Here is a 57,671-nt window from a genome sequence, read left to right as displayed (position 1 = left end):
GTTAGTGTCTTGATGCGAGTGCGAGAAGACAGAGAAGATGCTGGCTCGTTAAATGCGATGTGACCGTCGTTACCTACGCCGCCCATGAATAGGTTGATCTTGCCGTAAGACTTGATTTTGTCTTCGTAACGTTGGCATTCCGCTTCGTGATCTTCCGCGTTACCGTTAAGAAGGTTGATGTTCGCTTCTTGGATGTTCACGTGGTTGAAGAAGTTGTTGTACATGAATGAACGGTATGATTCTGGGTGATCCGCAGGGATACCGATGTACTCGTCCATGTTGAAAGTCACAACGTGTTCGAAGCTCACTTCACCTGCTTGGTAAAGTTCGATCAATGCTTTGTAAGTTGCTAGAGGAGTGCCACCAGTAGGTAGACCCAGAACGAACGGACGCTCAGCAGTTGGTTTGAAGTCGTTGATGCGCTTAGCGATGTGTGCTGCTGCCCACTTGCCTACTTGTGCTGCTTGAGCTAACGGGATAAGTCTCATTTTGTGCCCCTAGTTATTGGAATTTAAGATGTCCTGAAACATTAATTCGCATTATAAAATAAGTAATGACGATCTGCTATTGTTTTAGGTCAAAATTTTGCTTTTTCTTTAACCAATGTTGCTTTTCTCAACAGTTTTCACGTTTGCTTGTTGCGATTACCCTCTTATATAGAGTGCGTTAGACTAGTTGATTAGCGTTTAAAATTTATGACTGAAAAAAAGTTTTTTGGCTGAATGAGCGAGCCAAATTGAACCGAGTTGCGTAGGAGAAGGGGAAGAAAAATGCCGAAGTTATGATCTCACGCAATCTATGGTGTGGCACGGCGTTTCTTCCTTAACCATACTTAAAGTGTGTTTATTGCTGAGGGAATCGCAATGAAAAACGACTTAGACGCAACCAAAGTGCTGCAAGCATACGAATGTGTGATGAACAACGGCACGCCTACCGAGTTTGGCAAGATGTATGAAGGGGTAGAAGCCTTTTCTGATTACGACGGCTATAACGTGTTTCTGAGAGGCAATGGCGTGGAGCTCAAAGTGGGTTTCCACAACACCTATCAGTTGGAGTATGACCAAGAGCATCTTAAAGACAGCTTCTTGAAGAAGGTCGCCATGCTGGCGAAGTGAGTGCTCGCCGGATAAATAGGTTTACTAAAAAATGAAAAAGCCCTTTGGTGAAACACCTCTGGGCTTTTGGAAAAGAAAAATTTTTGCAACTCCACAGAATGAAACATTCTGAGGATTAACCAAGCATTAAGGCTTGGCAGAGTCGGTTAATCGTCTTCTGCTAGGCTCTCTTCTGCGTAGTCATCTGACGCCTCTGGTTTGTTACGACCATTTAGCGTGTGGAAGCGTTTGCGACCACGAGCTAATTGTGTGTATTTTAACCAAGTGCGCTCGATCTTAGTTTTCGCTTTGCCTGGGTTTTCCAGAACTTTTACGAAGTGTTTCTCTTCGCTGTTCTCAGGTGTCAACTCGCCTGACTCTAGGCCAAGCATAGTATCCCCATAAATTGTTAGGATTTCCTCTTCCGAAAGAGTAAAATCGCCAGACTTTGCAAAGCCGCGTGGGAATTTTACGTTGTCGTAAAAACGTTTTTTGCCATGACGAAATTCAGTGTCAGACATATCAACAGCCTCTGTAACCGTTATTGATGAATGTGATGAATTACGGCGAAAATTAGGCGCAAAGCTAACAAAAGAAAAACAAAACTTTTTTGTCGTCAAAATTTTAATTAGTTGTTAATCTGGTTTTATATTGACCAGGAGATGGTTTATGGATGTAAAGGTCTTTCGAACATTTTTAGAGCTGGCAAAGGTTCGTCACTTCGGACGAGCTGCTGAGAACTTGTACATTACTCAAGCCGCTGTGAGCGCACGCATCAAACAACTCGAAAGTTATTTCGATACGCAGTTGTTTATTCGTGATCGAAATAACATAAAGTTGACCTCCGCAGGTGAACGTTTAATAGGCTATGCCGAGGTGATGGTGACCACCTTGCAGCAAGCCAAACTCGAATTATCCCTCGAAGATGGCAAAGCGTTACAGCTCACCATGGGTGGTACGCCGAACATTTGGGATGCTTACCTGCAAAACTGTTTGAGTGTCGTAACGGACTCGTTTGGTGGTTACGGTTTTATGGCGGAAGTCATGGGACGTGAGATGCTAAGCCGCAGCCTATTGGAACGTACACTCGATATGGCTTTCGCCTTCGATCAAATCAAAGCGGATGAGCTTAACTGCAAAAAAGTGGCTGACGTGGTGTTGGTGCTGGTGTCTACCGAACAAGATTCTCTTGATACGGTGTTTAACAAGAAATACGTTTACGTTGATTGGGGTACGCGCTTCGCTTCAGAACACGCAGAACGCCACCCGAAAATCCCAGCACCTTACCTTCGCACTTCTACCGCTCGTATCGCGTTAGACTTCGTTTTAGAGAAAGGTGGCAGTGCATACCTACCAGCGTCTCTGGTAGAGCCGTTTATTGCAAGTGGGCAGCTCCACAAGGTGTCTGGCGTAGAAGATTGGTACCGTCCTATCTATTTGAGCTATCGTAAAGCCAGCACGTCTGTAGAAGCGATTAAGCAGGTTGAAGAAATCGTAAAAGAGATTGACCCGTTAACGGCGTACAGTTTGCAGCAAATTGCGGACATTCCTGCAGACGAGTAATTTCTGCTTTTGCGATCCAGTGCAAAATTAAACGAAAACCCCTTGGTGTGATGCCAAGGGGTTTTTTGTATGGGTTTCCGGAAATGCCGATATGTTTATAAATAAGTCGCCTTCTTGAAGCGAGAGTTGTGGCACTGTGAAGGTCGTTTTTGCTCCCGTTTATGCCAGTTTCTGACGAAGTGTTTCATCCAATGCGGCTTTGCCTGCGCCAGAGAAAGCGAGAGAAACGCTTGCTGCCAGCAGTGCTAGACCAAACTCGTAACCGTTATTCGACATAAACAAACCGTTTTCAAAGTGAACCGAGAAAATGGCGATCACCATGGTGAATGCTAAAGCCACGGCTGCTGGGCGAGTAAGTAGACCAAGCAAGATGAACAAGCCGCCAAAAAACTCTGCACTGCCAGCTAAAAATGCCATCAGCATGCCTGGACCTAAACCAATCGATGCCATCCATTGACCTGTACCTTCAAGACCATAACCGCCAAACCAGCCAAAAAGTTTTTGGGCGCCGTGCGCCATAAAGATGATGCCGACTGGAATGCGAAGAGCGAGTGCGCTGTAACCCGCGTTTGAAGTGGTGATTTTCTGTAGTAGTGCTTTCATGACTTTATCCTTTCTCGAATTTTTCTGATGAGGAGTGGTGACTCCCTTGCTGTTGAAACCAGTGTAGGTAGGAGGAGAGAAAGAAAAAATTGGGGCAATTTGATGTTCTCGTTCGATAAATTCGATGGAACGTTTTTAACTGAATAAATACAGATATTTAGATTGTTATTAGGTGTTGTTTATTGGCTGCTGCTGTGGTGGTTTTGATTATGGAAATCGCAAAATTTCGAATAACTTTCCGAACGTGTTTTGTATTTTGAAGCAAGAATTCCGTAAATGCAGAGCAAAAAAAAGAGCACAGTAACCAGTGCTCTTTTGCTTTTACGATTAACAAGGGAGAAAGGAGTTTTTATAGATTCATTAAGCTTTCAAGCGAGTCTTCCACACTATGGTAGTGATAAGTGCGAATATTCACACCATCAGTCGCATTGATTTGAATTTCTGAAATCTCGTTATCAGAGTCGCGTTCGATAATCCCTATCGAGTGCTCGACTGATTTACTGGTAATAACCTTGTGATTTCTAAGTACAATCACGCACGTATGTAAGTCCATGCCAATTCCCTTTAGCCGACGTTGTTGTGTTGTTCTGATCTAACTTTAGTGCACAAATTTACTAATGCCAAAATTTCTCAATATTGAGTTCCGAAAATGGCTAATCTACAGTAACTCCTCGTTCTACAATGAAGTTATACCGATCGAGTGGCGAGCAAGTTACCCACTCGTTAAACACCCACTGTGTACGCAAGGACAGCACTATGCTCATCCACCCACACACATCGTTGACCTTCGAACAATGTCAAAAAGCACGCATGGCACGTGACAGCCGTTTTGATGGGCGCTTTTACATTGCGGTGAAAACCACAGGGATCTTTTGTCGCCCGATCTGCCCAGCCAATTTGCCCAAAGAGGAAAACGTCGAGTACTTCACTGACAAGACGCAAGCTTTGAAGGCAGGTTATCGTCCGTGTTTGCGTTGTCGCCCGGACAGTGCGCCAGGATCATGGGCTTGGAAAGGGGTTGAAACCACATTCCAACGTGCGATCAAAATGATCGATCAAGGCGAGTTACATCATCACTCCCTTGCAGATCTCTCCGATCGTCTTGGGATCTCGGATCGTTACTTGCGCATGCTGTTCGAGCAATATTTGGGGATGTCACCTAAGCAATATGCGCAGTATCAGCAATTGATGTTTGCCAAGCAGCTTCTGCATTCGAGTTCGATGTCAGTCACCGAAGTCGGTTTTGCCGCGGGTTTTAACAGCACTCGACGTTTCAATGATGCGTTCCAAAAGATCCTTCAGCTAACGCCTTCTCAAGTGCGTAGAAAAGAGTTTGATGGCGTAGGGACGAATCGAATCGTGCTACCTTATCGCGGCGCTTTGCACTGGCAACACATGCTCGATTTTTATCGTCTGCGTGCGATTGAGGGAATGGAAGACGTTACACAAGACGCATACCAGCGCAATGTTCTACTCGATGATTGCCATGCGCGATTCAAGGTCACTCAAGGGGAGGGTTACCTTGAGATGGAGTTTGAGATTGAAGACGTCACGAAATTGCAGAATTTGGTGTCTGGTGTACGTCGCATGTTCGACCTTGATGCGGATATTTGCACGGTGGAGCAGCACCTTAATTACATCGCGCCAGGGTTGGTGAAAACCCAAGGGATTCGCATTCCGGGCGTCTGGAGTGCGTGGGAAGCCGGTGTACGCGCTGTGTTGGGGCAGCAAGTGTCGGTCAAAGCGGCTATCGGACAACTTAATTTGTTGGTAGAAACGCTCAGTAACGATCAGCAAGCGCGCCACTTTCCAACGCCAGAAGCCATTGCGAATGCCGATGTTAGCTTCTTGCGTATGCCGCAAAGCCGTAAAGACACACTCGTGCGATTTGCTCAGTACATGCAGCAAAACCCAGAAGCCGATCCGGAGCAATGGCTGGAATTAAAGGGCATTGGTCCGTGGACGGTGAGTTATGCGCAACTGCGTGGCCAATCTCAGCCCGATTGTTTTTTAGATAAAGACTTGGTGGTGAAGAAAGCCATGCCAAACTATCCGTCATTGAATGCTCATACTGCGTCGCCTTGGGGCAGTTACGCGACTTTTCACTTATGGAATCAATCATGAAATCACTTTATACGGTAATGCCAAGTCCGTTAGGCGCTGTGACCATTCAAGCTAACGATCAAGGTTTGCTGGGAATTTGGTTTGAAACGTGTACCACCAAACCAGACGAGTTGGGTGAGCGTGATGATCAACATGCAGTGCTCAGCCAGACTGTTACTCAATTGGAAGAATACTTTGCTGGGCTGCGTAACAAATTCGACTTGCCCCTTGCAGCGACAGGTACGGCTTTCCAAACTCAAGTTTGGGATGCGCTAACGACTATTCCTTACGGTGAGACATGGAGCTACCAAGATCTGGCAAATGCCATCGGTAATCCGAAAGCGGTACGTGCGGTGGGGCTGGCGAATGGTAAAAATCCAATCTCGATTGTGGTGCCGTGCCATCGTGTGATCGGCAAAAGTGGCAAGCTTACGGGCTATGCAGGCGGGGTAGAGCGAAAGCAACGATTACTCGCATTGGAGAAGGGCACGCCACTTTAAGTGAGACCATTCTCAGAATCCGGCAAGGTTTATCTTATTTGGCTAAATTTTGTGTAGGGTTGTTGTGCTAATAAACAATCCAGAGCAATGAAAAAGGATAATAAGGATATGTCTTTCAATACGGATTTTGATGCATTCATAAACCAAAGCTGGCAGCAACATGAAGCGCAGCCACAACAAACATACAATCAATTAGAACAAGCGCTTAGCGAGGTGGAAGACACTAACCATGCTGAGCGCATCTTACCCTTGATGTTGCACACATCCATTGGTCATCTGCACGACCCAAACCAGTTTCTCTCCAGTTTAGATAAGCTCGAAAATGGCGTAGCGACTCAGTGTCTAGCGCGTCAGAGAGCCAAAGCCGTTGCACAGTACTTCGTTGACCAAAATAAAGACCCGATTACGGATCTAGATGATGTCGATCAGCGTCGCGTGTTTGCTCAAATTGCTAACGAGCTGTCAGCAATGAATGAACTAGAGCAAGCGAGCACGTGGTTAGCAAAAGCAGCCAACGGTATAGATTCAGATCAAGCTGCCGAGCCTTTAGCGCGTTCAATTGCCATTACGGGTAACAACCTTGCCTGCCAATATGAAGAGCTTGAAACCCGCTCTGAGGTGCAAGTAGAACACATGCTAGAGGCTGCTACATTGGCGCTGGAGTATTGGAAGGTAGCGGGAGGTTGGATGCAAGAAGAGCGCGCAGAATATCGCTTAGCCATGAGTTTGCTCAAAGCAGGAAACCCACTCAAAGCCAAAGTGCACGCTGATCGCTGTGAAGCAATCTGTCGACAAAATGGAGAGGACGCTTTTGAGCTTTTCTACGCGCATGATTTGTTGATGTTGGTGCACTATCACTTAAGCCAAGCGAGTAAGCAAAAACTGACTGCGGATGACCAGAAGTATTGTGAGAACTCACCATTGGCGTAGCTAGAATACGTGAGAATAGAAAGTAGCAAATAACGGCTTGAACCTGATAACAAAAAGGCAGTTAAGCCCACTCAATTAGGATTAACTGCCTTCTGTTTTCTACTATGCCCAAGCGACTTCAAACGCAGGTTTCAAATCAAGTGATTCTCACTTAACTAAGCATCCGAGGTGACCTAGGTATACAAGGAATTAGTTGCCTTGATTTTGGCTTTGAAGCTTCTCTTTTGCTTCTTCAACTTTTGAGAAATCCAATCCCAACTCATCCACCGCTTCTTTGATTAGCACTGGGTTTTGCATCACTTGCGCCATCAGCATTTGTAGTTTGTCTTGTGGTAGACCTAGCTGGCTGATTGTTGCCATTGCCGCAAGAGGGTTTTGGGTCAGAGTCTGAAAAATCTCGTTGATTTGTTCGTCGCTGATATTGTTCTCTTTCAACAGCGCAATAATCGGGTTCATCGCATTTCCTTTTAATCACAGAATGAAATAGAACCCGAGTTTATCATTTGGCTGGTTTTGGTTGAACTAAGAACTGCTCGCGAAAGCATTTGTTGGTTCTACCGCGCGTTTCCGGTAATTGAATAACATGCTCAAGCTGATCACCGCGGTGGAAGACTCTGCGAAGAGAATGCTTGCCCAAATACCGTTGTGGGGGAAGAACTTAGGCAGTATCAAAACACCCAACGCAACAAAAACAAACCCTCGGCTCAATGAAATGAGTGTTGCTTGCTTTGGTTTGGCAATGGCTTGGAACAAATTAGCAATCACCATGTTTAACCCCATCAAAGGCACACCAAGAAAGAAGAAACTGACGGCAGTTGAAGCCAATGTGATGAGACCATCATTGCTGCCAAGGTACGCTGCGGCGATGTTTGGAGCGAACAGCCAAACAATAATCAAAAATACGCTTCCACTACCAATTGCGGCTTTTAATCCCAGCTTTAAGATGTCATCGATACGCTCAGGGCGTCCAGCGCCGTGGTTAAAGCTGATGATTGGCTGACACGCTTGTGCGATGCCGACCATGACAAACAGGGCAAGAACGCCAACGTTGGTGGTTAAGCCATAAGCGATGATATGACTCTCACCAAATTGAGTCAGTAAGACATAATTAAACAAAACAATGGTCATTGCAGACGTGACTTCGATAAAGAATGTCGGTGTACCGATGCTTAAAATCTCTTTGGTTTTGCTGAATCCGATGCCTTTTAAGCTCAGTACCAAAGCGCCTTTCTTTTGCACAAAGTGAGTCAACAAAATCAGTGCGATGACCGCTTGAGCAATGGCCGTACCATACGCTGCGCCCTTCATCCCCATGTTCATCTCGATGATAAATAGGTAATCAAATGCAAGATTAGTAATGGCACCAATCGACATGGCATAGGTTGCCAATTTGGGGTTGGTGTCGTTACGCACAAAGCAAGACAGTACCCAAGCGAGGGAATAGAGAGTAAAAAACGGCAACAGTACAACAAGGTAATCATGAGCAAGCTGAGCCAAGTTGCCTGAAGCGCCCATCAAGGCAATCAATTCATCTAACCAAATGAGAGCGAGCGTCACCGTGATAGTGGATAGCAAAGTGGTAATCAACATGGATTGGCTAAACCACATCTGGCTGGACTCGGAGTTGCCTTTACCAATTTCGATCGACATTTTTGCGGCGCCACCAATGCCAACCATCATGGCGATGGCAGTAAAAATCGAAAACGGTGGAATGACTAAGGCAATAGCACCAAGTCCATCGGGACCAACGCCCAAACCGATAAATAACGCATCGCCCATGATGAACAAAGATTTGATCACCATGCCAGTGAGAGCAGGCCACAGGTACTGATAAAAGGATTTTGAAATGGGATCAGTTTTTAGATTGATAGCCATGGAATAGAAAAATACCCGAATGTGGTGGATTTATGTTCGGGTATTATCAGTACATTCAAGCGTGGCGAAAAGGGATTATCCGCCCATTATATTGCACTATCTAAACATCGGAGACGAAATTCCGCTGGTGTTTCTCCTTTTTGTTTCCGATAGAAGCGGCTGAAATAGGCAGGGTCATCAAAGCCTAATTCAAATGCTATGGTCTTGACGGTTTTCGTCGAAAACACCAGTTCTCGGTTGGCTTCTAATATGATTCGGTCATGAATCAGTTGCGTGACCGTCTTGCCTCTGTCGGCTTTCACTAACTCGTTTAGACGTTTGCTGGTGAGAGCTAAGGCATCGGAGTAGAACTGGCATTTCTTTTGTTCGCGATAATTCAGCTCAATTAATTCGGTCAACTGTACGATGCGAGCGTCTTTCTGCTCACCTTTTTGAGATGGTGTTTTAGCAAAGCGCAACGCATAGCGTAGAAAGCTGTTGATGAGTGATTCGACAAGATCCCAATCACAATCCTCTCTTTCACATTCTTCTTTGATTAGGGTGTAAATTGATTCTAGGTAGGGAAAACTCTCTTCGCTACAATCGAGGTACGGCGGTCGATCAATCGTAGAAAATACGCTATTCACCAACTGCGTGCTGCGTGGATTGGTTTCAGCAAAGCCGGGACGGAATATCAACATGCGAATGTTTTTACCCATGAACTCGGAATGGTGAACCTGCCCTGGTGAAATGGTAAATAAGCGACCAAGGCGGTTTTGGTATTCGACGAAATCGATGCTCTGCGTTCCGCTATTATCCAAGCACCAGACAATCTCCCAGTACTCGTGGCGATGTGGCTCGATGTATGGGTCTTCTTGGATGTCCGAAAATTCAAGCGCTCGACACGGTTCACCTAAAATGAGTCGCACTTGTCGAATTGGCGAAATCATATTGCTCATGAGGGCATTCAACAGCTCTTGGGGATTATGATTTCATCATTATGAATCGAATAATCAAGATTGTGCACGGAAATTTTTGTGCTCAGTAGCCGGTGAGTTCCATATAACCAGTCCCAGAATGAGAGCCATCAATACGCACTGGACCTTCCCAATAAGGCACAGAAAGGGGCATCTTTGCGTTTGGGTTGAGTGCAGAAACGGTAAGCTCGATTTGCTGGTTAGGAATCGACACTTGCCACCTGGTTGGATACTTTCGCCCTTGGATTTCTGTTTGATTGATCGCCTTTAACTGAATGTCTTTTTGAGAAATGGCGATGCCAGAACCATCTTGCTGCATCAGCCTTGCGCTGGAGTAACTAGCTTGACCGGTTTTGGAATCGCGCAACTGGAACACCACCAAGCTGGTGTCGTCACTCAATCTTAGGGCAAACCAGTCCCAGCCTTGTTGTGAGTCGAGTAAGAATTGCGAGCTCCACTCTCGATCTATCCAACCTTTGCCCGACACTTGATGAGTTTTGCCGTCGATCGTGACTTCACCGGAGACATCAATAAACGGTTGGCTGTAGTAATACGAAGCCACCTGACCATCGGCACTTTTGGTGCTGTAACCTTGTTCGCCTTGTTTTTGATAAGGCGCGTGGCTAGTAAGCGTCAACGAATAGCCAAACTGTTCCGAGTTCGCCTTCAATGTTGCAGGGAAGAGATCGGTGGTTGAAGAAGTCCACTGCCAATCATCGAGATAAACCCGAAATGGTGAAGTGTCGACGCCGGCTAGAGAGGCTTGATCGCGTGACCATTTTTCATCGGCGTAGTGTTTGTCGGTTGTGGTGACCGCGCTGTGTGCCATGAAGATTTGCTGAGTCTGCCATTCGGTTTTCTTCACGTCATCTTCGCCCTTTGGCGGTGGCGGCGCAGCAGCAAAGCGAAATTGTGTCCATTGGACGCCAAGTGGGTTGCTGTCTTCATCAATTAAGTTAGCGGTTAAGTACCACCATTCATGACGAAAATTCGGGTGCGCTTGATGGTCTGCTGGGAAGGTGAGTTCAACCCCTTTTTCCACGGGTGTGAATGGGTTGCTCTCACTTTGCGTATCTCCACTGCCCAGCAATGCGCCCATATTTTGTGTGCTCATATTTTTTTGTTGGGGATCTTCACATCCAAATAGGAACAGACTACCTATGAACAGAGTAAGTTTGCTTGCTAATCGAACCATCACAACACCTCGCTTTGCAAACTGGACACGACAGGCTTGCTGACTAATCGCCACAGCGGAATCAAGGTCGCAATCACTGCCACCAAGATGGTGATCGCCGCAATGCTGAGGGCATCACTCCAATTCCACAGATAATTTAAGCTCCAACCAAAAGCGCGTAAGGTGACGATGTCTGTCAGCACATAACCCACCATGGCTCCGAGGGGTAGGGCGATAACCAGAGTAAAACTGACCAAAGCGACGATCTGTCCGACCACCATGGTCATTAATTTGCGACGGCTGACGCCAAGTGCATACAGCCTTGCGATGGCGGCTTTGCGCGCGTCGAGCAACATGAAACAAGCACTGAACAAACCAATCACGGCGACCATCAAAGTCACGCCGTTGAGCGCACGCGTAATGGCAAAGGTCTGCGAGAAAATATCCAACGCGATGGATTTGATTTGCGCCTGATCGTAGAGCTGACTTGGATGCAGATTCAATTGCTCGCGCAGTTGCTCGTAGACGATTTGTGGGTCACCCGAGACTTTAATGCCAAGGCTTGTCGGCAAGTCGGTAAATCCGCCCTCTTTCCATAACTTTGGTGATAACAAGACTTCACCGTTGGGTGAGCCGTAATCATGGAATACCGCACCCACAAGCAGGTTCTTATTTGGAACGGCATCAAGCGTGAGCTCGCTACCCAGTGATAACCCCAGTTTGACTGCGGTTGGTTCACTAATGGCAACCAGCTCACCTTGGTAAAAGCGGGACCAGAAGTTCTCCAAATGCGATTTGAACACCATGGTTTGTTCTAAGGTGTCTTTGTCTTTAGTGCCAAGCAAAATCGGTAAGCCTTGCAGGTTATCGTCGACGTAGTATTGCTTGTAGACGGTCTCAACCTTGTCGAATTGCCCCAACGCACGCTCTACATCAGCGATTTCTCCTTGCGCAGGGCTAACGTAAATATCGGCGTGTAGCCTTTGTTCTAACCACTGTTTTAGGGTGGATTCAAAGCTGCCCACCAAGGTGTTCATCCCCATGTTGGCAGTAACGGCGAGTAGCAACGCCATCATGGCGAGAGAAAGCGGAGAAATCAGCTCGCGCAGCTCAGCAAACAGATACTGCATCAAACCGGAAGTGGTGCGCTTTTCACACCAATTGGCTAAGACGCTGAGTGTTTTGGGTAGATACAAAGGAATCGACACCACAAGCACGCCGAGCCACGCCATGGTAAAGCGATGATGCTCACTCAGCCATAACCCTGCAAGTGCGAGAGCCGTCAACGCAGCACCTATCAAGAACAATTGGTTTTCGTTAGAGGCTTCAGGTGCTTGATAAAATCCGCCATGAGAGGAAAGCGGCTGGCGCACTCGCTGTTTAAAATGCTGCCAACATGCCAATAGGGTGGCGGCTAATGTGAGCAGCAGGGCTTGCGCCCACCATTGCCATTGCCAAGTGCCGGGCAGCAGTGTCGCACCATAAAGTTGTTCTAGAGTTAGTGCTACGGTCGGATGCAACCAATGGCTGAGCTGCATGCCCAATACAAAACCGAGGGAAGCACCGATGGTAACGAGAAGAGAGAGTTCAACTAACAGCGCAGAGAACACAATGCTCGGCGCAACACCTGCCTGTTGGATTTGTACTAACAGACGATTGCGTTTCAGCAAACTGTATTTTACGCCGTTGTAGGCAATGAACAGCCCGACTAAAAAGGCAAGTAAGCTCATTGCTGTGAGATTGAGGTGAAAGCTGTCGGTCAGCGAGCCAAGGTCTGTGCTTTGATTGTTGGAAATCCATTGCCCTTGATCGCCAATCAGCTTCTGCCAATTTGCTTGCGTGTCTTTATTCCCTTTATCACCCGAATGGAAAACCGCAATGTAACTGAGCTGTCCTTGTTTATTGAGCAGTTGCTGGGCAAAACCAATGTCCATCAACATTCGGCTACCTAACTGCCATTCGTCGGGTAGCACCACCACTTGGGTTGGAATGTCGTCCAGAGTTAGGGGTTCCACCTCTCCTAGATTTTGATGTTGAGATTGACTCATCATCACGATTGGCTTGCCGGCTAAAAGCTCAGGCAAAGGTAAAGCACTGTCGAACAAAGAGACGTTCTGTTGGTTTTCTGCTGACTTTTCGTTTGCAGAATAGCGAGAACGTGAAGAGATGGCGGCAATCAACTCGCTGCCTTGCACTGACCAGCGACGCCCTTGTTCATCTCGCACTCGCCCTTCGATTACAGGTAGCGCTGCATTGAGTCCGTTTTGTCTAAGGGTGAAATAGAGCGACTCGGGCAGATAGTTTTGCCCTGCGGGTGGAATAATTAAGTTCTGAGCTTGTGCGCTAAGCTGCTCGGTAGATTCCGCATAACTGCGCTTGGCATTGAGGTTGATGGCTTGTACCGCAACAAACAAGGTCACAGCCAACACGATACCGATCAGAATCGCGGCGGCTTGCAGTGGTGCCTGCCGATAGTGCGCCGCAAACAGATTCAGGGCGAGTCGAGTATGCGTGAATCTGGTGTTTTGGAGCTTAGCTTGCTTCATGGTGAAGCTCATGTTTGTTTACTTGATGACTGTTCTGTAGCTGATTATTATCCAATCGCAGCCGTGTTTTCATAAACTCAGCGCAGTCAGGACTGTGGGTGACTAACAGCACTGCCGTATTGCCTTGGGTGGTGATTTCACTCAGTAGTTTCATCACTTCCAAGCCGGCTTTTTGGTCGAGGTTACCTGTGGGTTCATCAGCAAGCAGCAGTTTAGGTTTGTGGGCTAATGCGCGCGCAATCGCAACTCGTTGTTGTTGACCACCAGAAAGGGCAGAAACATGTCTATCGAGCAGTTGGCTGATGCCCAGAGTCTCGACCAAGTAATCGCACCAGTCGTTCCATTTCTGTTGATTCAAATGCAGAGGGAAGGCGATGTTTTGCTGCACGTTGAGCGGCGTTAACAGATTGAATTGCTGGAAGATAACACCGAGCTTTTGGTGTCGAAATCGGCTCCATTGTGGGTCTTTCCAAGTCGCCGTGTTATCGCCATCTAACCACAACTCACCTTCGGAAAGCGGCTCAAAGCCAGCGATGATATTGAGTAGGGTACTTTTGCCGCTACCACTGGCGCCCGTCAGCGCAACACTCGCTCCTGTGTTCAACGTAAAGTCGACGCCTTCCAACACGCGATGTGTCTCTTTACCATCGACAAAGCTTTTACTCGCATGTTTAAGTGTGACAAGTGGGCTTTCCATTTCCTCTCCTTGTGTTCAAAGGTGTCGTTTCTTTTGGCAATGGTTATTACAGTAAGTTCTATAGAAACTTTAGACAACAATAAGATAAAAACAGCGATTTACATCGATTTCTTAATAACTTGTACTGAAAAGAAGAGGGATTAGATTAAACGAGGAGGGGATATGGCAGGCATTAAAAAAGCCCGAGTCAGACTCGAGCTTTCAAAGAAATTCAGCGTGGTCAGCTTACACGTAGTACGCTTCAACTTCGCCTTTAAGTTTGATAAGCATTGGGTTACCGAAACGGTCTTTTGCTTTAGGAGAAGCAATTTTTACCCAACCTTCGCTGATGCAGTATTCTTCTACGTCAGTACGCTCTTTGCCGTTAAAACGGATACCGATTTGGTGATCGAAACATTCTTTGATGAAGAATGGGCTACGTGGGTTACCCGCTAGGCGATCTGGTAGAGCTGGTTTAGCTGTATCTGTCATTTTGTGTGACCTTGAAGTCCGTAAAAAAAGTGCGCCATTGTAGTCAGTGCAAGGCGAGTGTTCAAGAAATGTTGATGTGAGTTTGAAGCGTATAACACTCACAGTCATGCTATCGTCTTTTTTGGCGTGAATACGCTCTCGATTTCAATTTGATAGCATTAAAGAAAGGTTGCATTATAAACAGATACGAGTACCTATCATTACATCTATAGCTTATTATCGGTGATCAACTTTTATGAAATTAAACGCATCATTAAGGCGCAAAGAGATTTTGCGGTTCATCCAGAACGCCCAGCGAGGTGAAGTGAGTGACTTTGCCAAGCAATATGATGTGTCAGAAGTGACCATTCGAAATGACCTCAACTATCTAGAGAAACAAGGCTGCGTCAAACGTTGTTATGGCGGAGCACTGTTGAATAATCAGTTTGCGTTTGAACGTCCTCTCAATGATAAAAAGCAGCTCAACAGTAATATCAAGGCGAAGCTCGGAGAGTATGCTGCCTCGTTGATTGCGGACGGCGATAAAATCATTCTCGACTCTGGTTCAACCACAGAGCAAATTGCTTATCACTTGAAAGGTAAGAATGATCTTGTCGTCATGACTAATGGCATTAACATCGCCTATCACCTTGCCAATCAAAGTAATGTCTCTGTTATGGTCACTGGAGGCACCATGCGTGAGAATTCTTATTCCGTCCACGGTTTGAGTGGTGAGGACTTCCTCGCAGGCTATCGCTTTAACAAGCTCTTTTTAGGTGTGGATGGCTTTGACAAATCCACTGGCGTCACGACTCCTCATCAGGGTGAGGCTGACATTAATCGAAGAATGCTTGACGCGGCACAAGTCGTTATTGCCGTAACCGACTCATCAAAGTTTTCTCGTCAGAGTTTTTGCCTTATTGCCCGACCAGAGCAACTTGATATGCTCATTACTGACAGTGGCATCCCGTCCGATTACTTTGAACATCTCACTTCAATGGGCGTTGATGTACGTATTGTTGATTAGTGATTAGTGATATTGGTTTTTCTATCAATATCGTGAAGATTATTTCTGATCGACTTAAACCTTTGTGCAACTTCAGTATCAAAAAAACGTCTTCTAACGACTTCATCGACCTTCAAAAAAATAACCGATATTGCATTTTGTGATCTCACGCAGGCTGTAGTTCGAAACGACAGCTGTTAACTCTATTTCATCCTGCCTTTCACTTTCCTTGTATCGAAAGTGAGTTTTTATGCGCCCCTTTGTGATTACTTTCAATTTAATAACGAAAGAAAAGCCTTTCGTTTTTTATGAAGTGAAAGGTTTTTTGGGGTGAAAACGAAAGAAAAATGACTGTGATCTAGCTTTCACTTTTCCTAACTTCGCCCTGTTTTAATACCAACGAAAAGAAAATCGAAACATTTCTAACGGAAAGCGAAATGGAACGAAAGGAGAGTTGGTGAATGAACAGTGCAGAACGAAGACAGCAAATCATGGCTCATATTTGTCGTCATGGTTCAGGAAAAGTGGACGACTTTGTCGAGCATTACAATGTATCGGCTGTCACCATTCGCCACGACCTCAATCTTCTAGAAAAAGAAGGCTGTGTTTTTCGCTGTTATGGTGGCGCAACACTCAACCCTAACTTTGCCTTTGACCAACCGCTCTACCGCAAAGATCAACTTAATCGCAGTGCGAAACAAGCGATAGCACAGGCTGCTGCGAGCCTTATTCAAGATGGTGAAGCGATCATTTTGGATTCCGGTACCACGATAGGTCTTATGCCGCAGTACTTGGTCAATAAACAGCAATTGGTTGTGATGACCAACGCCCTCAATACCGCCTACCAACTTAGCAAGATGGAAAACGTCGAGTTACATGTGGTTGGAGGTAGCTTGCGTCGCGCTTCTTGTTCACTGATAGGTAACCATGGTGAACAGCAAATTCGATCTTACCTTTTTGACAAGCTGTTTTTGGGCGTGGATGGATTCGACCTGCTTGCTGGCGTGACTACGCCGGACAATCAAGAAGCTCAGGTGAATCGCGCTATGTGTGAGGTTGCTCGCCAAGTCATTGCTGTCACCGATTCAAGCAAATTTGGGCGCAAAAGCTTTTGCATGATCCGAGCTGCAAGCCAGATCGACGTCTTGGTCACTGATCGCAACATTCCCCATAACACGCACCAATCCCTTATTGAACTTGGCGTAGATGTCGTCATTGCGGATCAAATCGTTAACTAGGAATCAAAATGAAAGCGTTACTTTCCCTAATCGAGCAACACAAACAAGGTCAGCTTACCGGTATTTATGCTGTGTGTTCTGCTCATCCCTTAGTACTTGAAGCTGCGATAAAGCAGGCTGCGCAAAATGAGCAACTGGTTTTGATTGAGGCAACGTCAAATCAAGTTAATCAGTTTGGTGGCTACACCGGAATGACGCCACAAGATTTCGCGAGCCACGTATTTGATTTGGCTGAGCGGGTTAATTTTCCCGCTGAGAACGTGGTATTGGGTGGCGATCATCTTGGTCCTAACTGTTGGCAGCACTTACCAGCAAGCCAAGCAATGGAATATTCAGCGCAAATGATTCGAGACTATGTTTGCGCGGGCTTTAAGAAGATTCATCTCGATTGTTCAATGCCTTGTGCCGATGACGAGGTACCGCTGAGTGAAGAGCTAATGGCGCAGCGTGCTGCCCAGTTATGTTTGGTGGCAGAGCAAGCATGGAAAACGGTCGGTGGTGAAGCGCCAGTGTATGTGGTTGGCACGGAAGTTCCAACGCCAGGTGGTGCTCTTGATTCGCTTGAAGAAGAAGGTATTCAAGTGACGAAAGCGGAAGAAGCATTGGCAACGCTAAATGCTCATCATCAAACGTTCAGTGATATCGGGCTTAGCTATGTTTGGCCTCGTGTGATTGGCTTAGTGGTGCAACCAGGAGTGGAATTTGATCACCACTCAGTACATCACTACCACAGTGCGGCAGCGCGATCGTTAAGCAATATGATCGACAGCCAACCAAATCTGGTCTTCGAAGCGCATTCTACGGATTACCAAAACCCAGAGGCATATCACCAACTGATTCGCGATCATTTTGCGATTCTCAAAGTCGGTCCAGCTCTCACATTTGCTTTGCGTGAAGCCTTGTATGGTCTGGACTCTGCGGAGAAAGAGTGGTTAGGCGCTCATCATGCTTCTCACTTACGCGAAACCATAGAACAAGTGATGAGAGAGCAACCTAATTATTGGCGTTCTCACTACTTCAGCAAAGGGCATCAACAATATCTCGATTGCAGCTACAGCTTGAGTGATCGCATCCGTTACTACTGGAATCATCCAGAGGTTAAAGCAGCGCAGCAAGCTCTGTTTGACAACTTAGCTGCTCACCCTCTGCCAATCACAATCCTTAGCCAATATTTACCCAACCAAGCTAAGGCAATTTCTCAACATCAAATTCAAAATCAACCTGCTGAGATTGTCGTGCACAAGATAATGGAAGTGACACAAGTCTATTCCGAAGCCTGTTACGCCAATTCAGTGGCTAGCAAGGAGACGACCAAATGAGTTCAGTTTTAGGCTATGAGTTGCCATGGTTAGAACAACGTAATGGTGTTCATACGGCTCAAGAAATCAGTCATCAACCTCAGTTATGGCGAGCACTTTCTACCATTTTAGAAGAGCAGTATGAGGCAATCCGCGATTTTCTAACGCCTCTGCTTGAGCAGCCAGACCTACGCATTATTTTGACTGGTGCGGGCACATCTGCATTTGTCGGCGATGCGGCAGCACCATTTATTCAAGAGGGGCTGAGATTTCAAGTTGAGTCCATCCCAACCACGGATTTAGTGTCAAACCCGGAACAGTATCTGGACCCGAGTCGTCCGACGTTGGTCGTTTCTTACGCCCGCTCTGGTAATAGCCCGGAAAGTGTTGCTGCTGTTGCTCTTGTCGATCAGCTTGTTCCTCATTGTCATCACTTGTTCTTGACGTGTAACCGTGACGGGGAACTCTCTCATTACGCTCGAACTGCACAAAATGCTTGCTGCGTGATCATGCCTGAAGGCTCAAATGATAAGAGCTTTGCGATGACATCGAGCTTCAGTTGTATGTTGATGTCTACGCTGACGTTATTTGGTGGTCAGTCTCCAAAGCAATGGCATGAACAAATTGAAGTGGTAGCAGCACTTTGCGAAGCCAAGTTAGAGCAATGGGAGTCTGCTATTAAGGCGCTCGCTAGCCAGCCTTATGAGCGTTTAATCGTAATTGGTAGCGGTGGTTTTGCAGGGCTTGCCCGTGAAGCATCACTCAAATCGCTTGAGCTAAGTGCAGGTAAAGTGATGACGGCTTTCGACTCATCTCTTGGCTTCCGCCATGGTCCTAAATTCACCATTAACGATAAAGCGGTCGTGATCCAGTTGCTATCAAGTGACGCTTATACCCGTGGGTACGATCTGGATTTATTCAATGAGATCCGCCGCGACAAACAAGCATTAGCTCATATTGCTCTCACAGAACTGTCTCTCAACGAAGATGATGTTTTTGAATTTGGGAGATTGGACTTGGGCGATCAGTGGCTGTGCTTCCCATTCATTCTCTTCTGCCAAATGTTGGCATTTGAAAAATCACTTCAACTGGGATTTGGACCGGACAATCCGTGCCCAACCGGTGAAGTCAATCGTGTGGTGCAAGGTGTCACCATCTACCCATTCAACAAGTAACGGATTCGAAAAGGAATAGACCATGCCAAATATCGTGTTAAGTCGTATTGATGAGCGCCTCGTCCATGGGCAAGTGGGTGTGCAATGGGTAGGTTTTGCGGATGCCAACATTATTGTCGTTGTGAACGATGAGGTAGCAGAAGACACCATTCAACAGAACTTAATGGAGATGGTGCTAGCAGATGGCATCGCAATCCGATTTTGGACGGTGAAAAAGACCATCGACACCATCCATAAAGCGGCTGAACGCCAACGAATTCTAATGGTTTGTCGCACACCAAAAGATTTCCGCCAATTGGTGGAAGGTGGTGTGCCAATTAGCAATATCAACGTCGGAAACATGCACTACGTTGAGGGGAAAAAGCAAATTGCCAAGACGGTTTCAGTCGGAACTGAAGACGTTGCGGAGTTTGAAAAATTAAAAGCCCTAGGGGTGAAATGCACGATCCAAGGGGTGCCAACTGAAAGTGCGACTGACCTCTTTACTCTTATCTAACAATAGGAAAGAAATCATGGAAATAGGACTCTTACAGGCCTTGATGCTCGGCATCTTAGCCTTTTTTGCTGGCCTAGATTTATTTAATGGTCTTACTCACTTCCACCGTCCGGTGGTGCTTGGTCCACTTGTTGGTCTGATTTTAGGCGACTTGCAAACCGGTATCTTGGTCGGCGGTACGCTTGAATTGATTTGGATGGGACTTGCCCCTCTTGCGGGGGCTCAACCACCAAACGTTATCATCGGTACCATCGTGGGTACGGCTTTCGCGATTACAACCAAAGTCGAGCCAAATGTTGCGGTTGGTGTCGCTGTGCCTTTCGCCGTTGCCGTACAGATGGGCATTACGCTGCTCTTTTCTGCAATGTCTGCGGTCATGTCTAAGTGTGACGAGTACGCACAAAATGCGGATACCAATGGTATTGAACGCGTGAACTATATGGCACTTGCTGTACTCGGTTCTTTCTACTTTCTTTGTGCATTCTTGCCCGTTTATCTTGGGGCTGAACATGCAGGGAAAATCGTTGAAGTACTACCGAAAGATCTCATTGATGGCTTAGGCGTCGCTGGTGGCATCATGCCTGCAATTGGCTTTGCTGTCTTGATGAAAATCATGATGAAGAACGCCTACATCCCTTACTTCATCCTTGGTTTCGTCGCTGCTGCTTGGCTTCAACTGCCAATCTTAGCGATTGCCGCGGCTGCGACGGCCATGGCCATTATCGACTTCATGCGTAAAACGGAACCCACTCCTGTAACTGCACCTGCTGAGGACTTTGAAGATGGAATCTAATGTAAGTAACGAACTCGACCTTCGTAGCCAAAATGTTGATGTGCAGCCAGCTCCTGGCGTGGCTGAAGATGAGTATGAAAATAAAGAGATTGGTGCAGATCTAACCAAAGCAGACATCAATCGTATGGCGTGGCGCTCGCTGTTACTCCAAGCGTCTTTCAACTACGAACGTATGCAGGCTTCTGGTTGGTTGTACGGACTACTGCCTGCGCTGAAGAAGATTCACACCAATAAAGCTGACCTATCTAAAGCAATGCAAGGTCATATGGGGTTCTTCAATACTCACCCGTTCTTGGTGACATTTGTCATGGGGATCGTTCTGGCGATGGAACGCTCCAAGCAAAACGTCAGCAGTATTCAGAGCACTAAGATTGCGGTTGGTGCACCAATGGGGGGCATCGGTGATGCGATGTTCTGGCTGACTCTTCTTCCTATTTGTGGCGGCATCGGTGCAGACCTTGCGCTGCAAGGCTCCATCATGGGTGCGGTGTTCTTTATTGTGCTGTTTAACGTGGTGCATTTTGGTCTGCGATTTGGTCTCGCACATTATGCGTATCGCATGGGGGTTGCTGCTATCCCTGTTATCAAAGCCAACACGAAGAAAGTCGGACACGCGGCTTCGATGGTAGGTATGACGGTGATCGGTGCTTTGGTGGCGACTTATGTTCGTCTATCGACGACCGCAGAAATTACCGCCGGTGATGCCGTGGTGAAACTGCAAGGCGATGTGATCGATAAACTCATGCCAGCGTTTCTTCCATTGGTCTACACCCTAGCTATGTACGCGCTCGTCAAGCGTGGTTGGAGCCCGCTAAAACTTATCGGTATCACCGTGGTGTTAGGCGTTGTTGGGCGTTTTATGGGTTTCTTATAAATCACATTGGACACACAAAACATTGGGGTGGAGTGCTCTGCCCCATTAAGGAAACGTAAATGATTGCTGTAATTCTATCTGGTCACGGAGGGTTTGCTTCCGGTCTTGCCAAAGCGGTGTTTCAGGTTATTGGGGAGCAACCTCAATTTAAGTTTATCGACTTTCCAGAAGAGGCAACGACTCCGCAACTGGAAGTGTCAATGCGCGAGGCGATTAATGAAGTTGATTCTGGCGAAGGTATTGTTTTCTTGACTGATTTGTTGGGAGGTACACCTTTTCGTACCGCATCACTGATCAGTCAAGAGCGTGACGATGTCCAGGTTGTAACGGGAACAAACATGCAGATGGCGGCTGAGATGCTTTTGGAACGTGATGAATTCGATCTCGCTGAGTTTCGCGATCAAGCGCTGGCTTGTGGGCATCGTGGCATTACCTCGTTGAGTGCTGAAATGGCTGAGAAAGCTAAACATGTGGGAACGGTAGAAGAAGATGGCATCTGAACAAGATCGTGCAAGGCATTCTTGCTACCGAGCTCAGCGTGTATTGCAAGGTGATAGATGGCTTGATGATGGGCTAATTCGCATCGACGAAAATGGGGTGATTGATTCTGTTGAGCCATTCAACCCTCATGAACATATTGATTTTATTGACTTAGGTGAGGTGAGCATACTACCCGGCCTGATTGACAGTCATGTGCATGGAGCCAAAGGCTGTGACGTTATGGATGCCGAGCATGACAGCCTCAATACGATGTCTCGCTATTTCGCGAGCTTGGGCGTTACCGCATTTGTTGCCACAACCGTAACCGCTCCTGTGGCAAAAATTCGTGCCGCGTTAAAGCAAGTTGCTGTGAGTAAACGACATGGCGTTGATGGTGCTGAGATCTTAGGTGCGTATCTAGAGGGACCTTATTTCACCGAGAAGAATCGCGGCGCGCACCCGACGACATGGTTTAGAGATTTATCGCTCGAAGAGTTGGAGCAGTGGATTTCTTATTGTGATGACCAGCTCGTCACCGTCGCACTGGCTCCAGAAAAAGACGGGGCAATCGATGCGATTCGTTACCTGAATAAACAGGGTATTAACGTGATGCTTGGGCATACCGATGCGAGTTACGACCAAGTGAAACAGGCGTTGGATGCGGGCGCAAATGGCATTGTCCACTGCTACAACGGCATGCGTGGTCTACATCACCGAGATCCAGGAGTCGTTGGGGCAGGGCTTATCCACCCCAATAGCTATGTCGAAATGATTGCCGATGGGCATCACGTTCACTCTGCTGCTATAGATGTCGCGCATCGCTGTTGTGGTCAACGTATGACGCTGATTACCGATGCTATGAGTGCGACAGGCATGCCTGATGGTCGCTACACGCTTGGTGAATACGAAGTGCAAATGAAAGGCGGTGTCGTTACTACAGAAAGTGGAAGCTTGGCAGGCAGCACTTTGACTTTGCCGCAAGCAGTTAAAAATATTCATAAATGGCTAAACATCCCACTAGAGCAAGCTTGGTTGATGGCATCGTTAACTCCGGCTCAATCGTTAGGTTTGCAACACCAATTAGGCACCCTAGAAGCCGGAAAGCGCGCATCTATGGTCGCTGTTAAATCAGATTTCTCAATTGTAAAAACTTGGGTCAATGCGCGTCTTGTGTTTGATGCATCCGTACCAAGTCAGGAGGCTTTATGTATCTAATTTCTTCCCGTGAAATGCTAAAACGTGCTCAACAAGCTGGTTATGCGGTGCCTGCATTTAATATTCATAACTTAGAGACGGTCCAAGTCATTGTTGAAACCGCTTCAGAGATGGGCTCCCCAGTGATTCTCGCAGGCACGCCGGGAACTTTTGATTATGCGGGCACCGATTACCTGATCAGTATTTGTAAAGAAGCTGCACATAAGCATTCAATCCCGTTGGTTCTTCATCTTGATCACCATGAAGACCTACAAGACATTTGTACTAAGGTCGATCACGGTATTCGTTCTGTAATGATTGATGGTTCGCATTATGCGTTTGATCAGAACATAGAGATTGTGCGCTCGGTGGTTCAATACTGTAACCGATTCGACGCAAGTGTCGAAGCTGAGTTAGGTCGTTTAGGCGGTCAAGAAGACGATCTGATTGTCGACAGTGCCGATGCACTAATGACCGACCCAGCTTCTGCCGCAGAGTTTGTTCGTCGTACTGGTATTGATTCGTTAGCTGTGGCAATTGGCACAGCTCATGGCTTGTATAAAGCGGAGCCTAAACTCGACTTTAACCGCTTAGATAAAATCCGTGGTGTTGTCGATATTCCGTTAGTACTGCATGGCGCATCAGGTGTTCCTGATGAAATGGTTCGTCGTTGTATTGACCTTGGCGTGTGCAAGGTGAACGTGGCGACTGAGCTGAAGATCGCGTTCTCAAATGCGGTCAAACAACATTTTGCGCATCACCCTGACGCAAACGACCCTCGTAAATACATCACGCCTGGTAAAGCGGCGATGAAACAGGTGGTGATGGATAAGATCCATATGTGCGGAAGTGAAGGAAAGCTCTAGGGTCTGTTGACCCTAACAACTGATTATATTTGGTAAACTCCCCCCGATGACATGTTTACCTAGGTGCTAGGTCTTCTAGCACCTTTTTATCTTTATGACATTTTAACCGTTATGATGTGGGTATTAAGCCCGATAGAACTTACTGTCGTTGAACACGTCACGATCACGTGGATCATTCGATAAGAACATCCACATCTCTTTCATGCTTTGTTCAAAGAATTCTTCCTCAAACACCACCATGGAACAATGTTCATTCAGCCTGATGACAAAAGATTCGAGTGCTTCAAAACCGATGTTTTCGATGTCATCAATATCGATAAAATAAAGTTTCTTATCAGTTTTTTGCGCGCTTTCTGCGGGCAATTTGCCTTTACCAAGAGCAGAGAAGTTGAGCTCTACCGTCAACCCCGTGCGGTTTTGCGTGAGCTCATAGACGTCTTCTGATTGCGTCACAACGTTGTAATTCAGATCATCAAAGTAGCTGAGCGTTTCTTGCTTCATTGGGTATAAGTCTTCCATAAATTGTGCGAGTGCAATCTTGCTCTATTCGCTTATAAGCCTTTTAAATACTGAGTATTAGCAGTAGGGTGAATCGCAACATTCAGAGCGTCTAGATTCTGCTCATTGTGTTCATCAAGCAGCGTTGAAAAAGCCTCTATTAGCTCAGGTTTGGTGATTGTGACTTTGGTTTCTGTCTGGATATCACGTAGGTCAATCAACACGTCTGTAAACAGTTGCGGCAAATCTTGCAGTATTTGCAGGTTCAGCACGTTATGTTCGCTGTAAATTGCGTTATGGCTGCCTTTTTGCTTTTGTACCACATATGGGTTGTCTTTGAGGTTGATGATTGATGTGCGTTTATCACAACGCTTCAAACAACCTTTGTTAACCTTGATTTTGCGGCAACCTTCGGTTTGTTGGAACAAACATTGGCGACTGGTTAAGAGCGTATTTGGGTGGTAAATGCTGTAGTAACTGCGCATGTTGTGTGGGCGTTTAATATGACGCATTTGCTTCATGTTCAGCTCGTTTGAGATAAATGCTCCGCGTGCCGCGAATTCTTCTTGCAAACACTTAAATGAGTATGAGTTCACCGTATTCATTTGTGGACCTGCAACCCAACCTAATCCAAGCTCTTGAGCGAGTATGCCTACGCCAGAGTTGTTGGTGATCAGCAGCTCTGGTTGGATAATGTCTAAGAACTTGCGTGCAGCTTGGTAATCGTCGCCAATCAAAATTGCAGGGAACCAAGGCTTCAACGCCGTGTTTTCTTGGAATAAGTCGACCATGGCGTTTAACTCGCTCGCTAATCCCATTGGTAGTTGAAAGTACACATCGACATCGCGATATTTGCACAGCGAAGCATCTTCTAGCGACGAAATCAGTACCGATAGTTTTGCTGTCCCTTCACGCTCTTGTGGCTGAGGTAGCGTCGGTAAACTCGGTACATCAATGGCGCCTTTTAAACTACTGCCTGAGGTTTGTGTTGCCGTGACGTCGAAGTCTTGCGTCTTCTCGGCGACTTTTTCGATGATTGTGGTTTTGTCGTCGTACAGCTTCTTCTTCACGGTTTGCACATCGTCCGCGGATTCGCATTTGTATATCTTTGAGAAGTGTTTCACCGCATGGTCGCGTGGGTTGTCGATATACATCGCTTTACCGAAGTCGCCTTGCAAAAATGCGTTGGAGAAATCACGGTTGAATACGGTGTACAACTCTGTGGTATCGCTCGACAGCTCTACGCCATCACATAAGCGATCAATCTGCTTACGCCAATTATCGACGACGGTGTATACGTAGTGGGATTTCTTGATGCGACCTTCTACTTTCAATGAATACACACCTGCATCGGCAAGTGCTTGTAGATCGCCAAAAGCTGAGTTGTCTTTCATGTTGAGCGGGTAGCTGTTGCCTGTCTTGGTTGTCTCGTATTGCTCACGACAAGGCTGACTGCAGCGTCCACGGTTACCCGATGCACCATTACGCGCTGAGCTAATGTAGCAAATGCCAGAGAAACCAATGCAGTAAGAGCCGTGAACGAACACTTCCATCATCACGTTGTGCTGACGACCGAACTGAGCTAGGTGTTTTATTTCATGGATATTGAGTTCACGAGAGAGGTTCACGCGGCTCGCTGTCAACTGATTGAGGAACAGAATCTGTCCTTCATTGTGAGTGTTGAGCTGGGTTGAAGCGTGTACATCTAACTCTGGGAAGTGGTTCTTGAGAATGTAAGCAAGACCAAGATCCTGCACGATTACGCCGTCAATCGCGGTGTTGTTCAACTGGCTAAGTAAGCGAACGATAGCAGGAATTTCGCTTTCCAAAATTAACACGTTCAACGTGAGGAAAATTTTACAATTGTGCTGATGCGCCAACTGTAATACGCCGTTCAAGTTATCTAAGGTGAGGTTGGTTGCGCGGTTACGTGCATTAAAGCGGTCAAGTCCGCAGTAGATGGCATCGGCACCTGCAGCAATGGCCGCTTTAATGGAATCTAAATCGCCACCTGGCGCTAATAACTCAAATTGATCGCGTGTCACTAGTTAACTCTTACTCAATAAAATAGGTTGCGTATTTTATGTGCTTCACAGTTTTAATGTTGGATTGATTAACGCTTTATTAATCTGAATCAATTATTGCCAGTTGGTCGGTCTATTGTGATTACGGGAAGTCATGACCTGAGTCCACATGCTCGCGAGTCGGTGACTTGGGTATATAATTTTTGGATATAGTAAAAATAAGGAACTTGCAGATGGTAAAAGTAATCACAGTTGGGTTGGTTGTTGCTCTGGCGTCATTTTCGACCCTCGCAGAAGAGAGTGTTATCCGCGTTGCAAGCCAACATTCGGTACAAGATACAGCGAATAAATTTGTTCAGATTGCTCAGGGTAAAGGGTTGAATGTGTTTGCTCGCGTGAACCATCAAGAGAATGCGGCGAAGGTCGATATGACGCTACGACCAACAGAAGTGATCGTGTTTGGCAACCCAAAAGTAGGGACGCTATTGATGCAATGTGCACAAGAAGTGGCGATTGATTTACCGCAAAAAGTGCTGGTTTATGAGGATGCAGAAGGTAAGACATGGCTTGCTTACAACAACCCAATGTATCTAAAAGAGCGCCACGGTATTGAAGGGTGTGATGAAGTGCTGACGAAGGTGAGTGGTGTACTCAGTAAGCTAACCGGTGCAGCGGCAAAATAGTGCTTGAAGAATAGGGGCTTATCATCGCTATCTAAGCTTACGACGCTATCATCTAAATTAATTTTGAAAACAAAAATCCCCGAGATATTGCTCGGGGATTTTATTTTTAGCTGCTGTTGAACGCTAAGACTAAGTTCGTCGTTTATTGCGTTTATACTGGCTGCGGCTTGGGCTGATAACGCCCAGGTTTGTGGTTCATCGCCAAGATCAAGTTGGTCGCCACAGCGCCAAGTACAGAAAGAGCAATCAAGTAAACATCAACGATAAACAGCGACATCACTACGATGGTGCAGTCCAGAGCCATTTGTACTTTACCTGCTCGAATACCAAAACGTTCCTGAAGAAAAAGCGCCAAGATGTTGAAGCCACCTAAACTCATCTTGTGGCGGAAAATTACCAGCATGCCCATGCCAATCAAACCACCACCGAGTAGCGCTGCGTACACGGGCTCAATACGAGAAATCTCAATCACATGATGCAAATGGTCTACCGCAAAAGACACGATCGAAACCGCAATAAAAGTGTTGATGGTAAAACGCCAACCCATGCGCATCACAGAGAGAATGTAGAACGGCAGGTTCAGTGCGAAGAATATCTGGCCAAAACTGAAGTCACTGACCTTGGTAAGGAAGATCGCCAAACCGGCCGTTCCGCCAGTGAGCAATCCCACCTTGCTGAAGAAGATAACCCCAAGTGACACCAACGCACTACCGAGCGTCAAGGCCAAGAGGTTTTCTCTAAGGCTATGATCTTTATCCATAAAAGTATTTTCCTTGGTATTAAAGCCGTTTTAGCTGTAAGAACGAAACCAAAACGGATGCGGTTAGCAAAACGCCAACCAAATAGTGATAAATCGCTGAATAAAATGTCGTGAAAAGTGATTGATGTCGAGTTTTCGACCTAGATTGCGCGGATGTTAACTGTTTAACAGACTTTACACATTAAGCTAGGGCATGTTGCTCTTTGCTGTACGTATTTTGTTCAACAGCGCATCGGCAACCACCTTACTACCTTTCCTTGCTTCCGCATTACAAGTCCGCTGCGCACCAGCACAAGAACTAACACGCCTTTAGCCAGCGTCTCTGATATCCAGGGTGAGTAGAGGTAAGTACCAAGCTGCAGAGCCGCAATATTATGTATCCAGCGCAACAGCAGGCTTGCGATAAACGGTCAAATAGCGCGCCCACTGGCATCAGCGTTTGCTTAATAAACCTAAAAAACCTTGCCTAATAATGAAAGAAATTCCCCTTGCATGCGCGGTAGTCTGAACACTCATTCCCCGACTGTATCTGGAGGTGCTGATGACGGCCGACCAAACCTTTCTGAACAACCTGCTTCTCGAGTTGGGTAACACTTGGCAACTGGACTGCTTAGAGCTTGATAACTTTGGACGTTGTGCACTGCTGACTGAAGAAGGCATCGAGCTGGCAATCGATATGGCAGCGGGAAGCAACCACCTTCAGTTTCTTGCAGAATTAGGGGCTCTGTCGGAGGTGCAGAGAGAGCGTCACCTGACCCGTCTTCTTAAGCACAACTTTGAAAATCCCGTCTTGCGTCAGGCACACTACGCCCTGAGTCCGCAAGGCGATCAGGTTCTGCTGCGCTACCAGCACCCGATTGAAGGGTTGGAGCTGGAACTACTGGCGAACCTGCTTGGCAACTTTATTACCACAGCGACTGATGCCAGAAACGCTCTTCAAGCCCCTTTAAAAGAAGAGGCTAAAGCACCTTCTCTGTTTTGTGACGCGCACCTGTTAAAAGGTTAAGGAGTCATTATGCCGGTAACTAAACTTCTCAACACCTTGTTTAAAGGTGTCTCTCATGTACATCAGAGTGCACCGAAACAGGCGCCGAAACTGGAAAAATCTAAATCAGAACTTCCGGGGGCTGCGCATTCAACACAGAGCATGAGTGAGCCGCTAAGCCAGAACCCTGTAGGTTTGCAGAGTGCGCCTCGCATCCATGATGAGGATCTCACGCCACTTGCCAAAGCTTTTAGCAGCGCACTGCAACAATACGTAGACAATAAACCGGAGAAGCATGGCGAGTTTCTGCGCGGATATTGTGAGATGGAAGAGATCAAGGGACGGATCACCATAGATGATCAGGAAAAAGTCAGGGTCATCAGACTGCCCCGCTCGCCGCAAAAACTGGCAGAAATGTTTAACCTGATGCTAGAGGGTCACTCAAGGTTCGGCTCTATGTATAAAGCGTTAACCCGACCTTTAGAGAGCAAAGACAATATTTTGGGCTCGTACCTGCGCCTTTCTCACGGCAAGGTAAAAGCCGCTAAAACACTGCCTGCCGAAGCGGTGACTAAAGCGGAGCAGACAACCAAAGCTAAGCCTCAGGAAACAAAAGCTGAAGCAGCGCCAAAAAACGCGCCGGCTCCTGCTGCCGAGCCACCGAAAACTGAGATTAAATTTACTTCCAGTGAACGTAATATGATCTCAGACGGTATCAACCAGATACTGTCCGACTACCTGCTCACTGGCAAGAAAGCGGCCTCACACCAGGAGAAACTGAAAACGCAACTGGAAAGCGGCGATCCCATGCTCAGCCGTTTCTTAAATGTGGCAAACGGCGAAATGAAGCTGAGTTGTCCTAAAGATCGCCAGGAGTTGAAAGGATTTCTCGAAGCGCTGCTTAAAGGTCACCGGGGCTTTGATACCCGTTTTTCTGCTGGCTCAAGCAGCCTGGTAAATCTGGTCAAAAAAGCGGTGCAGAGTGAAACTGGCGCACTGCGCCACTACCTGAAGTGGGACAGCAGCAACCGGCTGACAACTCGCGCGCCGAGTGATGAGGCGATTAAAGCTGCAGAAAAGGCCGAACAACAAAAGCTTCTGATACTTGAGAACCGTGAAAAAGCCGCGCTGACCAAAGAGATCAAACTCTCTCGGGATCAACAGCCCGCTTTGATGGCTCGGGTTAAACTCGCCCGTCATCTGCAGGTGCACGCCAGAACAAATTGGCCGGAGCTAGAGTTCCGCTCGGTCCCTATAACCAGAATGACCAGCGCCCCGCTGCACGGTAACGAATCACTAACGCAACTGCGGGATATGGTCAAAGCTGTCAGCGGAGAAAACCGCGGTCTTGCCGGAGAGATAGAACTCAACCTAGAGCAGTTGCCGATAACAGCAGAGATCAGAGAGAAAGGCCTTCCGGTTACCCGGCTTCCTGTTAAGCAGGCGCTGATAGAACTTAGAGATAAAGTCACCAACATGGAGAAGGCTTCTTCAAACTGGTTCACCCGGTTGCTGTTTAAACCACAGCATCAGGCGCTGAACGAGATCAAAGGTCGCCTGAACGAGCTGGATAATCTGCGTCAGCAGCTCACCGAGTATTGGCCCGGAATGCCTAATCAGATCTGGTTTAGCAGCTTTGTGGCCAGAGAGGTAGAAAGGCTGAGTGATAAAATCATCCCAGAGCGTACGTTTGGTCCTATCCACCTGACCACACCCGAGCATAAAGCGTGGCAGGCTGTTAAGGCTGAGATGCTCACTAAGTAACTGAACCCCCTTGAGCGTGTTGAGCTTAATATGGTCAGCACGCTCTACCTCTTCTTTCTAGCTCGGGCAACCTTCCCGAAATCTATACCCAGGTCACTTTCGCTGAACCATACACTCGGCTTTTCCAATACATTCACTGCCCCTTGGTGCAGCACCGGTACTGTGTTGATGAGCTTTAACAATCCAGCCATCAGCAACCCCTCTCGTAATCTGGATTCTTGGCTAATTCATTGAATAAGCGGGTTAAAAAACCGTCGTTGGACCAGTGATTGGAGTGACGATAAACAGCGCTCCACTCACTAAACGCTGCAGATAAATCACGCTAGGGAATGCCTGTGTGAAGTCGGTATAGTATCCCTTCGAAGGTCATTCTATGTTTGGGCTTGTTGTATACACGGTCGGTGCTCTTCATAAGCTGAAGTGGTTTTTCCCACCGCTTATCAGTTACATTAGTCTAGGCATGATTTGGAGTGTTTTTTGCTCATGATACCTCCTTACCATGCAGCTCAAAAAAACATCATGAAAGAACAACACACTTTAGGTGTACAGGGAAGGAACAAGGAAAAATCATGATTAAACAAGTGGGTAGTACGACAATTCAGCCTTTGCATAAGCTTTCTTGTCATTGTGGAAAAGTGCAAATCGAACTGTCATTACCGAATGGAATCGAGAAGTCTCGACGCTGTGATTGTTCCATGTGCCGACGTCGCGGTGCGATTGTGGCATCGGTACCGTTGAACGGAATTCGTATCACTCAAGGTGAGGAAGTACTCAAGCTTTATCAGTTTAATACCAACACAGCTAAGCATTTCTTCTGTGGAGAATGTGGCATCTACACTCACCATCAGCGCCGCTCTAATCCGAGTGAATATGGCTATAACGTTGGCTGCTTAGAGGGCGTAAATCCGTATGAGCTGGGAGAGATAGAGGTGATGGATGGCGTGAACCACCCATCAGACCGATAAGAATTATTCCGATGAATTAAGGCAGTTTAAGTGAACAAGCTGCCATTCATCCAAAGGTGCGCGGCAATACTCGCTGCGTACCCAAGAGCAATCACCGGTGCCCATTTGAGATGACCAAAGAAAGTATATTGCCCCCTCGCTGCGCCCATGAGAGCCACGCCAGCAGCAGAACCAATCGACAGTAAGCTACCGCCAACGCCTGCTGTTAGTGTCACCAACAACCAGTTACCCATCGACATGCTTGGGTCCATCGTTAACACAGCAAACATCACTGGAATGTTATCGACGATGGCAGAAAGTATCCCCACCATGACGTTCGCCCAAATTGGATTCCACTCGGTGTACATCACGTTGGAAACCAGTTCGAGATAGCCAAGCAAACTCAAACCGCCAACACACATCACTACGCCGTAGAAGAACAATAAGGTGTCCCACTCGGCGCGAGACACACGGTGGAAGACATCAAATGGTACAACAGAACCCAGACGTTTCAGCGCGTAGTCATCCCCGTTGGCAATCGCCATTGCGGCTTTTTTGGCAAGAGAATGTTTGAGTGTTTTTCGCAGGAAGTAGCCAAAAAATTGCAGATAAGCGAGCCCCATCATCATGCCGACCACTGGAGGGAAGTGTAAAACGGCGTGGAAGGAAACCGCTGTTGCAATGGTCAGGATAAACAAGCCAACGATACGTCTTGCACCACGTTTCAGTTCGATGTGCTCATGAACCGTATCTGGCTTTGTGTTTGGTACAAACAACGACATGATGAATGCAGGTATGACGTAGTTGATTAGAGAAGGTACAAACAACGGCATAAACTCAGCAAAGCTGACGTGTCCTGCCTGCCAAACCATCAGAGTCGTAATATCGCCAAATGGGCTGAATGCGCCGCCAGCGTTTGCGGCAATGACGATGTTAATACAGGCAAGATTGACAAATCTTGGGTTGTCGCCAGAAACTTTCATCACTACTGCACACATTAATAGCGCTGTGGTCAAGTTATCGGCAATAGGAGAAATCACAAATGCAAGACTACCTGTGAGCCAAAATAACTTTTTGAAATCAAAACCTTTGCCAATCATCCACGCTTGCAGTGCATCAAACAGTCTGCGTTCTTCCATCGCATTGATGTAGGTCATCGCCACTAATAGGAACAATAAAAGTTCAGCGTATTCCAAAAGGTTGTGTTCCAGTGCGGCTTTAGCAACGTCAGCTTGGTTGTGTTGGGCAAAGGTATAGCCAATTAAAATCCAGATTAATCCCGCAGCGAGCAGTACAGGCTTGGATTTTCGCATTTGTAGGTATTCTTCCAGCATTACCAGAATGTAGGCAATGGTGAAGAAAATCAGTGCGGCATAACCGACGGTGGAATTGACGAGGTTAAGTTCACTGGTCGCAGCTGCAAACGTGGAGCTAGAAAATATCAAACAGCAAAACGCGACAATTGGGTAGATTGGCATAGACATTTCTCCTTGTCTGACTGGAGAAATTTTAGCCACATATTAATAGGTTAAGTGTGAGTAAGCTCGAATTAACGGTAGGAGTTTTGAATTGATGTAGCTTGCGCCACTACTTTCTGAGTGACGCAATGCTCGCCGCGCCAAATAGGATTACTGCAGCGTATAAACCATAGGTTAACCAATGGCTAATTTCTAAAAAAGGAACGAGTCCCTGACCTGCCCACATACCGCCTCCGTTTAATGAGCATTTTGTTGATGTCGGATAAATTTAAAGTAAATGAACAATGTTTTTTGTGAGTGAAAGCAAATTACAAAGTATTAGAAATGATAATTTTGGCGAGTGAGAGAGAGCTCTCATTTTTATAAAGTCTGCACTAGCCAAAAAGTGGTAATACAGACCATACATAGTGCTGAATGGATTTAGCGCAGTAATAGTTTTTTCAGCGGCGTAGCTTCAATGCCTTTTACAAGTAGCAGGGTTACCACAATGGTTGCTGGGTAAATAAAGGCGTCTTTAGCTAAGTTTTCTAGCCCTAATATACCTGCCATGTTCATCATGATGATGATCACCAGCAAATGACTCACGTAGATACCTAAAATGCTCGGTGACCACTTAAACACCCATGGCATATTGCCAAAGTTTGGATGGGCAAGAAGCCACATGAATACGCCTAAAGACCAGATCACAGTGCCAAATAAGAAGTCGTGTGAATTAAAGGCGATCTCGTCGTTCATCAAATAATAGGCTTCGGCAAAGTGCAGCGCCATACCAACCAAAATCAAGCGAATGGTGTTATTACGAGACCATTGCCACTGGTGTTGTCTCGCTAAGTAACCAAGCACAACCAACAATGTGCTGAAGAACGGACCATTGCGAGTAAAGAAGGGCGCTGGTAGCTCAGTCAGTGTGATGTAACTGCCTGCGAGTACCCCATAGACGTACAACAATATTGCCGTCGGGAGCAGCAACTGCGCCATGCCAACACGAACCAGCAATGCAATGATAGCGACAGCAATCACAAGTGCAGGAATGAACCACAAATGAACTAAGCCGCCTTCTAACAGCGAGTTAATTGGGTTCGACATCAAGTAGCCCCAATAGCCTTGTCGCTCAGCGAGATAGCCTGCCTCCGCAACCACTTGCCAACGGAACGGCATTAACAGACAAATCGCACTCCAAACCAGCCATATCTTAAGCAAGGGCTTAGCGTAGTTTTTCAGTGTTTCAACGGGATTTGCGCTGAGTTTAGGCTGGATTAGATAACCGGAGATGAGGAAAAACAGTGGTACAGCAAAGCGAGCCAATTGGTTAAGCATATACCCAACCCAAGGTACCTCATCCCATTGCCAGTACGTGAGTGCCATTTGACAGTGAAGCCCAACGATCGCGAACATTGCGATGATGCGGGCGAACTCTAAACTGGCAATTTTCTTTGTGGTTGCCATAAATACTTACCTAAAAAAGTGAAAAATCGCTGAGAAATTAACAGCTAATAGCTTGCTCATCGCGGTAAAAAATCAACTCATGTGCAATTGATAGTAACCAGTTTGTGAAATTCAGACCCATCTCAAATTTCGAAAATTCGTATTCATTGAGTTGCTCAATGTATTGCGATCGTGAGTGTGTCAGAGGGTATACATTGGTTTGACCAGTAAACTTTATATTGTAAAAAAGTACGACCGTGCTAAAAATGTATTTATGAAAAAAGGAAAAGTAACCAAAGAGCTGATACTGCAGCGTGCATTCCAACTGGCGAGTGAAAACGGGTTGGAAAGTCTCACTATAGGTGAGTTGGCGAAGCAGTGTGGCATGTCGAAAAGTGGCTTGTTTGCTCACTTCAATTCCAAGTTGAACCTTCAACTATCGGTGTTGGAGTTTGCCAATCAAGTATTCGCAGAGCGGGTTATTGCGCCTGCGCGTGAGTTGGGTGACAGCAATATCGAACGTAAAGTACGCGGTCTGTTGGACACTTGGATGACGTGGAATCACTCTTTTCAAGGTAGCTGTATGTTCCTTGATGCTTGGAACGACACCGCAGAAGAATGCTGTGCGTTGCAAGCTGCATTACGTAAATCGATTGATACTTGGCTGAATTATCTCGAAATTCAAATCAAGAAAGGCAAAGAGAACCAAGAGTTTGTCGCCGATTTAGATACGCGACAAGCGACCTTTGATTTATACGGGCAGTATTTAAGTGCGCACGTGTTTTATTCGATTAAAGGGCAAGAAGAGAGCCAGAGGTTGTTTTGGCAAGGCATCGATAATTTATTTATTCGATGGAAGCGCTAGCCCCGCGGTAACGGGCATAGTACGAGATTCATAATGAAGAGCGACATAGAGCGCTCTTTCTTATCAGCATAAAAAGCACGACCGTTCTATTTTGTGCAAAGCTGATAGTTAAGGAAAAGATCATGAGTGAGAAAATCTACTTCAATACTTCGCAGCGCTTCAGTGTTAAGCGTAGCTTGGTCAATATCAGTACGCGTTTGCACCATACGTTGGCACCGTCACATGCAAAAAAGACCGCGCGTAAGCTGTTGCTCACCCCAGCACGTACTCAGCCTAAAAATGCAGAGCCACAGGGGCTGATTAAAAGTGAAGTACAAGGTCATGCTGGTGCAATCAAAACTTATCAGCTTGGTAATGGTCCGGTATGGGTGCTGACTCACGGTTGGTCGGGGACAGCAAGTCAGTTCTATCCGTTGATGGAGCACATCGCCGCATCGGGTTACACCGCTTTGGCTTACGATCACCCTGCTCATGGTGAAAGTGATGGTCAGTATGGGCATATCCCGGGGTTTGTTCGTGGTCTAGAGGACGTGTTGGATTCTGTTGATGATGTTGCAGGTTTGGTGGGGCACAGTATGGGTACTGCGTCAGCGTTAGAATGTCGTCACAGCAAATTAGAAAACAAGCCACTGCTTTTGATTGCGCCGGTGCTTAACTACGTAGAAAACTTGTTTGGCAGCATTGCGCGTTCGGGTTATTCAATGAAGCTATTCAAAGCCGTGGTTTCGGAAGTGGAAGATCAGTTTGGTTACCCATTGCAATCCATTGACCCTGAAAAGCGTCTTGCTGAGCGAAAAGCAAAAACTATCATTGTTCATGATGAACAAGACAAATTCACCAAACACGGTGTATCTGCGAAAGCTGCTAATGAGATTGAGCGAGTCGAATTGGTGACGACGCAAGGGCAGGGTCATGGTCGCGTCATGAAGTGTGATGAGGTATTCCAGAGTTTTGACCGTTTAGTTGACGCTCGTTGATCGTAGCGATGGCGCTTGTGAATCAAAATCTAGAATAACAAAAGGACAGCTGATGCTGTCCTTTTCTATTTTACAATTTTGATAGCGGTAGGTGCTGAATAACAACACCTTAGCAGTGTTTAGTTACAGTTAGCTGGACCAACTTCTTTCCAAACACCCCATTCGCCAGACTTGCTAGGATCTTGACCTTGAGTCCACCATTTCGCTTCCCAAGTTTTACCTGCGTAAGTCACTTGATCACCACCAGTGTAAACTGCCGTTGCATCCCATGCGTTAGTACAAGTACCACCGCCTGTGCTGTGCTTCGCTACAACAACGGTTGCACTTGCAGTTGATACTGCTTGACCATCACTTACGCTTACTGTGAAGCCTAAGCTTGTGTCTTGTGGGTATTCTGCTGCTGTGAACGTTACTTTCGCACCGTTGACCGTAGCATTTAGACCTTGTGGTAGCGTCCAATCGAACGTTAGTGTGTCGTTGTCAGCATCGCTAGAAGCTGAAGCATCAATCACAACCACGTCACCAGCGCTTGCCGTTGCTGGTGCAGAAACCTGTGCAACTGGCGCTGTGTTTGGTGGATCAATCACGCCTGCTGGCTTAACGGTGACTACAACAAGATCAGAAGCCGTTGCGCCTTCGTTATCTGTTACGGTCAGCTTAAACGTTAGTTGCTCTTCAGCTGCGACTTCTACCGCATCAAAGCTTGCTGTTGCTGTGTTCGCGCCAGATAGAACGACTGCAGTACCTGATACTTGCTCCCAAGCGTAACTTGCGATTGTACCGTCAGAGTCAGTTGAGTTGCTGCCATCAAGCACAACGCTTGCAGGACCTGTTACTGCTTGGTCTACGCCTGCTGCTGCCGTTGGTTTACGGTTTGGTGGGGTAACGACGCCGCCAGCCATACCTTCGTGCATTGCATTAAGGATGTCGCCGTTATCTGCATCAATCTCCCAAGAGAATAGACCTGCTAGACCTAGAGATTTTGCGTAGTTGCCTTTCGCTAACACAGAACGATGATCGTCAAATGTGATTAGCTCACCAGTCGAACGGTTCCACACCCAAGGTGCTTCTGCTTGCGCATCATAGCCGTATTCAAAGCCGTTGATGCCAGTGTTGTTCGCACCTAGCATAAATGACTTAATACCTTTGTAGTCGATTACGCCATCTTCCCAAACACCTTGAGCTGTGCTGCCTTTCAGTTTGCCTGTTGCAGTACCGGTCATTGGGTCATTTGGATCTGTTAGCGTATCAGGTGTTACACCTTCCCAACCACGACCATACATCGCTGTACCAAGAACCAGTTTATTTGCAGGAACACCTTGCGCTAGAAGAAGCTGGATACCGTTATCTGCAGTGTATGCTGGACCTTTGTACGGTTCGCCGTTTTCATCCACGCCGCTGCCATCACACTGACCAGGACGCATGAATGAGCCACAGTAAAGAGCAGTTTGGTGACCAGGAACGTTGTTCCAGCCGCCGTAGAAGTCGTAAGTCATCGCAAAGATGTAGTCCATGTACTGAACCGCGTCTGCGTAATCTACGTCTTCAATCTTGTCGTAACCAACACCGATTGCTGAAGTTAGCTCGTAAGTACGACCTGTTTCTGCTTCAAGTTCATCTAGCATTACACGTAGTTCACGCATCAATGCAATGTATGCAGGACCATCGTTTACAGGGTCACCCTTATCTGCTGCAGCGCCGCCGCCACCAGGGAATTCCCAGTCAATATCTACGCCGTCGTAAAATTTCCAAGTTTTCAGGAATTTCTTAACTGACGCGACAAACGTGTCACGATTCTTCTTATCAACGAAGTCGTAGAATGGGTCAGAAAGTGTCCAACCACCGATAGATGGGATAATTTTTAGATCCGGGTTACGTTGTTTCAACGCCATTAGCATTGCGTAGTTACCCTTGATTGGCGTGCTGTATTCATGACCTGCTTGAGGGAAGCTCTTCTGATAAGCAGCCCACGGGTCATGGATAACCACTTCGTAATCATTCACACCACGACATGCCGTTTGCAGTGCATTAAAACTGTTACCACCAACTGATTTTACTGATTCGTTTGGACCACAAATTGGGATAAAGCCGTAAAGGATGTGAGTTAGGTTATCAACTGGCATGTTGTCGACAGTGTAATCACGACCGTAGATGCCCCATTCAACAAAATAAGTACCCATCACGATACTTGGATCGGTGTTGTAGCTCTTGTTGTTCGGATCAACATTCATCGTCAGAGGCTTCAAGTGTGAGCCGTCTGTATCTGCAATGGTAATTTCTACCGGAGCGCTCTTAGAACAACCTGTTGCGTCACACGCTTCGATTTCCATTTGGTACAAGCCGCCTTGACCATATTCAAATGAAGCCGTGGTTTGACTGCCAGTGATAGCGCCTGTTGCCACTTTTACACCGTCAAAGTAGACGTTGTAAGTGTCGCCAGATGTGCCACTCCACTGGTTAAATTTCACTTTGATCTTAGCCAGTTCATGGTATTTGACCATGTCGTTGTAGCCAGATGTGGTTTCCATTGCCAATTCAATTTTAGAAAATTGAAGGTTATTGGAACCGTACATATCGATACTTGGTGCGGTTGGAGCCGCGTTTGCAGCGCCAGATAGTGCTAGGGCAACCCCAGCTGCACATAGGTTAAATCGAATCATAACTTCTCTCTCAATCCTTGAATTCATGCTCGTTTAGGAACATAAGCTGCTCTTGCGACAGAAAAGACAATCAATTCACACACTGTGCAAAAGCATCCCTTTGAGCATTTCAGAGGCTTATTTTTTTTCAAAAAAAAATAAATCAAGATTCGACCGTGTTACACAAAACTCACTACAAGAAACATAGTTTTGCATAGAAAATACAATATTGAGCCAAGATTTTATAAATATTTTGCATGTATTTAATTAATCGCTTACTCAGTCCGTAGGGGTTATTTTGCGAGTGAAATTAAACTTTTCTGATGAAACAGAAAGAGTTACGACATAGAGGTAGCGTTGAAAAGGAGGTTATTTGCGACTGAAGTGTTCGCTCAACGCTGCTCTGCGTTTGGAAGCTGCGCCAGTTTCTGAGCCCTGAACCGTGTGTTCGAAGCCTTTTAGGATAAAGCGTTGGTCAGGGATTCGAGGCTCAATGCGTCGTATCTGTGGAGAGAGATGAGACCCTGAGATTTGGTACTCAGTTTTGCCAAGCCCGGTGTTCAGTGTGATGACTTTGCCATCAAACTCGAATTGAGTGGCGATAAGGCGATGGTTGCGAAAGACACCTTCGGGTGTAAAAGAAAGCTGTTCGGTTTGATAAGGTGGCGCACCGATCTCTATCCATTCACCGTAGATTTTGTTTGGGTCGATGTAATCTAAGTAAGATGCGTACAACTGGTAACCAAGCACACTAATCAACGAGCAACCGAAAACAGCAAAGCCCCCTTTAATGATTTTGAACTGATGACGAGCCCAAAATGAGGGTTGCGGTTCTGGCTTCTGTTTCCTTTTCCTGCGCCCAGTGGTGGTCATGATTCCTACTTACCTTCCTTTTTTATTATGGTGAGAAGCTTGAGCTACAAAAACAAACAATCTAGCTTTTGAGACGGTGAAACTATGATCTGATGTCCACTTTTACATTCCGAAACACAGTTATTGAGAATTTGCTCTTTCAACTAAGACCCATTTAGAGACTTGAGTCGTAAACCGAAACAGGGTAAAAAAGAGCTGATTTTTGATAAGGAAACCAATAATGAGTATTAAGGAAAACAGTTATTTTGCTGGTGGCGTAAAGTCACTAGGTTTTAGTCAACAAGGGCAGGATGTCAGTGTTGGCGTAATGCTACCAGGTGAATACACGTTCGGCACACAAGCGCCGGAGCGTATGAGTGTTGTTAAAGGTGCGTTGATCGTAAAGAAAGCGGGTGAAGTGGATTGGGTCACCTACAATAGTGGTGAGTTCTTCGAAGTTGAAGGTAATTCATCATTCGAACTGCAAGTGAAAGACGCGACCGCGTACTTATGTGAGTACCTCTAAGTACTAAATAGAATTGAGATAAAAGCCACCTTTTGGGTGGCTTTTTTCATGCATGTTGTTCAGATACAAACGTTTTTTAACAACAAACTGATAACTTTGTATATACTTAATACAGGTGCAACCATCAACAAGGAGGAAGTGATGGCAGTACAACCTAAACATTCTGATCTCCCTCCTCGCTTTGAGGCGACGGAATTTACGACAGAGCAAAGGCACCGTTTCACGAAAGTTGCGAATGCGGCACAAAAGCGTCGTGCTTTCTATAAACGAGCGATTGAAAACAGTCTAGTCGGAAAAATTAAGGAACGGGCACTGAAACCCATTATTCGTCCTAGAGAGGATAAACCAAGTAAAACACGCCAAGTGATTTGGTTGATTACGTTTTTGCTCGGCGGTTTATGGGCGATGTACATGTTTGCTTAACATGTGTGATAACGACCATTTGCACTTGCCATGATGCTAAGCAATTGGTCGTTATAAACTGGCATCGCGTTGTAACGAGGTCACATTTTCACTTCCCATTGCGCCAACAAGCGAATGTCTTTGATGGCGTAACTCTTCTGCATGCGAGCAATGCTCATAATAGGCGTACTGGTTTTTACCCGTGTGCTTTGCCGCGTACATGGCTTTATCCGCACAACGAGTCAGCTCAGATAGGTCATTCGCATCCTGATGATAGATGGCAACGCCAATGCTCATTGTAAGCTCATTAATCGTGTCTTCCGATTGATAGCCAGTTTTAAATAGATTGACGATGCGATCCATGATGGTGTCTAAGTCCTTTTTACAGCGCACATCGTAGAGCATGAGTACAAACTCATCACCCGCAAAGCGAGCGATCGAATAATCGTGTTTGTCTGTCTTTCGGTCTTTGTTGCGAATGTTGTTTTTCAAGCGTGTCGCGAAGTGTTTTAGTACGCGGTCACCCACATCATGACCATAGTTATCATTGATGTGTTTGAAGTTATCAATATCAAGGAAGACCAATGCGGTAACCGTATTACTATGGGTTTGATCTAGCTCCTCTAGCTTGGCGCGAGCCCAAGTTTCAAAACTCCAGCGATTCGCTAAGCCAGTCAATTGATCGAGATAAGCGAGTTCTTCAATCCCTTCTCGATAGAGAGTTTGGATGTAATTAACCACTTTTGAGTAGTAATAAGAAAACGTATGGCACACAAAGCAGATCGCCACTAAGGTGAACATAAAGCGACGCTCAGTCATTTCACTTGCAGTGGGAACACTTTCTAGAAAGGTTAAACCAAAAAAAATGATGAGTGTGTAACTGACACTGAATAGTAAGCCGACCTTAAATTCATTAATTAGAATAATGGCAGCCACAATGGGGTAGAGCCAAAGCAACCTGCCGGATGGCGCGTCGTTATAGAGCAGCAGTAGTAAACCATCGAACATCAATACCGCGGTGAGCAGTAAATCTGCGTATTGATGATGCCCACGTACTTTAATTAAATAACTGATGGCTAAACATGCCACAGCACACAGACCAATTAAAAAGCTAAGCCCCCAGTTCCCTTCAAAGTAATGCAGCACAGAGCCATAGGCTAAAAATGCCGTCGCAATGCTGGAACAGAGAAATACAATCTTCTTTTTTCTTGTCGATCGGATATCCGCCATTTCCTCTAGGCGTGCTCCGGCCAATTTCGACATTGTGTATCCCTACTTTAGAATTATTTAATGCCTATTCTAGGTGGTAATTTAGTACTACATGGAATAGCAATACGTCTAATTGTGATATGAATCATGTTTGGCATGAGTGTGAGTTGTTGAATTTGTAAGAAATTTACGACTTGTGAAAGTTTTCAGGATTATGAAAACTTTCAAAAAACCAAGTATGAATTGCGCTTATTTTGAACAAATTAACGTGATTATTCTTAAACATTTCTGTGAAATGAAAGCGATTTCAAAATATGAATGACAAATTAGAATCTAATAACATTATGATTTTCATTAACAAAATACGGCGCTAGTTTCATGCGTTGTTTCATGTCATTTCGAGTGCTTGTGCCATGTGAAGCAGTAGCGACTTTTCAAACGTTTCATTCCTTAAGATCCCTATTGAAATAATTACACCTACAAAAACTTAGGGAAATCACATGAAAAACTTAAAGGTTTTACCTCTCACTCTTGCAGTGGCCACTTCGCTTGCTTCTATTTCTACTTTTGCTGCCGATTCTGATGTAGAAGCTTTGGAAAAACGTATTCAAGAACTGGAGAAACGCATTGACCCAACTTATGTCGATGACCAACAACCAGCGGTATTAACGCCGGACATTGAGATTCCTTATGGCGTTGTGTTCTCTGGTTATGCTCGTTACGGTGCTCACTACCAAGGGGGCGACCAAAAGTACGTGATGGTTGATGGCTCTTTTAACGGCTCATCCGCTATTGGTCGATTAGGTAACGAAGGCAATGGCGGTGAATTCCAGTTAGCAAAAGCATTTAAGAATGACAGTGGCGCAATCTGGGATGTTGTGGTGATGTTCGATCACTGGGGTGACGAGGTGAACCTGAAAAAGGCTTATGCAGGCGTTACGAATGTACTAGAGAGTCAGCCGAACGCTTACATTTGGGCTGGTCGTGATTTCCATCAGCGTCCACAACAGGGCATCAACGATTACTTTTGGATGATGCACGATGGTCAAGGTGGCGGTATCAACAACCTTGAGCTTGGTTCCGTCAAACTTGACCTTGGTGCGGTTGCTTCGGTTGAAAGCTGTAACCCGGAAATCACTCCGGGATCAAACCCTTCAATCTCTTGTACTGGTGGCTCTGGAACGGGTGATAGCGGTGCGTATGCATTCACATCTAAACTGCACGGCATTGATATGGGCTTTGCTGATTTAGAGCTTTACGCGAACTATGGTTTTGATTCAGAAGCAATTGAGAGCTCAGAACACATTGATGCTTACCAGCTGGGTGCGGTGATTTCTCGTGCACACGACAGCGGATCAAACCGTTTAGTGTTGCGTTATTCTGATAACGCTGACAACGGCGTATTCTGGAAAACAGAAGACTTAACAACTATTTACGCAAGCTTTGAAGGTAATGCAAACCTTGGTGAAAACGCTGCGGTTGAATACCTATTGGCATATCACGATTACTCAATTGACGGTTCAAACAAGCTTGAAGATGAGCGTACTAACTACAGTGCTATCGTCCGTCCGATGTACTTCTGGAATGATGTTCACTCGACTTGGCTAGAAGCGGGTTACCAAATGGTTGATTACGCACGTGCCGATGATGACAACACAGGCTGGAAAGTGACGCTATCGCAAAATATCTCGTTTGATTGGGGTGCTGGCGCCCGTCCGATGCTCCGCTTCTACGCGACGGCAGGTGAGGTCGACAACAAAGCAACCAACAATGACCCTAAGCAAGACACATTTAGCATAGGTGCTATGTGGGAAGCTTGGTGGTAAACCGAGTCTAATTAATTACTGTCCATGTAACAGTGGTAGGCACTGAAGGCAGATTTATTAGGTTTCTACCACTGATTTATTTCTTAACTCTCTCTATTTAGTCATGGTGTTCATTGCAGCCAGTGAAAACCATACTGTCCATTATTGACCCTATTTTGAGCCGCATTTGCGGCTCTTTTTTTGTTTCTATGCTTTAAAAAACTGCGCAGAGATCTTTATTAAAGAGTTGTGAAATCAATGCCTTTATTGAATCTCATTTGAACGTGAAATGACCGTTTTATGAAACAGTTTCATGGCGTGAAAGGAAACTGCCTACCGCTTCATTTTTTCCGATATTGCCCGAATCTAAAGGGATTTCGGTGTGATTTCTCTCACGATAACACCCTAGTGGATAAGAAATACTAGCTGCCATGAAAGCGGTTTCGAGAAATGCATCTCGAAGCAAAATTGAATCTTGATGCTCAGGTGGAAGAGGTTTCTTGTGGCGACGATTAAAGATGTATCTGAATACGCAGGGGTTTCTCAGGCAACGGTTTCTCGTGTGATCAATGGCACTAGCCGTGTAAGTCACGATAAGAAGCTGAAAGTCGAGAAAGCGATTCAAGAACTTGGCTATCGTCCAAACTCAATCGCTCAGGCTTTGGCGTCTAGTCGCACTGGCAGTATTGGCATCATCGTGCCAGAGCTTGGTGGTCCATTTTACTCTGGCATTTTGCACAGCATGGAAGAGCGTCTGCGCCGTTTCGGTTACCACGTGGTGGTAACTGCAGGTTCAAACTCTGAGCAAAGTCAGCGTGAGTCAGTGGAATTTCTGCTTGGACGACGCGTGGATGCCATCATTTTGCATGCACAAAACCTGACGGATGATTATTTAATCGATCTTAAAGAAAAAGGCATTCCGGTGGTACTGGTGAATCGCTTTATTCCAGAAATGGCGCAATGCTGTATTGAGATCGATAACGAATTTGGTGGTCAGTTGGCGACCGAATACTTGTTGCGAATGGGGCATCGCAACATAGCGTGTATCACCGGTCCTCTGGACAAATCTGACGCACGGGGGCGTCTACAAGGTTACCGCAAGGCTCTTGAAGAAGCGGGAATCGAGTATGACGAAGCGTTGGTGTCCGAGGCCGGTTTTACCGAAGAATCAGGGGAAAGCGCAATGCGTAAACTGTTGAAGCGCGATTGTCATTTTACTGCTGTATTTGCGTGTAATGATCATATGGCGTTCGGTGCTTACGAAGTGCTGAAAGCCAATGGTGTAAACGTTCCGGAGCAAATCTCTTTGGTGGGGTTTGATGACATTTTATTTGCACGCTACCTCACGCCAGCCCTAACCACAGTTAACTTCCCTATTGAGCAAATGAGCGCTGAAGCTGTCCAGCTCGTGATTCAAATTCTCAATAAAAATAAACGAGATGTGAACTTCAAATTGTCGCCAAGCTTGGTGCCAAGAAGTTCAGTCAAGGAACTGCATACCCTATAAAACGATAATTAAGGACAACAACATGAAACTGAAAACTTTGACGCTTGCCATGACCGCTGCTTTGGGTGTTGCTGCAACGGTAAATGCGGCTGATGAAACCAAAATTCGCTTCGATGGTTTCCCTGATTTTGATAGTAGCTTGAAAGTGCTGCTACCTGATTTCGAGAAGGAAACGGGCATTAAAGTGGATTACCTAATGAATAACCACGGTGACCACCATACCAAGCTGACAACCAACTTGGCGACGGGTTCTGGCGCAGGTGATGTGATTGTTGTTGATGTAGAAAAAATCGGTCCATTTGTGGCGTCTGGCGGCTTAGTGAATCTGTCTGAAAACTATGGTGCAGACAAATACGCAGAAAACTTTGCGCCTTATGCATGGGCACAGGGTAAAGGTGCAGATGGCGATGTGTATGGTATGCCAGTCGATTTAGGACCGGGTGTGATGTACTACCGCACTGACATTTTTGAAAAAGCGGGCATTGATATCAATGAAGCGATCAAAGATTGGGACTCTTATATTGCGGCGGGTGAAAAGCTGAAGCAACAAAACGTTCAACTGATCGCGTCTGCTGCGGATGTGGCACAAGCGATTATCTTTACCACAGTGCCAGAAGGTGAAGGTCTATACTTCGATAAAGATGGCAACCCAGTCGTGACCTCTGAGCGTTTTGTGCACGCGTTTGAAGTGGCGAAAGAGATTCGTGATAAAGGTTTAGATGGTCGTATTCTTGCGTGGTCAAACGAATGGTACGAAGGCTTCCGTAACGGCACATTTGCTACTCAGCTTTCGGGGGCTTGGCTACTTGGTCACCTAAACAACTGGATTGCTCCTGAGACTGCAGGTAGCTGGGGTGTATCTAACCTTCCTGATGGTATTTACGGCAGTTGGGGTGGCTCATTCCTATCGATTCCAACCCAATCTAAGCATCAAGACGAAGCGTGGAAGCTGATCGAATACATGACAACTCGTCGCGATATTCAGCTTAAACACTTCGAAACTATCGCAGCATTCCCTGCAAACACAACAACTTACGACGACCCTATGTTTGAAGAGAAAGTCGAGTTCCTTGGTGGGCAGCAAGCGCGCTTATTGTTTGCTGAGGTGGCACAAAACATCAAGCCAGTGGCACCAGCAAAAGGCGACCACGTTGCTCGCTCTATCATCCTAGAAAACGCACTGATGGAAGTGCTGGATGAAGGCAAAGACATTGAAACGGCATTGAAAGAAGCGGAACGCATGATTAAGCGCCGCACCCGTAATTTGTAAGCATTTCGCCATTTGGTAAGCAAGGAGGGCGAACCGCCCTCCTGAGTAGAGGTCGTTACTATGAATCATGCAGCGAGCAAGGTTATGGAAACATCACAACGTGAGAGCATTTTTTCTCGTCTAAGTTTGAAAGCGCTTACACCGTATGGATTCCTATTGCCGTTTTTGATTATTTTTTCTGTTTTCGGGATCTTCCCGTTACTGTTTTCAATTTTTCTTTCTTTCCATGAGTGGAACCCAGTCGAAGGTTTGGGTGCGATGGATTACGTCGGGCTAGAGAACTACCACATTGCTCTGACTGACCCGTGGCTGTGGCGCTCATTGAAGAACACCCTTTGGCTAGCCATTACGTCTGGTGTGGCGCAGCACTTAGTTGCTCTGCCTGTGGCGTACATTCTGGTGTCTTTGGGTGACCGTTTCCGTCATTGGTTGACGTCGGCTTATTTCCTGCCGTTCATTACGTCAACGGTGGCTGCGTCACTTATCTTCTTCAACATGTACTCGCCAAACTCAGGGATCATCAACCAAAGCTTAATGGCATTGGCAGACAGCACACTATTTGGTTGGGCATTCTCTTGGGTGAACGACTTCCAGCCAATCCGTTGGTTAGATGACGCAACCATGGTGAAGCCTTCTATCGCCATTATGGTGTTCTGGAAATACACCGGTTTTAACATCGTGCTTTACACCACTGGTTTGATGACGATTCCTAAAGACATCCTAGAAGCGGCTCGTATGGACGGTGCAAACGCATGGCGTCGATTCTGGAGCATTTCACTACCAATGATTCGTCCATTCATCTTCTTTGCGGTCACCATGACTATCATCGGTAACTTGCAGTTGTTCGAAGAACCCTTCGTTCTAACGCGCGGTACGGGTGGTACAGGTCAGTCTGGTTTAACTATCTCAATGTACCTCTACAAAGTGGGCTGGGAATGGCTAGAGATGGGTACAGCGTCAGCGATTTCGTGGCTGCTCTTTACCTTGATTGCAGGCTGTACAGCGGTTCAATTCTTCTTCTTCGGTAAGAAAGGTCTAGGGGAGCAATAAGATGAGTACTAACACTTTACCTGCGGCGCAGCGTTGGCGTCCAAGCGATCGCAGTATCGAGATCTTCACCAAAATACTGATGGTGATGCTCGGCTCAATCCTGATTGTTTCTGCCATCATGACCGTATTTCCGTTCATTTGGTCGGCGCTGCTATCAACCCGTGATCGTACCGAAATCTTTGGCACTGGGATTAGCTTTGCGATTGGCGACAGCTTAGCGGTCAACTACGCAAAACTACTGGAAATCATGCCGTTTTGGCAGGCGATGTTTAACTCTATCTACATCGCATTCCTAGGCACCACAATTTCACTGCTGTTTTGTAGCATGGGCGGCTATGCGTTTGCGGTGTACAAGTTCAAGGGCAAAAACGTGCTATTTGGTATGTTGGTTGGCTCAATGATGATTCCGCCAGTATTGAGCTTGATCCCTTACTTCATGATCGTGAAGTTTCTCGGCTTACTCGATAACCACTTAGCGGTTTGGCTACCGTTCACAACGACACCATTTGGCATCTTTTTGATGCGTCAGCACGTGGTGGCTTCGATTCCAAAAGAGCTGTTAGAAGCGGCGAAGCTCGATGGTGCAGGTGAATTTAGAACTTACTGGAGCGTGGTATTGCCACTGATGAAGCCTGCGCTTGCTACTTTGGCTATCGTGCAGTTTGTCTTCTTCTGGAACATGTTCATGCAGCCACTCGTGGTACTTACAACGCCAGAAAACTACGTGATTACGCAGGCACTGCGAAGCGTGCAGGGCATTCCGAATACGCCGTGGGGAGCGGTGATGCTCGGAACAACCATCTCCATTTTACCGTTAGTGATTACTTACTTATTTGCCTCTAAACAGATGATCAGCGGCTTGACCTCTGGTGCCGTCAAGGGCTAAGCGAAACAAAAGGTTTTATAACAATGAATAAATTCCAACTACCACAAGATTCAAAATTACGTAGCCCAGAGTTCCTATTTGGTGTCGCAACCTCTTCTTATCAGATTGAGGGCGGTGCTCAGCTAGGTGGTCGTACGCCTTCGATTTGGGACACGTTTTGTAATAAGCCAGGTGCAGTCGACAACGCAGATAACGGTGACGTGGCATGTGATCACTTCCATTTGTGGAAGCAAGACATCGAGATGATTCAAGGCTTAGGCGTGGGCGCTTACCGTCTATCGATGGCGTGGCCGCGCATCATTCCTGAAGATGGCAAAGTGAATGAAGAAGGTTTGAAGTTTTACGAGCAAATCATCGATGAGTGCCACGCTCGCGGTTTGAAGGTTTTCGTTACGCTTTACCACTGGGATCTTCCGCAATACCTAGAAGACAAAGGTGGTTGGCTAAATCGAGAAACGGCTTACAAGTTTGCAGAGTATGCGGATGTAGTTAGTGCTTACTTTGGCGATAAGATTGATTCTTACGCGACACTGAACGAACCATTCTGTTCAGCCTACCTAGGTTACCGTTGGGGTGAACATGCTCCAGGTCTTAAGGGTGAACGCGAAGGTTTCTTATCAGCACACCACCTAATGCTGGGTCATGGTCTTGCGATTCCACACATGCGTAAGAATGCACCAAATGCGATGCACGGTTGTGTGTTCAATGCGACGCCTGCTTACCCATACAGCGAGGCGGATATCGGTGCGGCAGAGTATAGTGATGCGGAAGGTTACCATTGGTTTATGGACCCTGTATTGAAGGGTGAATACCCTCAGTTGGTCTTAGATCGCCAATCGCACAATCTACCGATGATTCTGGAAGGTGACCTCGACATCATCCAAACCGATTTGGACTTTATCGGGATTAACTTCTATACCCGTTGTGTGGTGCGTTACAACGAACATGGTGATATTGAAACTGTTCCTCAACCAGAACAAGAGCACACGTTCATTGGCTGGGAAATTCACCCTCAGGCATTGACGGACTTACTATTGCGTCTGAATGACCGTTATCCAAACTTGCCGCCACTTTACATCACTGAAAACGGCGCAGCTGGCGATGACTATTGCATTGCTGGCGAAGTGAATGATGAGCAACGTGTGCGTTACTTCCAACTGCATCTAGAAGCGTTGGATGCTGCGATTAAAGCAGGTGTGAATGTGAATGGTTACTTCGCTTGGAGCTTAATGGATAACTTCGAGTGGGCTTACGGGTACAAGCAGCGCTTCGGCATTGTCCACGTGGATTACCAAACACAAAAACGCACCTTAAAAGCGAGCGCAATTGCTTACCGTAACATGCTGCTAGATCGAGCAGAGGAGAACCAGTAATGGCAAAAGTCGAATTCAAAAACATCAAGAAATCCTACGATGATGTTGAGGTAGTGAAACACTTCGACTTCACGGTGCAAGATGGAGAGTTTGTGGTTTTCCTTGGTCCATCGGGCTGCGGTAAATCGACCACGCTACGTATGCTTGCTGGGCTGGAAAGCATAACGGGTGGTGAGATTTACGTTGGCGATAAGCTGATGAATAAAATCGATGCGAAAGATCGTGATCTTGCGATGGTGTTTCAAAGCTATGCGCTGTACCCACATATGACGGTATACGAGAACATCGCTTTTGCACTGAAACTGAAAGGCATGCCAAAAGACCAAATCGATGTTGAAGTGCGTAAAGCGGCAAAAATGCTTGAGTTGGACGCACTGTTAGATCGCAAACCAAAAGAGCTGTCTGGTGGTCAACGTCAACGTGTTGCGATGGGGCGTGCCATGGTGCGCACTCCTAAGGTGTTCTTGTTTGATGAGCCATTATCGAACCTAGATGCCAAACTGCGTGGCGTAATGCGTGAAGAGATCAAACAGCTTCATCGTGAGCTAAAAACCACCACGATTTACGTAACCCACGATCAAATTGAAGCGATGACACTGGCAGACCGTATCGTGATCTTGAAAGATGGCTATGTGGCTCAAGTTGGCACCCCAACGGAAGTGTTCCAACGCCCGGCCAACAAGTTTGTGGCGCAATTCATTGGCAACCCATCCATGAACATGTTGGATGCCAAGCTGATTGGTGAAGACGGTAACTGGGAAGTGGAATTGGGTGATGTTCGTATTCCTCTACCAGAGCGTTTCAAAGCACACGCATCGAAGAACTTAGCACTGCACTTTGGTGTACGTCCTACGGACATTCATCTACGTGCTGAGCAAGTGGATCATGACCGCGTGCTGCCATTCCCTGTCAAAATTAAAGACAAGGAGCTACTAGGTGCAAGTATTCTACTGAAAACGGAAATTGCTGGTCAGCCATTAATGGTTGAAACACAAGCTGCGGAAGTGGATGTGGATAGTTTAACTCTCTACTTGGATTTAGATGCGATTCATCTGTTTGATGCACTGAGTGAAAACTCGCTAGCGACATTCTAAACCCTCGATATGAAAGCCAGTGCGCGCTTGCGTACTGGCAAATTATCTAGCTCTCATTTCCCATATCCAAACGTTGTCGCGTTCCCCGGCGCAACTTATATTTTTGTTATTAGCTTGCTGGGAAAATTCCTACAATGAAAAAGAAAAAAAGAGCAGCATCTATTTACGATGTGGCTAAGTTGGCTGGGGTATCACCGAGCACCGTTTCACGCTTCCTCAACCGTACAACTTTTGTCTCGGACGATAAAAGCCAAAACATAGAGAAAGCGATCAAGTCACTGGGCTATAAGCCGAACTATCAAATGGGACAAGGCACCAATACGCGTTCCATGACGATTGGCGTTCTTATCCAACATCCAGAAAGTCCGCACACCAGTCGTATCCTTAACGATATGGAAAAGGTTCTGAATGCTCAGGGGTACTCGTTGGTGATTGCGACGGGACATTGGCAGCGTTCATTGGAATCGCATGCTTTGGAGTATTTGGCGAAGAGTAATGTCGATGGCGTCATCATTGTAACGGGCAGTTTGACGGAAGCGCAGATACTGGAATATGCAGAGCGAATTCCGGTTGTTGCGGTTGGATACAATGTCATTGGCGATAAGGTTCGATCCATAAATATAGATAATGTATTGGGTGGATATATGGCGACACTGCATTTGATGCAGCAAGGTCACGTGAATATCGCGCATATTAAAGGGCTTTTGAATCAACCAGACGCCGTTGCTCGCTTTGTTGGCTACAAGAACGCACTGCAAGAGGCTGGCATTAAAGTGCTACCAAAATTGGTTAAGCAAGGCGACTTCAGCAGTGAGTCCGGTTACGCCAAAACCGTTGAGTTGATCGAATCTAAAGTGCATTTCTCCGCGTTGTTTGCTGCCAATGACCAAACGGCTTATGGAGCAATAAAAGCTCTGCATGACCATGGTTTTCGTGTACCAGAAGATGTGTCCGTGATCGGTTTTGATGATTTGCCGACCTCACAGTATTTTACGCCAGCATTAACCACGTTGCGTCAGCCAATTGAAGAAGTCGGAGCGCTCAGTGCAGAGTCCATTCTTAATTTATTGAGTGGTGAGAGACACGAGGTGCGTTTGCCACCTATTGAGTTGATTGTTCGTCAATCTACCGCTTCAAAGTTTCGTCAGTCAAGCTAAGGCAATCTGTCGAATGCATTAGAAAATATTTTCCGAAACTCGACGAAATTTTGTTGTATTTGTGACCAAACTCCGTCTAGAATTCGCGCCTGCATTTTGGTGGTTAAGTGTTCAATTGCCGAAATGTCCAAATTCTAATAAATCTAATTTTTTGAACTGCCTCACAGTTTTCTGTGGGGCAGTTTTTAGTTGTAGGAAAGGTCTCAATTCATGCCTAAAAGCCAGAATATCAACCAGCGTATGTCTATCGTGGCATTGGCTTGGCCGATACTTGTCGAAATATTGCTACGGACGGCTTTAGGAACCAGTGATGTATTCATGCTGAGTGGTTACTCGGATAAAGCCGTCTCTGCGGTTGGGGTTATCACGCAGCTCACGTTCTTCCTGATCATCGTATCCACCTTTGTGAGTAGTGGCACGGGCATCTTGATCGCGCAATACAACGGTGCAGGGCGTGAGAAAGACTCCGTTGATGTTGGCGTTGCCAGCGTAGCTTTGTCCGTTATTGTTGGTGCATTTTTGAGTGTGCTTGCTGTGATCGGTGCGGTGTTCTTCTTACCTTACTACGGGTTAGAGGCGCAGGTTGAGCAATACGCAAGAGAATACTTGCTGATCAGCGGTGCGATGACGTTCAACGTAACGATTGGTATCGTCTTCACCACAATTCTGCGCAGCCATGGTTACTCACGCTCACCAATGGTGGTGAACCTTATCTCTGGTGTATTCAATATCATTGGTAACTACATTGCGTTGTACCAGCCTTTTGGTTTGCCTGTGTATGGCGTTGAAGGCGTTGCGGTGGCGACTGTCGTCAGCCAAGTGATCGGTACTTTGCTATTAGGCGTGATTTTGAAACGCAGCAGTATTGAATTGCCAATGTCTAAGCTCAAACAAGTTCCGAAAGAGGTCTACAAAAAGATCTTAAAAATCGGTGGCATGAACGCGGGCGAAGTACTGTCTTACAACATGGCGCAAATCTGCATCGTGTACTTTGTGGTGCAAATGGGTACCTCTTCGCTAGCGGCATTTACCTATGCGCAAAACATCGCACGTTTCTCTTTCGCGTTTGCGCTCGCGATTGGTCAGGCAGCGCAAATCCAGACAGGGTACTACATAGGCAAAGGTTGGGTGACCAGCATTTTGAAACGTGTGCAGATCTACTTTTTGATTGGCTTTGCGGCGTCAACAGCAGCGACGTGTTTGATCTACCTATTCCATGAAGAGATTCTGAGCGTGTTTACCGATCAGCCAGAAATCTTGGCATTGGCGGGCGCATTGGTCATGGGGTCAATCGTGCTAGAGGCAGGACGCGTGTTTAACCTGATCTTCATTTCGGCACTCAAGGGGGCGGGCGACATCAAGTTCCCAGTACAGATGGGTATTCTGAGCATGTGGGGATTAGGTGTGGTGTTCTCTTACATTTTCGGCATTCACATGGGTTATGGCGTGATTGGTGCTTGGATGGCAATTGCTCTAGATGAATGGGTGCGCGGTATCATTATGGCAAGACGCTGGCGCTCTCAAGTGTGGACGAAGTTTAAAGTAAGTTAACTTCCGTTCATAAAAACCAGAGATTCCGGACATCTCGTTCCTCGATTCTGGAATGACAATGTTTAGTTATGGTGATTGGAAACCTTGTTCTATAACGCGTCATTCCCGATAGCGACGAAGGAGCGCAGTCGGGAATCTCTTACTCGCTCTCAACATAAAAAAGCGCTGTAATTCAGCGCCTTTTTGCTATCTATTCATCACATATAAGTCGCTTTAAAACTCACACTCTGCTTGGAAACACATACGCTCCTTGCTGTACGGATGATCCAACTCCAACATCTCCGCATGCAAATGCAGACGGTTGGCTTTCTCGCCATATAAGCCGTCGCCAACCATCGCCATGTTCAAGCCCATGTGGTGGGCACTGTGTACACGCAATTGGTGGGTACGCCCCGTTTTCGGGTACATGTACACCTTGCTGCGTCCGTCTTTTACTTCAATCAGTTGCCAGTAAGTTTCGGCAGGTTTACCGTGTTCAAAGCACACAAGTTGACGTGGACGGTCATCTGGATCGCCACGCATCGGAAGCGAGATTTCACCTTCAGGCTCAGTTAATACACCTTCAAGCAGTGCCATATAACGTTTTTGTACGCCGCGTGTAATGAACTGCTTTTGCAAGCTCTTGTTCGCGCGTTTGGTCAAAGCAAACACCAAAATCCCCGAAGTCGCCATATCTAAGCGATGAATCACAAATGGCCCTTCGGCATCTGGGAACATTGTTTGAAGACGTGTGTACGCCGAATCCTTGATGGTTTTACCCGGAACAGAAAGCAGACCCGATGGCTTGTTGACGATCACCATGGCTTCATCTTGGAACAGTATTTCTAACTCTTTATCTTCTGCCCAATTTTCTGCCAATGGGTTTGGCTCCACATCCAAGCCTTGCAGCATGTGCCCCAAAATCGGCTGACACTTGCTGTTGCAAGATGGGTAAAACTTTTTGTGTTGGCGCACTTCCGATTTCGGCGATACGCCCCACCAAAACTCAGCTAATGCTAGTGGTTGGTAGCCATGCTTGTATGCGAACTGAAGCAGTTTCGGAGCGGCACATTCACCAGAACCGGCTGGTGGTACTGGATTGGTAGTAGGAGCAAAAATGTCCACCAAGTCGCGCTCTGCGTTGCGGTTGTCCAAGAAGCGGTATTGCTTATGCAGTTTGTGTTGTAGAGCATTAGACAAATCTTTGCGCTGCTCTTTGAGCCCTGCCAGTGTTTGTTCTAGCTCGGCTAAGCGTGCTTCTTTGATTGCCAGCCTTTCGTTCCAAGCTTGTTTGAGGTACTTGAGCACATTCTTCTCAGCAACGCTTTGTTTACCCAAATCATCCAGTAGCGCTTTTAGATCTTCTGGATTTAAGGTTTGCTCGCCTTGCGTACGTTGCTGTTTTCGTTCTGCACGACCGGTAATCATCACTTGGCGCTGGGCATTCTCTTCTTGTTGATACGCTTCGCGGTCGGCTTTAATTTCTGCTTTTAGTTGTGCCAGTTCTGGATTAGCAGCAAAGGCTTTGTATTCCGCATTCGCCGCGTTAATAGCATCCGTCTCGCCACGAAAGAAACCTTCTTCCGTCAACATGTCGAATACGGGTGGAACAAAACCAGGGAGCAAGTTTTGATCGGCAATCTTGCCAGAGAACGCACTGAAGTAGCCAATCTCACCTTGTGGATTACGCACTAGCAAAACACCGAACATCTTACCGCGTCCACTTTGCTCATCCTCAAGACCAAAATCGTGCTCAAAGTCAGTTTGTGTCATGAGGTGCTGCTGTAATTGCTCTGCAGCCAATACACACAATGGGTGAGGGGTGTAGTAGAACGGAAACGTAAACTGCGCTGGCAAGTTATAGCCAGAAATGTCTGCAGAAAATCGAGTAAAGCATTGTTCAGGCGAGTGCATGAGAGTGAGTCCGCGCGAAATAAAAATCGAGCACGGATTGTACCTGTTTTGGCTGTGATTGCTATTCGAAGGCGCTCCTGGGCTGACGGTATCGGCTCGCTATGACTCCTTATCTCAATGATTTTCATTGCTTAGAACGCAGAAATTAGGATTGCGTTTGAAATGATTAATTTGAGTGATGTACTGTTTTGATTGATAAGAAAGAGCGTTGTTCTCGAATGATTTATTAGATGCAAAAGGAAAAGCATGTCGAAACTGGTGTTGGCATTGATACGATTTTATCAACGCTATTTATCCCCACATAAAGGGTTCCGTTGTGCTCATGCGGTGTACTACGGCACGGATTCTTGTTCTGCAGCCATCAGCAAAATAATTCAACGTAAAGGCGTGTTTTCTAGCTATACCAGTGTTCAAGACCAGTTTACACGCTGTAGACATGCTCATCAGCGTCTTCAAACTGAGGAACCTTCCCGTAATCGCAAGCGGCGTAAGAACAAAGACTCATCTTGTGTAACGGATATGGGATGCAACTCTTTAGATTGCGTCCCGAGTGATGCCTGTAGCGGTGGCAATGATTCACCTTGCAATTGTTGGTAATGGACTCTGTACGTAAATAAAAAGGAATGTGATGACCACTGATCAACTCAAAACTCTGTTTGAAAATGATTTGCGACATAAGCTCGAACCGCTGGAAGCTTTACGTTTAGAAGCGCTTCGTCGCCGCAAGTTTCTTGGTGTCGCGGTGTGTGTTTTCTTTGGAGCAGTGGCTTTTGATATTGCCACCTTCGCTACCATGTTTGTGCTCTTGGCATTGTTGCTCGGCGGTTGGGCTTACTTCAACAAAAAGCACAATGAGTATCGTACAACCTACAAGCAATACATTATGCAGAGTTTGTTGGCACACATTGAGCCTTCACTGACTTGGGACCCAAGCCGCAAGCTTGACAAAGATACCTTTGAGCGTAGTGGTTTGTACTTAGACCGCTGTGATGGTTTCGAAAGTGATGATTTTATTTCGGGTACCATCGGTGAAGCCAAAGTGGTGATGTCTGAGATTCAAGCATCAAAGCTCATCAGCTCTGGAAGTGACAGTTCGAGTAAGCATCACGTATTTTTTGCGGGGTTGTTTTGCGAAATCGACGTTCCGATGAATGAAGACATTTGCACCTTTGTGCTGACTGATCGTGATGATACCCCAACCTTGCGCGAAAAGTTGTGGGATAGCTTCTTCAAGATTCAAATAGGTAAACGAGTCCGACTGGGCAATCCAGAATTTGACCAGCAGTATGAGGTGTATAGCGACGATTTAGACACGGCAAAGCAATTGTTAACGGATGAATTGATGGAGCGTGTGCTGACTTTTCGTCGTGAAAGTGAGTTTTCTAGCTTGTCGCTTTCTCAAGTAAACGGAAAGCTCTACATCGCCATCTCGCATTGGAAAGAGCTGTTTGAGCCTAAATTGGATGAACCTGCGGGTGAGTTTGAAGCGGTCGCGGAGATTTATCGTGAGTTGGATTTCTTGATTGGCACGGTTCGCAGTTTAGACCTTATGCGACCAATGATGGAGCCTGATAGTGTAGTAGAAACGGCGTAATCCCCTGTTATTCTCAAAGTGAAACTCGGTAAAGACTCGGTGATTTCAGCTTGAGATTCATCCAAGATCCTGTACCTTAGCGTGACTATTTTTTGCAGCCTGTTTTCATTCAAAGAGTGACCTGAGCTGCTTCACTTTTGAGTTAAAGTCATGTCACAAGCTAGCATCAAATTCATCGCCACCGATATGGATGGCACCTTACTTGACCAATATGGTCGTCTAGACCCAGAGTTTTTTGACCTGTTTTTACAGCTTGAAGAGAAGGGCATTTTATTCTCCGCAGCGTCAGGTCGTCAGTACTACAGTTTGCGTGATACGTTTGCGCCAATTCAAGACCGTATGATTTACGTGGCAGAAAATGGCACCTTGGTGATGCACCAAGACAAAGAGCTTTATAGCTGCACCATTCCGAAATCGGAAATCGATGAGATAGTAAAAGCGGCACGTGCGGTAGAAGGCACACACCTTGTACTGTGTGGTAAGCGTTCGGCTTACATCGAAACCAAAGATCCAAAAGCGTTAGAAGAGTTCCAGAAATACTACCACCGT

The 57,671-nt window shown here is 46.3% G+C and carries 55 protein-coding genes and 1 pseudogene (2 of these 56 cut by a window edge); 35 read left to right on the top strand and 21 right to left on the bottom strand.

From position 1 onward, the window contains the following. A protein-coding gene (gene nagB, locus MHO32_RS08710; protein ID WP_005448902.1) for a glucosamine-6-phosphate deaminase crosses the window boundary here: on the bottom strand, nt 1–488 show its 5' portion. Its footprint begins 313 nt before the window's first position; the window shows 488 of its 801 coding nt (coding positions 1–488); it begins with the start codon at nt 486–488; its stop codon lies off the left edge, out of view. A gap of 375 nt (nt 489–863) precedes the next feature. Between nagB and MHO32_RS08705 the strand changes: the two genes are divergently transcribed. Then, nucleotides 864–1,115, top strand: coding sequence for a DUF3081 domain-containing protein (locus MHO32_RS08705; protein WP_009706732.1), 252 nt, complete (start codon nt 864–866; stop codon nt 1,113–1,115). Between the two features lie 146 nt (nt 1,116–1,261). Here the strand turns inward: MHO32_RS08705 and MHO32_RS08700 are convergent, their stop codons facing one another. After that, complete coding sequence (locus MHO32_RS08700; protein ID WP_005434702.1) at nt 1,262–1,615, bottom strand: DUF413 domain-containing protein; 354 nt, start codon at nt 1,613–1,615, stop codon at nt 1,262–1,264. A 148-nt stretch (nt 1,616–1,763) separates the two neighbouring features. On the opposite strand from MHO32_RS08700, the gene MHO32_RS08695 reads away from it, so the two are divergent. Continuing rightward, a complete protein-coding gene (locus MHO32_RS08695; protein WP_009696587.1) occupies nt 1,764–2,657 on the top strand; it encodes a LysR family transcriptional regulator in 894 nt (297 codons plus the stop codon). Nucleotides 2,658–2,816: 159 nt separating this feature from the next. On the opposite strand, the gene MHO32_RS08690 is transcribed toward MHO32_RS08695, so the two are convergent. Together MHO32_RS08690 and MHO32_RS08685 are read right to left on the bottom strand one after the other, a co-directional pair. Then, complete coding sequence (locus MHO32_RS08690) at nt 2,817–3,260, bottom strand: DoxX family protein (protein ID WP_005448907.1); 444 nt, start codon at nt 3,258–3,260, stop codon at nt 2,817–2,819. 349 nt (nt 3,261–3,609) lie between these two features. After that, on the bottom strand, nt 3,610–3,813 hold the full coding sequence (locus MHO32_RS08685) for a hypothetical protein (protein ID WP_009706735.1): 204 nt from the start codon (nt 3,811–3,813) through the stop codon (nt 3,610–3,612). Nucleotides 3,814–4,016: 203 nt separating this feature from the next. On the opposite strand from MHO32_RS08685, the gene MHO32_RS08680 reads away from it, so the two are divergent. From MHO32_RS08680 to MHO32_RS08670, 3 genes are all read left to right on the top strand, one after another. Next, a complete protein-coding gene (locus tag MHO32_RS08680; RefSeq protein ID WP_239211246.1) occupies nt 4,017–5,384 on the top strand; it encodes a DNA-3-methyladenine glycosylase 2 family protein in 1,368 nt (455 codons plus the stop codon). Then, nucleotides 5,381–5,863, top strand: coding sequence for a methylated-DNA--[protein]-cysteine S-methyltransferase (locus MHO32_RS08675; protein ID WP_005448914.1), 483 nt, complete (start codon nt 5,381–5,383; stop codon nt 5,861–5,863). The genes MHO32_RS08680 and MHO32_RS08675 overlap by 4 nt, the downstream gene beginning before the upstream one ends. A 108-nt stretch (nt 5,864–5,971) precedes the next feature. Beyond that, on the top strand, nt 5,972–6,793 hold the full coding sequence (locus MHO32_RS08670; RefSeq protein WP_239211244.1) for a hypothetical protein: 822 nt from the start codon (nt 5,972–5,974) through the stop codon (nt 6,791–6,793). Nucleotides 6,794–6,982: 189 nt separating this feature from the next. Here MHO32_RS08670 and MHO32_RS08665 read toward each other — a convergent pair whose 3' ends face one another. The 7 genes from MHO32_RS08665 to MHO32_RS08635 form a co-directional block, all read right to left on the bottom strand. After that, on the bottom strand, nt 6,983–7,249 hold the full coding sequence (locus MHO32_RS08665) for a DUF2999 family protein (RefSeq protein WP_005448923.1): 267 nt from the start codon (nt 7,247–7,249) through the stop codon (nt 6,983–6,985). Between the two features lie 66 nt (nt 7,250–7,315). Next, a complete protein-coding gene (locus MHO32_RS08660) occupies nt 7,316–8,668 on the bottom strand; it encodes an MATE family efflux transporter (protein WP_239211242.1) in 1,353 nt (450 codons plus the stop codon). 86 nt (nt 8,669–8,754) lie between these two features. After that, complete coding sequence (locus tag MHO32_RS08655) at nt 8,755–9,606, bottom strand: helix-turn-helix domain-containing protein (protein ID WP_080992678.1); 852 nt, start codon at nt 9,604–9,606, stop codon at nt 8,755–8,757. A gap of 82 nt (nt 9,607–9,688) precedes the next feature. After that, nucleotides 9,689–10,819 carry a lipocalin-like domain-containing protein gene (locus MHO32_RS08650; protein ID WP_050907253.1) on the bottom strand — a complete coding sequence of 377 codons (1,131 nt, stop codon included), beginning with the start codon at nt 10,817–10,819 and terminating at the stop codon, nt 9,689–9,691. After that, nucleotides 10,819–13,344, bottom strand: a complete 2,526-nt coding sequence (locus tag MHO32_RS08645; protein WP_050907254.1) for an ABC transporter permease — start codon at nt 13,342–13,344, stop codon at nt 10,819–10,821. Before MHO32_RS08645 ends, MHO32_RS08650 begins: the two co-directional genes overlap by 1 nt. Then, the gene (locus tag MHO32_RS08640) at nt 13,331–14,041 is read right to left on the bottom strand and encodes an ABC transporter ATP-binding protein (protein WP_005434248.1); all 711 of its coding nucleotides are present in this window, start codon (nt 14,039–14,041) and stop codon (nt 13,331–13,333) included. Before MHO32_RS08640 ends, MHO32_RS08645 begins: the two co-directional genes overlap by 14 nt. 225 nt (nt 14,042–14,266) lie before the next feature. Next, nucleotides 14,267–14,512, bottom strand: coding sequence for a DUF3297 family protein (locus MHO32_RS08635; RefSeq protein WP_005448935.1), 246 nt, complete (start codon nt 14,510–14,512; stop codon nt 14,267–14,269). Between the two features lie 235 nt (nt 14,513–14,747). On the opposite strand from MHO32_RS08635, the gene agaR (MHO32_RS08630) reads away from it, so the two are divergent. The 10 genes from agaR (MHO32_RS08630) (at nt 14,748) to MHO32_RS08585 (ending at nt 23,911) form a co-directional block, all read left to right on the top strand. After that, the gene (gene agaR / locus MHO32_RS08630) at nt 14,748–15,518 is read left to right on the top strand and encodes a transcriptional repressor AgaR (RefSeq protein WP_038868859.1); all 771 of its coding nucleotides are present in this window, start codon (nt 14,748–14,750) and stop codon (nt 15,516–15,518) included. Nucleotides 15,519–15,958: 440 nt separating this feature from the next. Then, entirely contained in the window at nt 15,959–16,735 is a 777-nt protein-coding gene (gene agaR, locus MHO32_RS08625; protein WP_005448941.1) for a transcriptional repressor AgaR, read from the top strand. Between the two features lie 8 nt (nt 16,736–16,743). Beyond that, on the top strand, nt 16,744–18,054 hold the full coding sequence (locus MHO32_RS08620) for a D-tagatose-bisphosphate aldolase, class II, non-catalytic subunit (protein WP_239211239.1): 1,311 nt from the start codon (nt 16,744–16,746) through the stop codon (nt 18,052–18,054). Next, complete coding sequence (locus MHO32_RS08615) at nt 18,051–19,208, top strand: SIS domain-containing protein (RefSeq protein WP_005448944.1); 1,158 nt, start codon at nt 18,051–18,053, stop codon at nt 19,206–19,208. Before MHO32_RS08620 ends, MHO32_RS08615 begins: the two co-directional genes overlap by 4 nt. 22 nt (nt 19,209–19,230) lie before the next feature. Then, nucleotides 19,231–19,704, top strand: a complete 474-nt coding sequence (gene agaV, locus MHO32_RS08610) for a PTS N-acetylgalactosamine transporter subunit IIB (RefSeq protein ID WP_005448946.1) — start codon at nt 19,231–19,233, stop codon at nt 19,702–19,704. 16 nt (nt 19,705–19,720) lie between these two features. After that, complete coding sequence (gene agaW, locus MHO32_RS08605; protein WP_005448948.1) at nt 19,721–20,497, top strand: PTS N-acetylgalactosamine transporter subunit IIC; 777 nt, start codon at nt 19,721–19,723, stop codon at nt 20,495–20,497. Beyond that, on the top strand, nt 20,487–21,371 hold the full coding sequence (gene agaE / locus MHO32_RS08600) for a PTS N-acetylgalactosamine transporter subunit IID (RefSeq protein ID WP_005448950.1): 885 nt from the start codon (nt 20,487–20,489) through the stop codon (nt 21,369–21,371). Before agaW ends, agaE begins: the two co-directional genes overlap by 11 nt. A 59-nt stretch (nt 21,372–21,430) precedes the next feature. Next, complete coding sequence (gene agaF / locus MHO32_RS08595) at nt 21,431–21,871, top strand: PTS galactosamine/N-acetylgalactosamine transporter subunit IIA (protein WP_239211233.1); 441 nt, start codon at nt 21,431–21,433, stop codon at nt 21,869–21,871. After that, complete coding sequence (nagA, locus tag MHO32_RS08590; RefSeq protein WP_239211226.1) at nt 21,861–23,066, top strand: N-acetylglucosamine-6-phosphate deacetylase; 1,206 nt, start codon at nt 21,861–21,863, stop codon at nt 23,064–23,066. Before agaF ends, nagA begins: the two co-directional genes overlap by 11 nt. Then, nucleotides 23,057–23,911: a tagatose bisphosphate family class II aldolase gene (locus tag MHO32_RS08585; protein WP_005448957.1), complete on the top strand. Its 855-nt coding sequence runs from the start codon at nt 23,057–23,059 to the stop codon at nt 23,909–23,911. The genes nagA and MHO32_RS08585 overlap by 10 nt, the downstream gene beginning before the upstream one ends. A gap of 123 nt (nt 23,912–24,034) precedes the next feature. On the opposite strand, the gene MHO32_RS08580 is transcribed toward MHO32_RS08585, so the two are convergent. Then, entirely contained in the window at nt 24,035–24,430 is a 396-nt protein-coding gene (locus MHO32_RS08580; RefSeq protein WP_336246142.1) for a hypothetical protein, read from the bottom strand. A 32-nt stretch (nt 24,431–24,462) separates the two neighbouring features. Further along, nucleotides 24,463–26,454, bottom strand: coding sequence for a U32 family peptidase (locus tag MHO32_RS08575; RefSeq protein ID WP_239211217.1), 1,992 nt, complete (start codon nt 26,452–26,454; stop codon nt 24,463–24,465). Nucleotides 26,455–26,666: 212 nt separating this feature from the next. Between MHO32_RS08575 and MHO32_RS08570 the strand changes: the two genes are divergently transcribed. Beyond that, a complete protein-coding gene (locus MHO32_RS08570) occupies nt 26,667–27,116 on the top strand; it encodes a DUF302 domain-containing protein (RefSeq protein ID WP_239211215.1) in 450 nt (149 codons plus the stop codon). A gap of 151 nt (nt 27,117–27,267) precedes the next feature. Here MHO32_RS08570 and MHO32_RS08565 read toward each other — a convergent pair whose 3' ends face one another. After that, nucleotides 27,268–27,876 (bottom strand): YitT family protein, encoded by a 609-nt coding sequence (locus tag MHO32_RS08565; protein WP_005448966.1) that lies wholly within the window; start codon nt 27,874–27,876, stop codon nt 27,268–27,270. Between the two features lie 541 nt (nt 27,877–28,417). Between MHO32_RS08565 and MHO32_RS08560 the strand changes: the two genes are divergently transcribed. Together MHO32_RS08560 and MHO32_RS08555 are read left to right on the top strand one after the other, a co-directional pair. Then, nucleotides 28,418–28,882, top strand: a complete 465-nt coding sequence (locus MHO32_RS08560) for a CesT family type III secretion system chaperone (RefSeq protein WP_009696607.1) — start codon at nt 28,418–28,420, stop codon at nt 28,880–28,882. Nucleotides 28,883–28,891: 9 nt separating this feature from the next. After that, entirely contained in the window at nt 28,892–30,625 is a 1,734-nt protein-coding gene (locus MHO32_RS08555; RefSeq protein ID WP_239211214.1) for a hypothetical protein, read from the top strand. 117 nt (nt 30,626–30,742) lie between these two features. Here the strand turns inward: MHO32_RS08555 and MHO32_RS08550 are convergent. Beyond that, a pseudogene (locus tag MHO32_RS08550) lies at nt 30,743–31,087 on the bottom strand (transposase); the annotation flags it as partial. Between the two features lie 107 nt (nt 31,088–31,194). Between MHO32_RS08550 and MHO32_RS08545 the strand changes: the two are divergent. Then, nucleotides 31,195–31,590: a GFA family protein gene (locus tag MHO32_RS08545; protein ID WP_053052555.1), complete on the top strand. Its 396-nt coding sequence runs from the start codon at nt 31,195–31,197 to the stop codon at nt 31,588–31,590. Nucleotides 31,591–31,616: 26 nt separating this feature from the next. On the opposite strand, the gene nhaD is transcribed toward MHO32_RS08545, so the two are convergent. Both nhaD and MHO32_RS08535 read right to left on the bottom strand, forming a co-directional pair. Beyond that, entirely contained in the window at nt 31,617–33,047 is a 1,431-nt protein-coding gene (gene nhaD, locus MHO32_RS08540; RefSeq protein ID WP_239211208.1) for a sodium:proton antiporter NhaD, read from the bottom strand. Nucleotides 33,048–33,467: 420 nt separating this feature from the next. Next, nucleotides 33,468–34,493 (bottom strand): acyltransferase, encoded by a 1,026-nt coding sequence (locus MHO32_RS08535; RefSeq protein WP_053049923.1) that lies wholly within the window; start codon nt 34,491–34,493, stop codon nt 33,468–33,470. 253 nt (nt 34,494–34,746) lie between these two features. On the opposite strand from MHO32_RS08535, the gene MHO32_RS08530 reads away from it, so the two are divergent. Together MHO32_RS08530 and MHO32_RS08525 are read left to right on the top strand one after the other, a co-directional pair. After that, nucleotides 34,747–35,337 (top strand): TetR/AcrR family transcriptional regulator, encoded by a 591-nt coding sequence (locus tag MHO32_RS08530; protein ID WP_239211195.1) that lies wholly within the window; start codon nt 34,747–34,749, stop codon nt 35,335–35,337. 122 nt (nt 35,338–35,459) lie between these two features. Continuing rightward, complete coding sequence (locus MHO32_RS08525) at nt 35,460–36,314, top strand: alpha/beta fold hydrolase (protein ID WP_017818347.1); 855 nt, start codon at nt 35,460–35,462, stop codon at nt 36,312–36,314. 119 nt (nt 36,315–36,433) lie between these two features. Here the strand turns inward: MHO32_RS08525 and MHO32_RS08520 are convergent, their stop codons facing one another. Beyond that, nucleotides 36,434–38,974 (bottom strand): glycosyl hydrolase family 18 protein, encoded by a 2,541-nt coding sequence (locus tag MHO32_RS08520; protein ID WP_239211194.1) that lies wholly within the window; start codon nt 38,972–38,974, stop codon nt 36,434–36,436. Between the two features lie 348 nt (nt 38,975–39,322). After that, nucleotides 39,323–39,826, bottom strand: coding sequence for a DUF2850 domain-containing protein (locus MHO32_RS08515; RefSeq protein WP_239211191.1), 504 nt, complete (start codon nt 39,824–39,826; stop codon nt 39,323–39,325). Nucleotides 39,827–40,046: 220 nt separating this feature from the next. Between MHO32_RS08515 and ppnP the strand changes: the two genes are divergently transcribed. Together ppnP and MHO32_RS08505 are read left to right on the top strand one after the other, a co-directional pair. Further along, the gene (gene ppnP / locus MHO32_RS08510) at nt 40,047–40,331 is read left to right on the top strand and encodes a pyrimidine/purine nucleoside phosphorylase (protein WP_005448986.1); all 285 of its coding nucleotides are present in this window, start codon (nt 40,047–40,049) and stop codon (nt 40,329–40,331) included. Nucleotides 40,332–40,472: 141 nt separating this feature from the next. Beyond that, nucleotides 40,473–40,754, top strand: a complete 282-nt coding sequence (locus MHO32_RS08505; protein WP_239211186.1) for a hypothetical protein — start codon at nt 40,473–40,475, stop codon at nt 40,752–40,754. A gap of 51 nt (nt 40,755–40,805) precedes the next feature. Here MHO32_RS08505 and MHO32_RS08500 read toward each other — a convergent pair whose 3' ends face one another. Continuing rightward, nucleotides 40,806–41,996 (bottom strand): GGDEF domain-containing protein, encoded by a 1,191-nt coding sequence (locus MHO32_RS08500; RefSeq protein ID WP_005448988.1) that lies wholly within the window; start codon nt 41,994–41,996, stop codon nt 40,806–40,808. A 446-nt stretch (nt 41,997–42,442) separates the two neighbouring features. Between MHO32_RS08500 and MHO32_RS08495 the strand changes: the two genes are divergently transcribed. From MHO32_RS08495 to MHO32_RS08455, 9 genes are all read left to right on the top strand, one after another. Beyond that, nucleotides 42,443–43,768, top strand: a complete 1,326-nt coding sequence (locus MHO32_RS08495) for a carbohydrate porin (RefSeq protein WP_239211184.1) — start codon at nt 42,443–42,445, stop codon at nt 43,766–43,768. 481 nt (nt 43,769–44,249) lie between these two features. After that, a complete protein-coding gene (locus MHO32_RS08490) occupies nt 44,250–45,254 on the top strand; it encodes a LacI family DNA-binding transcriptional regulator (RefSeq protein WP_005448990.1) in 1,005 nt (334 codons plus the stop codon). A 22-nt stretch (nt 45,255–45,276) separates the two neighbouring features. After that, nucleotides 45,277–46,524 carry an ABC transporter substrate-binding protein gene (locus tag MHO32_RS08485; RefSeq protein ID WP_005448993.1) on the top strand — a complete coding sequence of 416 codons (1,248 nt, stop codon included), beginning with the start codon at nt 45,277–45,279 and terminating at the stop codon, nt 46,522–46,524. 60 nt (nt 46,525–46,584) lie between these two features. Beyond that, the gene (locus MHO32_RS08480) at nt 46,585–47,574 is read left to right on the top strand and encodes a carbohydrate ABC transporter permease (protein WP_005448995.1); all 990 of its coding nucleotides are present in this window, start codon (nt 46,585–46,587) and stop codon (nt 47,572–47,574) included. Between the two features lies 1 nt (nt 47,575). After that, complete coding sequence (locus MHO32_RS08475; protein ID WP_005448996.1) at nt 47,576–48,460, top strand: carbohydrate ABC transporter permease; 885 nt, start codon at nt 47,576–47,578, stop codon at nt 48,458–48,460. Nucleotides 48,461–48,483: 23 nt separating this feature from the next. Further along, nucleotides 48,484–49,833, top strand: coding sequence for a GH1 family beta-glucosidase (locus MHO32_RS08470; RefSeq protein ID WP_239211182.1), 1,350 nt, complete (start codon nt 48,484–48,486; stop codon nt 49,831–49,833). Beyond that, nucleotides 49,833–50,927: an ABC transporter ATP-binding protein gene (locus MHO32_RS08465; RefSeq protein WP_005448999.1), complete on the top strand. Its 1,095-nt coding sequence runs from the start codon at nt 49,833–49,835 to the stop codon at nt 50,925–50,927. The genes MHO32_RS08470 and MHO32_RS08465 overlap by 1 nt, the downstream gene beginning before the upstream one ends. Before the next feature lie 134 nt (nt 50,928–51,061). Further along, nucleotides 51,062–52,084 carry a LacI family DNA-binding transcriptional regulator gene (locus MHO32_RS08460; RefSeq protein ID WP_009696617.1) on the top strand — a complete coding sequence of 341 codons (1,023 nt, stop codon included), beginning with the start codon at nt 51,062–51,064 and terminating at the stop codon, nt 52,082–52,084. Nucleotides 52,085–52,294: 210 nt separating this feature from the next. After that, nucleotides 52,295–53,635, top strand: a complete 1,341-nt coding sequence (locus MHO32_RS08455; protein ID WP_005449001.1) for an MATE family efflux transporter — start codon at nt 52,295–52,297, stop codon at nt 53,633–53,635. A 213-nt stretch (nt 53,636–53,848) separates the two neighbouring features. Here the strand turns inward: MHO32_RS08455 and MHO32_RS08450 are convergent, their stop codons facing one another. Beyond that, nucleotides 53,849–55,528, bottom strand: coding sequence for an RluA family pseudouridine synthase (locus tag MHO32_RS08450; protein ID WP_017189739.1), 1,680 nt, complete (start codon nt 55,526–55,528; stop codon nt 53,849–53,851). A 246-nt stretch (nt 55,529–55,774) separates the two neighbouring features. Here MHO32_RS08450 and yidD point away from each other — a divergent pair, with 246 nt between their 5' ends. From yidD to MHO32_RS08440, 3 genes are all read left to right on the top strand, one after another. Beyond that, complete coding sequence (gene yidD, locus MHO32_RS25895) at nt 55,775–56,125, top strand: membrane protein insertion efficiency factor YidD (RefSeq protein WP_079401627.1); 351 nt, start codon at nt 55,775–55,777, stop codon at nt 56,123–56,125. Nucleotides 56,126–56,156: 31 nt separating this feature from the next. Next, entirely contained in the window at nt 56,157–57,122 is a 966-nt protein-coding gene (locus MHO32_RS08445) for a DUF3137 domain-containing protein (protein ID WP_187993358.1), read from the top strand. Nucleotides 57,123–57,272: 150 nt separating this feature from the next. Further along, nucleotides 57,273–57,671, top strand: partial view of a Cof-type HAD-IIB family hydrolase gene (locus MHO32_RS08440; RefSeq protein WP_239211179.1) — the 5' portion only. 399 nt of this gene lie beyond the right edge of the window; 399 of the gene's 798 nt are visible here — the first part of the coding sequence; the start codon lies at nt 57,273–57,275; the stop codon falls past the right edge of the window.

It is taken from the genome of Vibrio sp. MMH1-50, assembly GCF_022347645.1.
In the GTDB taxonomy this organism is placed as follows: domain Bacteria; phylum Pseudomonadota; class Gammaproteobacteria; order Enterobacterales; family Vibrionaceae; genus Vibrio; species Vibrio harveyi.
Note: the sequence above shows the minus strand (reverse complement) of the source record. Positions and strands in the feature narration are given on the sequence as shown.

Bases quoted from the DNA above. Each gene is read 5' to 3' on its own strand.
- MHO32_RS08705 (WP_009706732.1), top strand. From the start codon at position 864: ATGAAAAACGACTTAGACGCAACCAAAGTGCTGCAAGCATACGAATGT.
- MHO32_RS08700 (WP_005434702.1), bottom strand. From the start codon at position 1,615: ATGTCTGACACTGAATTTCGTCATGGCAAAAAACGTTTTTACGACAAC.
- MHO32_RS08695 (WP_009696587.1), top strand. From the start codon at position 1,764: ATGGATGTAAAGGTCTTTCGAACATTTTTAGAGCTGGCAAAGGTTCGT.
- MHO32_RS08690 (WP_005448907.1), bottom strand. From the start codon at position 3,260: ATGAAAGCACTACTACAGAAAATCACCACTTCAAACGCGGGTTACAGC.
- MHO32_RS08685 (WP_009706735.1), bottom strand. From the start codon at position 3,813: ATGGACTTACATACGTGCGTGATTGTACTTAGAAATCACAAGGTTATT.
- MHO32_RS08680 (WP_239211246.1), top strand. From the start codon at position 4,017: ATGCTCATCCACCCACACACATCGTTGACCTTCGAACAATGTCAAAAA.
- MHO32_RS08675 (WP_005448914.1), top strand. From the start codon at position 5,381: ATGAAATCACTTTATACGGTAATGCCAAGTCCGTTAGGCGCTGTGACC.
- MHO32_RS08670 (WP_239211244.1), top strand. From the start codon at position 5,972: ATGTCTTTCAATACGGATTTTGATGCATTCATAAACCAAAGCTGGCAG.
- MHO32_RS08665 (WP_005448923.1), bottom strand. From the start codon at position 7,249: ATGAACCCGATTATTGCGCTGTTGAAAGAGAACAATATCAGCGACGAA.
- MHO32_RS08660 (WP_239211242.1), bottom strand. From the start codon at position 8,668: ATGGCTATCAATCTAAAAACTGATCCCATTTCAAAATCCTTTTATCAG.
- MHO32_RS08655 (WP_080992678.1), bottom strand. From the start codon at position 9,606: ATGAGCAATATGATTTCGCCAATTCGACAAGTGCGACTCATTTTAGGT.
- MHO32_RS08650 (WP_050907253.1), bottom strand. From the start codon at position 10,819: ATGGTTCGATTAGCAAGCAAACTTACTCTGTTCATAGGTAGTCTGTTC.
- MHO32_RS08645 (WP_050907254.1), bottom strand. From the start codon at position 13,344: ATGAAGCAAGCTAAGCTCCAAAACACCAGATTCACGCATACTCGACTC.
- MHO32_RS08640 (WP_005434248.1), bottom strand. From the start codon at position 14,041: ATGGAAAGCCCACTTGTCACACTTAAACATGCGAGTAAAAGCTTTGTC.
- MHO32_RS08635 (WP_005448935.1), bottom strand. From the start codon at position 14,512: ATGACAGATACAGCTAAACCAGCTCTACCAGATCGCCTAGCGGGTAAC.
- agaR (WP_038868859.1), top strand. From the start codon at position 14,748: ATGAAATTAAACGCATCATTAAGGCGCAAAGAGATTTTGCGGTTCATC.
- agaR (WP_005448941.1), top strand. From the start codon at position 15,959: ATGAACAGTGCAGAACGAAGACAGCAAATCATGGCTCATATTTGTCGT.
- MHO32_RS08620 (WP_239211239.1), top strand. From the start codon at position 16,744: ATGAAAGCGTTACTTTCCCTAATCGAGCAACACAAACAAGGTCAGCTT.
- MHO32_RS08615 (WP_005448944.1), top strand. From the start codon at position 18,051: ATGAGTTCAGTTTTAGGCTATGAGTTGCCATGGTTAGAACAACGTAAT.
- agaV (WP_005448946.1), top strand. From the start codon at position 19,231: ATGCCAAATATCGTGTTAAGTCGTATTGATGAGCGCCTCGTCCATGGG.
- agaW (WP_005448948.1), top strand. From the start codon at position 19,721: ATGGAAATAGGACTCTTACAGGCCTTGATGCTCGGCATCTTAGCCTTT.
- agaE (WP_005448950.1), top strand. From the start codon at position 20,487: ATGGAATCTAATGTAAGTAACGAACTCGACCTTCGTAGCCAAAATGTT.
- agaF (WP_239211233.1), top strand. From the start codon at position 21,431: ATGATTGCTGTAATTCTATCTGGTCACGGAGGGTTTGCTTCCGGTCTT.
- nagA (WP_239211226.1), top strand. From the start codon at position 21,861: ATGGCATCTGAACAAGATCGTGCAAGGCATTCTTGCTACCGAGCTCAG.
- MHO32_RS08585 (WP_005448957.1), top strand. From the start codon at position 23,057: ATGTATCTAATTTCTTCCCGTGAAATGCTAAAACGTGCTCAACAAGCT.
- MHO32_RS08580 (WP_336246142.1), bottom strand. From the start codon at position 24,430: ATGGAAGACTTATACCCAATGAAGCAAGAAACGCTCAGCTACTTTGAT.
- MHO32_RS08570 (WP_239211215.1), top strand. From the start codon at position 26,667: ATGGTAAAAGTAATCACAGTTGGGTTGGTTGTTGCTCTGGCGTCATTT.
- MHO32_RS08565 (WP_005448966.1), bottom strand. From the start codon at position 27,876: ATGGATAAAGATCATAGCCTTAGAGAAAACCTCTTGGCCTTGACGCTC.
- MHO32_RS08560 (WP_009696607.1), top strand. From the start codon at position 28,418: ATGACGGCCGACCAAACCTTTCTGAACAACCTGCTTCTCGAGTTGGGT.
- MHO32_RS08555 (WP_239211214.1), top strand. From the start codon at position 28,892: ATGCCGGTAACTAAACTTCTCAACACCTTGTTTAAAGGTGTCTCTCAT.
- MHO32_RS08545 (WP_053052555.1), top strand. From the start codon at position 31,195: ATGATTAAACAAGTGGGTAGTACGACAATTCAGCCTTTGCATAAGCTT.
- nhaD (WP_239211208.1), bottom strand. From the start codon at position 33,047: ATGCCAATCTACCCAATTGTCGCGTTTTGCTGTTTGATATTTTCTAGC.
- MHO32_RS08535 (WP_053049923.1), bottom strand. From the start codon at position 34,493: ATGGCAACCACAAAGAAAATTGCCAGTTTAGAGTTCGCCCGCATCATC.
- MHO32_RS08530 (WP_239211195.1), top strand. From the start codon at position 34,747: ATGAAAAAAGGAAAAGTAACCAAAGAGCTGATACTGCAGCGTGCATTC.
- MHO32_RS08525 (WP_017818347.1), top strand. From the start codon at position 35,460: ATGAGTGAGAAAATCTACTTCAATACTTCGCAGCGCTTCAGTGTTAAG.
- MHO32_RS08520 (WP_239211194.1), bottom strand. From the start codon at position 38,974: ATGATTCGATTTAACCTATGTGCAGCTGGGGTTGCCCTAGCACTATCT.
- MHO32_RS08515 (WP_239211191.1), bottom strand. From the start codon at position 39,826: ATGACCACCACTGGGCGCAGGAAAAGGAAACAGAAGCCAGAACCGCAA.
- ppnP (WP_005448986.1), top strand. From the start codon at position 40,047: ATGAGTATTAAGGAAAACAGTTATTTTGCTGGTGGCGTAAAGTCACTA.
- MHO32_RS08505 (WP_239211186.1), top strand. From the start codon at position 40,473: ATGGCAGTACAACCTAAACATTCTGATCTCCCTCCTCGCTTTGAGGCG.
- MHO32_RS08500 (WP_005448988.1), bottom strand. From the start codon at position 41,996: ATGTCGAAATTGGCCGGAGCACGCCTAGAGGAAATGGCGGATATCCGA.
- MHO32_RS08495 (WP_239211184.1), top strand. From the start codon at position 42,443: ATGAAAAACTTAAAGGTTTTACCTCTCACTCTTGCAGTGGCCACTTCG.
- MHO32_RS08485 (WP_005448993.1), top strand. From the start codon at position 45,277: ATGAAACTGAAAACTTTGACGCTTGCCATGACCGCTGCTTTGGGTGTT.
- MHO32_RS08480 (WP_005448995.1), top strand. From the start codon at position 46,585: ATGAATCATGCAGCGAGCAAGGTTATGGAAACATCACAACGTGAGAGC.
- MHO32_RS08475 (WP_005448996.1), top strand. From the start codon at position 47,576: ATGAGTACTAACACTTTACCTGCGGCGCAGCGTTGGCGTCCAAGCGAT.
- MHO32_RS08470 (WP_239211182.1), top strand. From the start codon at position 48,484: ATGAATAAATTCCAACTACCACAAGATTCAAAATTACGTAGCCCAGAG.
- MHO32_RS08465 (WP_005448999.1), top strand. From the start codon at position 49,833: ATGGCAAAAGTCGAATTCAAAAACATCAAGAAATCCTACGATGATGTT.
- MHO32_RS08460 (WP_009696617.1), top strand. From the start codon at position 51,062: ATGAAAAAGAAAAAAAGAGCAGCATCTATTTACGATGTGGCTAAGTTG.
- MHO32_RS08455 (WP_005449001.1), top strand. From the start codon at position 52,295: ATGCCTAAAAGCCAGAATATCAACCAGCGTATGTCTATCGTGGCATTG.
- MHO32_RS08450 (WP_017189739.1), bottom strand. From the start codon at position 55,528: ATGCACTCGCCTGAACAATGCTTTACTCGATTTTCTGCAGACATTTCT.
- yidD (WP_079401627.1), top strand. From the start codon at position 55,775: ATGTCGAAACTGGTGTTGGCATTGATACGATTTTATCAACGCTATTTA.
- MHO32_RS08445 (WP_187993358.1), top strand. From the start codon at position 56,157: ATGACCACTGATCAACTCAAAACTCTGTTTGAAAATGATTTGCGACAT.